Below are 56172 nucleotides of genomic sequence, written 5' to 3'. Positions count from 1 at the left end.
AGGCGTAAACCGCACTGATCGTTCCCACGCTCTGCGTGGGAATGCCTCTAAGGACGCTCCGCGTCCAGTGACGCAGAGCGTCACGGGCTGCATTCCCACGCGGGAGCGTGGGAACGATCTCATGCTTTTAGGCTCGCTCCCAAACCTCGAAGCTATAGGCTGGTTTATCACCCTCAGCCGGATTCGGGACATTCGACACCAGCTTCCACTGTTCCAGATCAAACTCCGGAAACCACGCATCACCCTCAGGGCTTAGCGCCACGCGAGTCAGGTACAGCCGATCGGCCTGTGCCAGGCCTTGCGCATACAACTGCGCGCCGCCAATCAGCATCAACTCATCGACGCCCTGCTCCAGCGCCCATTCCTGCGCCCGAACCACCGCTGCTTCCAGCGACGGATAGACTTCCGCGCCTTCAAGTTGCAGGTCGGTCTGACGACTGACCACGATGTTCAACCGGCCGGGCAACGGGCGACCGAGCGAATCCCAGGTCTTACGACCCATGATGATCGGCTTGCCCAGCGTGGTGGCCTTGAAGTACTTGAAATCCCCCGGCAAGTGCCAGGGCATGCTGTTGTCGACGCCGATCACACGGTTTTCACCGAGGGCTGCGATCAGGCTGAGGGGGAGAGTTTTTTTCATGCCGGCGAGGATACCAGAGCCTCGCTTACCCCGATAAGCGCCACAGCGGTTATGCTCAGCGTTCATTTGAGCGACGGGATGCCGCGTGACTGAACTGACCACACTGCAAACACTTTGGCTGACCGAAACCATCCGCCTGCGTGAGGAACACGCAGGCCCACTGGAAGACCAGGAAGCCAACCGTCTGGCCCGCAGCGCGGGCGGCGACCTGCCGACCCGCATCAAGGCCCGCGCCTTGTGGCTCGCCGAGCGCGATGGCTTGACCAGCGCTTTGCACCATTGGCTGCAAGGCGCGCGACTGGCGCTGATCGTACTGGCCGTACTGGCAATCGTCAGCGGCGCCGGCCTGGCGTTCGCCGCGCTGAGCGACGGCCAGACACCGGTCAACGTGTTCTGGGCCCTCGGCAGCCTGCTGGGGCTGAACCTGATTCTGCTGCTGAGCTGGGCCTCGGGCCTGATATTCGCTGGCGATTACGGCGCCACCCTCGGGCGTTTGTGGTTGTGGCTCAGCGAAAAACTCGCCCGTGACGCCAAAGCCGCGCAACTGGCGCCGGCCCTGCTGCTGTTGCTGCAACGGCAGAAACTCAATCGCTGGGTACTCGGCGTGCTGGTCAACGGCTTGTGGCTGCTGGCGATGCTCAGTGCGCTGGCGATTCTGCTGACGCTGATGGCCACTCGGCGCTACGGTTTCGTCTGGGAAACCACGATTCTCAGCGGCGACACGTTCGTGGTCATGACCCAGGCGCTTGGCGCTCTTCCGGCACTGCTCGGCTTCAGCGTGCCGACCGTGGAGATGATCCGCGCCAGCGGCGACACCGCACTGAATATCGAAAGCGCCCGGCAAGCCTGGGCCGCATGGCTGGTGGGCGTGTTGCTGGTGTACGGCGTATTGCCGCGCTTGCTGCTCGCGCTGTTCTGCCTGTGGCGCTGGACAACCGGGCGTGCGGCATTGCATCTGGACCTGAACCTGCCCGGCTACGCGCCGTTGCGTGAACAACTGATGCCGAGCAGCGAACGCCTCGGCGTCAATGATGTCGCACCCGAGCGCCTGCATCAGGTCGAAGGCGGCGCCAGCGCGCTGGACAGCGACGGTGCGTTGCTGGTGGCCATCGAACTCGACGACCAGCGCCCATGGCCGCCGCAACTGCCGAAGAACGTCAAGAACGCAGGCATCCTCGACAGCCGCGAGTCCCGACAAAAGTTGCTGGAACAGCTGACCCGTTTCCCGCCGGAACGCCTGGCCATTGCCTGCGACCCTCGGCGCTCGCCGGATCGCGGCAGCCTGGCGTTGATCGCCGAACTCGCCCGCAGCGCCAGCGCGACACGGATCTGGCTGCTGCAAGCGCCGCCCGGTCAGGCACTCGACGCCGAACGCCTCGGCGACTGGCACACCGCGCTGCAACAGTTGGCGTTGCCGTTCGCTGACTGCGCGCCGATGAACTGGCTGGAGTCGGGTCATGACTGAATCAAAAAAGACGCCGCTGAAGCTCGCCGTGGTCGGCCACACCAACGTCGGTAAAACCTCATTGCTGCGCACCCTGACCCGCGACGTCGGTTTCGGCGAAGTCTCCCATCGTCCGAGCACCACCCGGCATGTCGAGGGCGCTCGGTTGTCAGTGGACGGCGAGGCCTTGCTTGAGCTTTACGACACGCCAGGGCTGGAAGACGCTATCGCCCTGCTCGATTACCTGGAGCGGCTGGAACGCCCCGGTGAACGCCTCGACGGTCCGGCGCGGCTGGCGCGTTTCCTCGACGGCAGCGAGGCGCGTCAACGTTTCGAACAGGAAGCCAAAGTACTGCGGCAACTGCTGGCGTCCGACGCTGGCCTCTATGTGATCGACGCCCGCGAGCCGGTGTTGGCCAAGTACCGCGATGAACTGGAAGTGCTGGCCAGTTGCGGAAAACCGCTGCTGCCAGTGCTGAATTTCGTCAGCAGCGCCAACCACCGCGAGCCGGATTGGCGCGACGCCCTGGCCCGTTTGGGGCTGCATGCGCTGGTGCGTTTCGACAGCGTGGCGCCGCCCGAAGATGGCGAGCGCCGGCTCTATGAAAGTCTCGCGCTGCTGATGGAAAGCGCACGCGCTCAGCTTGAGCGATTGATCATCGACCAACAGGCCCAACGCGCAGCCCGCCAGCAAAGCGCGGCACGTTTGATCGCCGAACTGCTGATCGATTGCGCCGCCTGCCGACGCAGCGTGGTCAGTGATGCCGCACAGGAACAGCAGGCCATCAGCGAACTGCGCAAAGCCGTTCGCCAACGTGAACAACGCTGCGTCGAGGCGCTGCTCAAGCTGTACGCCTTCCGCTCACAGGACGCCGCCGCCAGCGATTTGCCGCTGCTGGATGGTCGCTGGGGCGATGATTTGTTCAACCCTGAAACCCTCAAGCAATTGGGCGTACGCGTCGGCGGCGGGATCGCCGCTGGCGCGGCGGCCGGTGCCGGCGTGGATTTGCTGGTAGGTGGCCTGACCCTCGGCGCGGCGGCGCTGGCTGGGGCGATTGCCGGCGGCGCCCTGCAAACGGCGCGCGGTTACGGCAGCCGCTTGCTGGGCAAAATCAAAGGCCAGCGTGAGCTGACCGTTGACGACAGCGTGCTGCGTTTGTTGGCGTTGCGTCAGCGGCAACTGGTGCAAGCCATGAACCTGCGCGGACACGCGGCGATGGACAGCATCCAGGTCGCCACACCGCAGGACAAGAGCTGGCGCGAAGGCAAACTGCCGGAGGCGCTGACCAAGGCGCGGGCCCATCCGCAGTGGTCTTCGCTCAATTCTCATGCACGGTTGAGCCAGGCGGAACGCCAGGAGCAGGTAGAGGTGTTGGCGGGCAAAGTGCTGGAATGACCGTTTCCACGTGCCGCAAAGGAATGCAGCCGTGACGCTTCGCGTCACTGGACGCAGAGCGTCCCTTGAGGCATTCCCACGCGGGAGCGTGGGAACGATCATTCCAGCCAAACTTCAAAAACTCCTTGGCCAATAACCTGACAAGACCCCGGTCCTTCCTGTCTGCCCGCCCGTCATTATTCACGTCCGAACTCAAGATCAACTCCAGAATCCCGTCGTTATCAAGGTCACGTGCAACGGCTTTGTAGACCGTTATCGCCCCTTCACGAAAGTACATCCACACCGACTCAGGCGTACCGTCACCCGTGCGGTTATCAGCGAGGATGTGCAGGTAGCGCTCTGCCTCATTCGTCTTGTGCCAGCCGAGCTTTAAAAAAGCCTGGGCGAACTTGCGAAGGGGCAGAGAATCAGTCCCTGTGTCACGGATTGTCTCCTCCCGATACACCACTGCATCCGCATAAAATTGAAAGTGAACGGCGTCCACCGCTCCCCTTTCGCTACTGTCCCAAGCAATCACTTTTACGTAACGCATCCATGCGCTCCCTTCTCAAACGACCAACCTAAATCCTTGCAGCAAGGCGGTCCATGCCTCGTTTCGCTATTGGTCGTGAGATAGCTCAACGGACGTCGAGCGCCACAACGCCGGTGCTACGCAATAACCTGTAGGCTTTCGCCTTCAAGACCTCAAGATCAATCACCGGCACCCACAGCTCTTTCGCCTGCTCGTCCCACTGGCGCATCCGCAGGCTGATCGCACACAACGGATCGCGCTCAAACGCCTGTGCCTCTTCAGCCGTCATTATCCCGCCCTGATATTCCAGCGTGCGCCGACTGGCCTCGCTCAAGCGTTCGTAATAGCCCGGCTCTTTGAACGTCAGGTAACGCTTGGCCTGAACGTGGTATTCCACCAGCCGCGCCATACGTTCGCCAAAGCCCAACCGACGCAAGTAATCGGCGCCGAGGCATTCATGGCTGACCACGCCAAAGCCGTCCATGCTCTGAGCGTTCTCGGCGCACAGATGCCCGATGTCGTGGAAGAACGCGGCCAGCACCACTTCATCGTCGAAGCCTTCGGCCATGGCCAGTTCGGCGGCCTGGGACATGTGCTCGATCTGCGACACCGGCTCGCCGATGTAGTCGCTGTCACCGAAGCGCTCGTACCAGCCGAATACTTCAGCAACCACCCGTTCGTTGCAGCCCATCAGTGTTCTCCCAGCAAGGTCCTGACGTTATGTTCAGCCATCGCCGGCCCGACGCTCATGCCGACGCCCGTGTGCATCAACGCGGCATGCACGCCCGGTGCAGCCTGCAGGAACGAAAACGGCAACGCTCCAAGAGCGCCATAGACGCCCTGCCACCGCTCGACCACCTGCACCTTGCAGCCCAGGGTTTGCTCGGCCAACTCGATCAGCCAGTTATCGACCTGTTCCGCGTTGAACGGTGAAGGGTCGCTGCCGTAGTCGTGGGAGTCGCCAATGATCAGCTCACCGTGCGGCGTTGGGCTGATCAGCAAGTGAATACCGTGTTCGTGCAAGTGCGGCGCCTCACGCAGAATCTGCGCCTGCACTGGCGCAGCTTCCGGCAAATCGGCAAAGGCGCCGTAATGCACGCAGCTCAAACCGGTGAGCAGCGCATGTTGCAGATTTAGGTTGATTTGCGGTCGCGCGCGGAGCATTTGCAGACGGCAGATCTGCGGTTTGAGTGCAGCAATCGGCTCGGCCAGCAGGGTCTGATAATCGTGGCCGGAGCAGACGATGATCTGCTCTCCCGTGAAGCTGCCGGCGGTGCTGTGCACACGACCGGGTTCGATGTCGCGCACCAGGGTGGAAAAGTGAAACTCCACGCCGAGGTCGCGGCGCAGGTAGTCGATCAACGCTGGAATCGCTTCGCGCGAATACAGTTGCTGGTCATCCAGGCCGTGCAACGCCGCGCGGTGATGACGAAACTGGCCACCGTACACATCGCCCAATGCGGCGCCGCGCAACAGCTCGACGCGGTAACCGTGTTCGATCGCGCGGCCGGCGCAGAAGGCTTCCAGCAGTTGTTCTTCAGCTTCGGTGCGAGCAAACAGATACGAGCCGTTGCGCTTGAGCTGCAAGCCTGCCCGTTGCGCCCATTGGCCCCAGATTTCGCGGCTGGCCCTGGCCAGTTCGAGCATCTGCCCCGGCGGCTGGCCGGTGACCAGCGCCTGGCCAAAGTTGCGCACCGAGGCCCCCAAAGGCGTGGCGCTGCGCTCGAAGACCTTGACCTTGAGCCCGCGCCTGGCCGCGGCATAGGCGTGGGAAAGGCCGAGAATGCCGGCACCGACGATCAGCATGTCGCTGTGGTGAGTCATGTTTCATTTCCTGAACATTTCGTGCGAACGGAAGCGATCCCCTGTGGCGAGGGGGCTTGCCCCCGTTCGACTGCGCAGCAGTCGCAAACCCGGATCACGCATTCCGTCTGAAAAAAACGCGTTGGGCGGGTTTGGGGCCGCTTCGCAGCCCAGCGCGGGCAAGCCCGCTCGCCACAGGGGGGGCGTCAGCTACTTGGCAACCACCTTCTCGGATTTGCCGTCATAGCGTTTGCGCCACTCGCTGAGGATCTCGTCGCGGTTTTTCGAGGCCCAGGCGAAGTCGTTCTTGATCAGGCGTTGTTCGTAGTCAGCCGGCAGTTCGGTCTGCGGCTTGGCGATGCCAGGCTGGGCGAGTACCGCGAAGTTTTCCTTGTACAGCTCCATCGCCGCGGGGCTGGCGGAGAAGTCGGCGAGTTTCTTCGCCGCGTCTTCATGCGGTGTGCCTTTGATCACAGCGGTGGCTTCGATTTCCCAGCCCAGGCCTTCTTTCGGCAAGACAATATCCAGCGGCGCGCCCTGGCGCTTCAACTGCACCGCCGGGTATTCAAACGAGATACCAATCGGGAATTCGCCGGCAGCCGCCAGCTTGCACGGCTTGGAACCGGAGTGAACGTACTGGCCGATGTTCTGGTGCAGTGCGTCCATGTACTGCCAGCCCTGCTGCTCGCCAAAGGTTTGTAGCCAGGCGCTGACATCGAGGAAACCGGTGCCGGACGAGGCCGGGTTCGGCATGACGATCTTGCCTTTGTATTCAGGCTTGGTCAGGTCCTGCCAGCTCACCGGTTTGCTCAGGCCCTGTTTCTCGGCTTCGACGGTGTTGAAGCAAATGGTTGCCGCCCACACGTCCATGCCGACCCAGGCTGGCGGATTGGCGGCGTCGCGGTAGTTGCCGCCGATCTTGCCGAGGTCCTTCGGTGCGTAGCTTTGCAGCATGCCTTGCTGATCGAGAATCGCCAGGCTGGACGCCGCCAGGCCCCAGACGACGTCAGCCTGCGGGCGGGCTTTTTCGGCCAGCAGTTTGGCGGTGATGATCCCGGTGGAATCGCGCACCCACTTGATCTCGACGTCAGGATTAGCCTTTTCGAATGCTTCTTTGTAGGTCTTCAGTTGTTCGGCTTCGAGGGCGGTGTAGACCGTCAACTCGGTTTTCGCCGCGAAGGCGTTCAGGCTGAAAGCAGTGAGGACAGCAGCGGCCAGGGCCATAGGCTTGAACATGTCTTTTTCCTTTTGTTTACCGGCAGTTGAGTTCAGGTTTGCGGGATTGGAAATCAGTTGCCGGGCGTGGTTTGCCGCCAGGCTTGGGAGCGGCGCAGCAAGCCGCGCGACGCCCAGGCCAGGAGCAGGGAAACGCCCGCCGAGGTGAACAGAATCAGGGTCGACATAGCCGCTGCGCCGCCGACGTTGCCGGCGTCGTCCATGTTCAGCACTGCCACCGCCGCAAGGATGGTGTCGGGGCTGTAGAGGAAAATCGCTGCCGACACCGTGGTCATCGCCGAGACGAACAGGTAGCGCACGATGTCCAGCAGCGCCGGCAGGCAGATCGGCACGGTGACGCGCAGGTAGTGGCGGTACAGCGGCGCCTTGAGCGACAGCGCAGCGGCTTCGAATTCGGCGTCGAGCTGACGCAGCGCGGTGGTGGCGGTCATTTGCGCGGTGGTCAGATAGTGCGCAATGGTGCACACCACCAGCAGGGTCATGGTCCCGTAGAACACATGCAGCGGGTTGCCGCTCAGGTTGAAGAAGAACACGTAGCCCAGGCCCAGCACCAACCCCGGCACCGCCATCGGCACGAAGCTGAGCATCCGCAGCGCCAGGTTCAAGCCGCGCTGGCCGCGGGTTTTCTCCATCAGATAGGCGCCGGTAAAAATCAAACCGCTGCCGATCAACGCCGTGCACAAGGCCATCTTCACGCTGTTGCCGTAGGCCAGCCAGCCACCACCAGCGGTGTCGCCAAACTGGTAGTGATTGAGCGACAGCGACAGGTTGTACGGCCAGAACTTCACCAGCGACGAGTACACCGCCATGCCGAACACCAGCAGCAGCGCGGCGCAGATCAGCAACACGATGGTCAGGTAGCAACCGTCCCGCAGCCGCGACGGTGCCGGTTGGAAGACTTGCGCCCGCCCGCTCATGGTGTCGCCGTGACGACGACGCAACCACGCGTCGACGCCGAAGCTGAACAGTGCCGGCAGCAGCAACACCATGCCGATCAGCGCACCGCGACCGAATTGCTGCTGGCCGACCACGGCTTTGTAGGCTTCCAGCGCCAGCACCTGATAATCGCCACCGACCACCACCGGCACACCAAAATCGGTGATGGTCAGGGTGAACACCAGGCAGAACGCGGCGAACACCGCTTGCCGGGTCGCTGGCCAGGTAATGCTACGGAACGCCTTGGCCGGACTGGCGCCCATGCTCGACGCGGCATCGAACAAACGCGCATCGGCCAGGGACAACGCCGAGAGCAGGATCATCAAGGCGTGGGGAAAGGTGTAAATCACTTCGCCGAGGACAATGCCCCAGAAACCGTAGATATTCTCAGGCAGCAGCCCGCGCAACAGGCCCTGGTTGCCGAACAGGTACACGAGTGCAATGCCGGGCAACATCGACGGCGCCATCAATGGCAGCAGCGACATGCCACGCCAGATCGCCTTGCCGGGAATCAGTGTGCGTTGCAGCGCGTAGGCAAACAGGTAGGCCAGCGGTACGACAATGGCCGCCACGCTGAGGGAAACTTTCAGGCTGTTGCCCAGCAACCAGTGAAAGTTGGCGCTGGTCAGCAGTTCGCGGGCGGCAAGCAGACCACCGCCCTGCCCGGCGTCGCTGCTGAAGCCGCGCCAGAAGATCGCCAGCAACGGCATCAACACCGCGACGCTGAGCAGGCACAGCAGCAAGACTTTGCCACCCACCACGAATACCCGGTCGCCTATTTCGGCACGGGAAGTCTGCCGAACCTGCTTGTGCGGTATCGGCAGGGTGATCGGCGTGCTCATCAGGCAAACACCTGCAAACTGCGCGGCGGCAAGGCGACCATGATGTCCTGCGCGCCGAGGCGTGGCATGGCTTCAGGCGCCAGCTCGGCCAGCAGCGCATGACCCGGCAGTTGATTGAGTTCAAAGCTCATCCGGCAGCGATTGCCGAGAAAGGTGATCTCGCGGACCTTGGCCGGGAACAGGTTTTCCTCGTGCACTGGCGGGTTGACGTTGATCGCTTCCGGGCGACAGAACAGCCGGCCCGACGCAGCTTTGCCGGAGTTGTCGGCCAGCCGCACATTCATCCCACCGACTTGCGCGTGGCTGTCGCTGTTGCGCTGGAACGGCAGCCAGTTGCCCTGCCCGACGAACTCGGCAACAAACGGCGTGGCCGGGCGATTATAGATTTCCTGCGGCGTAGCGTACTGCTCGACCTTGCCGTTGTTCATCACGGCAATGCGGTCGGCCATCAGCATGGCCTCGTCCTGGTTGTGGGTGACCATCAAGGTGGTGATGCCGAGGTTGCGCTGCAATTGACGCAACTCGGTGCACAGATGCTCGCGAACCCGGGCGTCGAGGGCCGACATCGGTTCGTCCAGCAGCAACAATGACGGCGCCGGCGCCAGGGCTCGGGCCAGCGCCACGCGTTGTTGCTGACCGCCGGACAATTGGCCGGGGTACTTCTTTTCACTGCCAATCAGGCCCACCAGTTCGAGCATTTGCACGACGCGCTTGCGCACTTCTTCGCGACCACTGCCGGCCAAGCCGTAGGCAATGTTGGCTTCGACGGTGAGGTTGGGGAACAGCGCGTAGGACTGGAACAGAATGCCGTAGTCCCTAGCCTGCGGTGCCAGTAGGGAAACGTTCCGATCACCGAGGAACAACTCGCCGCGATCCTGGCGCTCAAGGCCGGCGATGCAGCGTAGCAAAGTGGTTTTGCCACAACCGGAAGGCCCGAGCAGGCACACCAGTTCACCTGCGGCGACATCCAGCGAAACGTTATCCAGCGCGGTGAAGGCACCGAAGCGTTTCTCGATACCGCGCACCTTCATCGGCGCGCCGGGGAAGACCTGGGCAGTTGCGTTCGGGTGGTTCATGGACGGACCTCATCAAGCAGATGAAGGCCATCCTAGGTGGGTAATGCGTCCGTCCTGTGGCAGCGAGGCAAAAACGGCCGATAGTGGTATTCGGGGATTTGGGTTGTTCGAGACTTCAGGATCTACCGACGGGCACATTGTGGCGAGGGAGCTTGCTCCCGCTGGACCGCGCAGCGGTCCCAAAATCAGAGCAGAGCACTGTCAGGTAAAACGCATTCTCTGGGTTTACGACTGCTGCGCAGCCGAGCGGGAGCAAGCTCCCTCGCCACAGGGTGGGAACGATCATCTCAGGCCGGGGCCATTTCCTGCGCCAGGCCGAGAAACGCCGCCGGCAGGCGTGCGCCTTTGCGTTCTTTGAGGCAGTACAGGTATTCAGGGATCTGCGGCGCGTTTTCGATCGTCAACACCCGCAGTTGCGGGTCATGGGGTACTTCCTGGCGGGCGATGATGCTGATGCCGATGTTGCGCAGCACCGCTTCACGGATCGACTCTCGGCTGCCGATCTCCAGCAACGGGCCGAAACTCACTCCTGCGGTTGCCAGCAACGCTTCAGTCAGACGACGGGTGGTCGAGCCGGCTTCACGCATCAACAGGGTGTGCCCGACCAGCGCACTCAGTGGAACATGATCATGCACCGCCAGCGGATGGTTGCGGTGCACCGCCAACACCAGCGGATCGCTGCCCAGCACGCGGCGGATCAACCGCGAGTCTTCGAGCAATTGCGATGACGCAGCGATGTCGACCCGGTATTCCTCAAGGGACTCGAGCACCTGTTGGGAGTTGCCGATTTCCACCGAGACTTCCACCTGCGGCAGGCGCTCGCGGAAGGTTTTCACCAGATCGAGAATGTAATACGGCGCAGTGGCAGCGATACGCAACGCGCCTTGAACCTGGCCACTGTTACGCAGGAAAAACTCGATATCGGCTTCCTGCTGCAACAGCGTTTTGACCATCGGCAGTAACCGCGCGCCATCCTCGCTGACCGTCAGCCGACGACCACCGCGATAGAACAATTCAACCGAGTACTGACTTTCCAGATGACGAATCTGGGTGGTCACCGTGGGTTGGCTCAGGCCGAGCTTTTTCGCCGCGAGGGTAATGCTGCCCAATCGCGCGACCATGTAAAAAGCCTTCAGCTCGGCACTCAGCACTTAACCCCCGCATCGATTATTTGCGCAACAGGCGCAGACCGTTGAACACCACCAACAAGGCCACGCCCATGTCGGCAAACACCGCCATCCACATGGTGGCGAGACCCACGAAGGTTACCCCAAGAAAGATCGCCTTGATGATCAACGCCAGGGCGATGTTTTGCGTGAGGATATTCGAAGTTTGCCGCGACAGCCGGATAAATGCCGGAATCTTGCGCAGATCATCATCCATCAGGGCGACATCGGCGGTTTCAATCGCGGTATCAGTACCGGCCGCGGCCATCGCAAAACCGATCTGCGCGCGAGCCAATGCCGGTGCATCGTTGATGCCATCGCCGACCATCCCGACTCGATGCCCCTTAGCGTACAAGCCTTCGATAGCCTTGAGCTTGTCGGTTGGCAGCAGGTCACCTCGCGCCTCATCAATACCCACCTGGGCGGCAATTGCTCGAGCGGTGTGCGGGTTGTCGCCGGTCAGCATCAACGTCTTGATGCCCAGTTCATGCAGCTGCCGGATAGCTTCGCGGCTGGAGGCCTTGACCGTATCGGCCACCGCGAACAGTGCCAACGGACCCGAGGTGTCGAGCAACAACACCACGGTCTTGCCCTGTTCTTCGAGGGCAAACAGTTTCTCTTCCAGCGCCGGTGAGCACAGGCCCAGCTCTTCCACCAGGCGGTGATTGCCCAAGTGGTAAACCTGACCATTTATCTCTCCGCGCACGCCCCGACCGGTCAGCGCTTCGAAGTTATCCACAGCGAGCAGCGTCAGCTGCTTATCCACAGCCGCATTGGCGATGGCCAGCGATACCGGGTGATCGGAACGTCCGGCGAGGCTGGCGGCCAGAATCTGCGCGGTGTCTTCGACTGTCGGGTCCAGGGACAGATAATCGGTCTGCACCGGTTTGCCATGGGTGATTGTGCCGGTCTTGTCCAGCGCCAGGTAATCCAGTTCGTGACCACCCTCCAGGTACACGCCGCCCTTGATCAGGATGCCTTTACGGGCCGCCGCTGCCAGACCGCTGACGATGGTCACCGGGGTAGAAATCACCAGCGCGCAGGGGCACGCGACCACCAGTAGCACCAGTGCACGGTAGATCCAGTCGAACCAGGCCGCGCCCATGAACAGTGGCGGAATGAGCGCCACGGCCAAGGCGAAGATAAACACCACCGGCGTGTAGATTTTCGAGAAGCGGTCGACGAACCGTTGGGTCGGCGCCCGTGCGCCTTGCGCTGCTTCCACGGCATGGATGATCCGCGCCAGGGTCGAGTTGTTGGCAGCGGCGGTCACTTTGAATTCCAGAGAACCGGCCTGGTTGATGGTCCCGGCGAAGACTTTGTCGCCGACGGTTTTCTCGACGGGCAGGCTTTCACCAGTGATCGGCGCCTGATCGATGGTCGAGCTGCCGGACAGCACTTCGCCGTCCAGGCCTATGCGTTCGCCGGGACGAACCCGCACTCGCGCCCCCAACTCGATGCTTTTAACTTCCTGCTCCAGCCAAGTTCCATCGGCCTGTTGCACGGTGGCTCGCTCGGGAGTCATCTGCATCAGCCCGCTGATTGCATTGCGCGCGCGGTCCAGGGATTTGGCTTCGATCAGCTCGGCCACGGTGAACAGGAACATCACCATCGCCGCTTCTGGCCACTGGCCGATCAACACTGCACCGGTCACCGCGATACTCATCAGCGCGTTGATGTTCAGGTTGAGGTTCTTCAGAGCGATCCAGCCCTTTTTATAGGTGCCCAAACCGCCGCTGAGGATCGAGATCAGCGCAACGATCGCCACCACCCAGGTCGGCGCGGCGCTGGTGAAGTGAATCACTTCGGCCGCCAAGGCACCGACACCCGATACTGCCAACGGCCACCAGGGCTTTTTCACCGGCGCCGGGCTGGCTTGAGCATCCGAACCCTGCTCAATGGGTTCGGCCAACATGCCGATGGACTTGATGGCGTCGATGATCGGCGCGGTGCTCGGCAGGTCGTGAGTCACGCCGAGTACGCGGTTGATCAGGTTGAATTCCAGTTGCTGCACACCCGCAAGCTTGCCGAGTTTGTTCTGGATCAGCGTCTGCTCGGTCGGGCAGTCCATGGCGTCGATGCGAAAACGGCTCAGGCGCGCGCCATCGGTCGGTGTTTCACTGAGTTTGATCAATGAAGGCGCCGCCGCACTGGAACAGCAAGAGCCGCCACCACTTGCGTGATCGTGTTTCTGAACCGGCTGAAGTTTTTGCCCGTGGCTGTGATCGTGATCGTGATCGTGATCGTGATCGTGATCGTGATCGTGATCGTGATCGTGATCAGCGTGGGGTTTGTGGGTGTGCTGGGAATCGCTCATAAGGTCGCGTCCGAAAAGGTGCCTGTTGCCAAGTGAACACCCTGTAGCCACTATAGGGTCAAGCAACCTTTTGGAGATCGACGCAATGAAGATCGGCGAACTGGCGAAACTGACCGACTGCCAGGTCGAAACCATCCGTTATTACGAGCGTGAAGGCCTGTTGCCGGAACCGGCCCGCAGTGAAGGCAATTACCGCGTGTACACCCAGGCCCACACCGAGCGCCTGACCTTCATCCGTAACTGCCGCACCCTCGACATGACCCTCGAAGAAATCCGCAGCCTGCTCAGCCTGCGCGACAGCCCGCAGGACCAATGCGAAAGCGTCAACGCGCTGATCGACGAGCACATCCACCACGTCAAGGCGCGGATCGACGGCTTGCTGGCCTTGCAGACACAGCTGCTGGAACTGCGCCAAAGCTGCAGCGAACGGCCGGATATCGAGCAGTGCGGGATTTTGCAGCAGCTGGAGGTCAGCGGTGGCGTGGCGGCGAGCGAAGCCGAGCATTCCCATGTCGGCCGAAGTCACGGGCATTAAGCCGCCCGGCGCAGCATCAGCAACAACATGGCTAACGCGGCCAACACCGCGCCGGTGATGAACGTGCTTTGCGCCCCGACGGTTTGCCACAGCCAGCCGGCGAGAACACTGGCAATCAACAGGCAAACGCCACTGAGCAGATTGAAAATACCGAACGCCGTGCCCTTCAGTTCGTCGGGGGCCGTATCAGCCACCAGTGTGGCGAGGATGCCTTGGCTGAATCCCATGTGCAGCCCCCACAGGGCTACGCCCAACATCATCGTCAGGATCGAATGGCTTTGCGCGAGCACCAGGTCCGCCAACACCAGCAGCCCCATCCCGAGACACAGCAATTTCGTGCGACTGATGCGGTCTGACAACCAACCAGCCGGGTACGCGGACAGCGCATAGAACACCGACATAACCACCATCACCAGCGGCACCCACGTGGCTGACAAACCGGCCTGCTGCGCCCGCAACACCAGGAATGCTTCGCTGAAACGCGCCAGCGTAAACACCCCTCCCACGACAACCACCCACCAGTACCCGGACGAGAAGTCGTGAAGGACTCGCCAATGAATGGGCGATCGAAAGGTGTGCTTGCCAACAGCGTGCTCAGGCTCTTTTACGCCAGCGACAATCAGCGCCACTGCGATGACCGCCGGGATCACGGCAAACCAGAGCACCCGCTGGATATCGGCGAGCCAGAGCATCAGCACGATGGCAAGCGCAGGGCCGACAAAGGCGCCGACAGTGTCCATCGACTGGCGCAAACCGAAACACGCACCGCGAATTTCCAGAGGAGCGACATCCGCCACCAAGGCATCGCGCGGCGAGCCGCGAATGCCTTTGCCGATACGATCGAGAAAGCGCGCGGTGAACACCACATCCACCGAGTGAGCCAGCGGGAACAGCGGTTTGGACAACGCGGCCATACCGTATCCCACTAACAGCAAGCCTTTGCGTCGACCGATAAAGTCGCTGATCGCACCCGAGAAGACTTTGACGATCATCGCCGTCGCCTCGGCGATGCCTTCGATCACCCCGACTGTCAGCGCGCTCGCGCCCAGGGTCGTGACCAGAAACACCGGCAGCAGGCTGTGCACCAGTTCGGACGAAACATCCATGAACAGGCTGACAAAGCCCAAGGCCCAAATGGTTCGCGGAATACGCAGAGACTCCGATCCGACCTGATTCACGTGTTCATCCTGTCGTGCTCCAAGGCCCTATCGAAGGCGATGACCAGACCCTATCAGTGCATATTGCGCCGAGCGAGTGCCGGAAATATTCGCTGGTAAAGTCGCTCAACAACGTCGAGCAGACGCTCGCCCAGTTGTCTCCAGTCCAGCATTTGCTTGACCAGCCAGGCGCTGATCAGCGAAACCAGTAACGACCCGGCGATATCGAATGGAAAGTGCACGCCCAGGTAGACACGCGCCCAGCCAACCAACGCCCCCAGCAGTAAAACCAGCAGGCCCAGCTTGCGCAGCGAGGCCAGTATCAACCCAAAGGCTAGCGCAAACATCACCGTGGCGTGGTCGCTGGGAAAAGATGATTCAGCGGCATGCGCCAGGAAATTTTGCCCCAACCCCAGCATGAAGGGACGTGGGTGAAACCAAAGGTTGCTGATCAGCAGATTGCAGCCCAGCGCGAAGACGATACTCAGCGTCGCGGTGAGCGCTACCGCCCGCTGCCGACGTGTTCCTCGCAACCACAGCCCAGCCAGCAAAAGCGGCACACAGTAGATTAGCCACTGCGCCAGAAACATCGCCAAAGACCGCATTGGCGCGGAGGCATCCGCGCTGGCGTTGATCGCCAGGAACAGGCTGCGATTGAGTTCTTCCACACATAGACGCCATTCAGATCATCAGAACCCCCCGCATCGCGATCACACGCTGAGCGGTACCTATCCTACTAATTTCAATCGCCCGGACAGTCGGAGCACCCCGCCATCCGGGCTTCAGGCGTTTGACACCTGTTTTGCCACAAGTTCTACCGCCACACGGCGCATCAGCAACTGGGTTAAAGCCGCCGTCAATTCGAGCGTTCGACAGTGTCGGACTGGGCTTTCTGACTGCTTGCTACAGCCTGCGCATGTTCAGATTGCTGATAGTGAACCATCGCCACATCGCGTGCGGCGTCCATTCGGGCCTGAACCTTGTCGCCGCCACCTTCAGCCATCGCAGCCACAGAAGCGCACATCAGGGAAACGACCAAAAAAGCTTTCAGGGATTTCATCGGGAACTCTCCAGTAGTTGGGTTCTGCCAGACCCTGTATTGGCCTGACTGGAGCTCATCCTATAGGGCGCTGTTTATCGGCCCTTTCCCCGGGAGATGAATTTTCTGACATGTAGGCTTTTAGATTCGCGGCGCTGACGCTTGATCGTTCCCACATCGAGGCGATGATCGTTCCCACGCTCCTGCGTGGGAATGCAGCCCGGGACGCTCTGCGTCCCAAGAGCCGAACGCGGAGCGTCCGTTGAGGCATTCCCACGCGGAGCGTGGGAATGATCGGTGCAGGAGGTCTTTAGACCGCCATTGGCGCGGTCATTGGCGCGTGGTGTTCGTAACCTTCCAGCGAGAAGTCGCTCGGCTCGATCTGTTCCAGCCACTCCGGCTGGTACACGCCGGTCTTGGCGAACGCCGGCACGCGGTCGGAAATCACCAGTTTTGGCATCGGGAACGGCTCGCGCTTGAGCTGTTCGTTGAGCATGTCCAGGTGGTTTTCGTAGACGTGGGCGTCACCGATGAAATAGGTGAACCAGCGCGGCGTGTAACCGGTCAGGCGACCGATCAGGCTCAGCAACGCGGCACCTTCGGTGAGGTTGAACGGCGTGCCCAGGCCCAGGTCATTGGAGCGGATGTAGAGCGTCAGGGAAATCTCTTTGGTCTCGACATTCGGGTGGAACTGATACAGCAGATGGCACGGCGGCAGCGCCATTTCATCGAGTTGGGCGCAGTTCCAGCCGTGGAACAGGATACGGCGGCTGCCCGGATCCTTGATGATGGTGTCGACGCACTGGCGAATCTGGTCGATTGCCTTGTACAGCACCACATAGGCCTGGCCGTCTTCTTCACCTTCAGCGATCTGCCGATAACCCTGGCTCAACGTCTGCTCGATAGCGGCCTGATTGCTGACCGGGATCTGCTTGTACGCCGGCCACTTGCGCCATTGCACACCGTAGATCTCGCCCAGATCGTCTTCGCCCTGACGGAACGGGTTGGCCAGCCACTGGGCGTTTTCATTGGCATTCTGGTCCCAGACCTTGCAGCCCAATGCCCGGAACTCAGCCGCGTTGTTCACGCCCCGCAGGAAACCGACCATCTCGCCGATAGCCGATTTGAACGCCATCTTGCGGGTAGTGATCGCCGGGAAACCTTCTTTCAGGTCATAGCGCAGCATCGCGCCCGGAAAGCTTATGGTGTTCACGCCGGTACGGTTGGCTTGTTTGGTGCCGTTCTTGATGACGTGGGCGACCAGATCGAGATATTGCTTCATGAGTTACCTGTGTCCTTGAACCCGGGACCAAAGCCCCGGGATTCGAATGTAGAGCGCGACAGCTTAAGCAGTCGGGGCAACCGGAGCCGCCGGAGCACGGTGATAAGCCAGCCAGATCAGGAACAGACCGGCAAGGATCATCGGTACGCACAGGACCTGGCCCATGGTCAGCCAGTTCCAGGCCAGATAGCCCAGTTGCGCGTCCGGCACGCGGACGAATTCGACGATGAAACGGAAAATACCGTAGAACAGCGTGAACATCCCGGACACGGCCATGGTCGGCCGCGGCTTGCGCGAGAACAACCAGAGGATCAGGAACAGCGCCACGCCTTCCAGCGCGAACTGATACAGCTGCGACGGGTGACGCGGCAGCTGTGCAGGGTCGCTGAACGGCGGAAAGATCATTGCCCACGGCAGGTCGGTCGGCTTGCCCCACAACTCGGCGTTGATGAAGTTACCGATACGCCCGGCACCCAGGCCGATCGGCACCATCGGTGCGACGAAGTCCATCAGCTGGAAGAACGACTTGCCATTCTTCCTGCCGAACCACAGGGCCGCCAGCATCACGCCGATGAACCCGCCATGGAACGACATGCCGCCCTTCCATACTTCAAAAATCAAGGTCGGGTTGGCCAGGTAAGCACTCAGATCGTAAAACAGCACATACCCGAGCCTGCCACCGACAATCACCCCCATCGACATCCAGAAAATCATGTCGGAGAGCTTCTCCTTGGTCCAGGTCGGGTCGAAGCGGTTCAGCCGACGCGATGCCAGCATCCAGGCGCCGCCGATGCCGATCAGGTACATCAGGCCGTACCAGTGGATTTTCAGCGGGCCGATGGCCAGGGCCACCGGGTCAATCTGCGGGTAAGGCAGCATTGCGACTCCTCGTTAGAGTTGAAACGTAATATTCCAGGCGCGACCGTGCCACGCCGGGATTAAGCCAGGATTGTGTCGCTGTTCCCGGCAAAAAGAGCTCAAAGCAAAAAGCTCAAACCCACGCAAAACAGCAACGCGGCAAACAGTCTTTTCAGCAACCGCGGTGACAGCTTGTGGGCCAATCGCGCACCGATACGGGCAAAGACCATGCTGGTCAGGGCAATGCCCAACAGCGCCGGTAGATAAATGAACCCGAGACTATGAGCCGGCAGGCGTGGATCGTGCCAGCCCAAAATCATGAAACTTAATGCACTGACGAGCGCAATCGGCAGACCGCAGGCCGAAGAGGTGGCCACGGCTTGCTGCATCGGCACGCTGCGCCAGGTCAGAAACGGCACCGTCAGCGAACCTCCACCGACCCCGAAAATCGCCGAAGCCCAGCCGATCACACTGCCGGCCAGGGTCAGGCCGAATTTTCCAGGCACCGTTCGGCTGGCCTTGGGCTTGACCTCCAGCGCCAGCTGCAAGGCAATGACCAACGCGAATACGCCGATGATCTTCTGCAAATGTGGTCCCGAGATGGCTTCGGCCGTCAGCGCGCCAAAACCCGCGCCGATCAGAATCCCGACGGTCATCCAGACAAAAATCGGCCAGCGCACCGCGCCTTTCAGATGATGTTCGCGCACCGCATTGACTGACGTGAAGATGATCGTCGCCAACGACGTGCCGACGGCCAGGTGAGTCAGCACCGACACATCAAAACCTTGCAAGGTGAAACTGAACACCAGTACCGGGACGATGATGATCCCGCCGCCCACCCCAAACAGCCCGGCCAGCACGCCGGCACAGGCACCCAGCAGCAGATAGAGCGGAAATTCCATGACTGCACCCCGAAATAAGTGCGGCATGGTAACGGATGCATGGCCTCAAGCTCCACTGGATGGCGATGGATACCCGCCAGCTCTATGCGTAAAGTGGGCAAAAAAAGCCAAGAGGGATAACCCCATGTGCTTGATCGTCTTCGCCTGGCGGCCGGGTCACGCAACGCCGCTGATCGTTGCAGCTAACCGCGACGAGTTTTATGCGCGCCCCAGCCTGCCGCTGGCGCAATGGCCCGAGACGCCAGAGGTGTACGCCGGGCGCGACCTGGAAGCGGGCGGCGCCTGGCTGGGTATTGGCGCCGACGGGCGTTTCGCGGCATTGACCAACATCCGCAACCCGCACCAACCGCCAGCACGCAAATCGCGAGGCGAGCTGGTAGCGCGATTTCTGACCGGCAATTTGCCCATTGCTGAATATTTGGCCGACGTTGTCGACAGATCGCTGGAATATGCCGGGTTTAACCTGCTGATCGGTAATCGTCATGAGTTGTGGCACTACAACGCACGCGAGCCTGGGCCGGTCAAGCTGCAATCAGGGGTCCATGGGCTGTCGAATGCCGGACTTGATACGCCGTGGCCGAAGGTGCTCAAGGCCAAGGCGGCGTTGAGTGAAGTACTGGCTGATCCGCAGCCACAGGCTTTGCTGGCCCTTTTAGGCGACCCGCAAACGGCGCCGTTCGCCGACTTGCCGGATACCGGGGTTGGGCTGGCGACCGAGAGTTTGTTGTCGAGCGTGTTTATTGCCAGCCCCACGTATGGCACGCGGGCGAGTACCGCACTGATAGTGCGGGCGGACGGGACGCGGCTGATGGTTGAAAGGAGTTTCGGGCCGTATGGCGGGCATCTTGGGGAAGTTGAGATCAGGGTTTAGCCCTGGCGCGATACTCTGTGGCGAGGGAGCTTGCTCCCGCTCGGCTGCGAAGCAGTCGTTAAACCGTCATCGCGCACAGACTGATAGAACACGCTGACCGATTCAGGAGCGCTTCGCACTCCAGCGGGAGCAAGCTCCCTCGCCACAAAAGCCCACTGTCACAGGCTCAGAGAGGCTTGATCGCCGCCGGATTGATCATCCGCGCCAACCCGAGGTTCTTCAGCGCCAGTTGCAGTGAGCTGTGGATCACCTGCGGGTTGTCGATGGTCATCAGCTCGGCGAGCAGATCCCTGGCCCAGCTCAGGTTGATCTGGCGCAGCATCCACTTCACTTTCGGCAAGTTGGTGGCGTTCATCGACAAGCTGTCGAAACCCATCGCCATCAACAGCACCGCCGCCGCCGGATCACCGGCCATCTCGCCGCAGATACTCACGGGTTTGCCTTCGGCATGCGCGTCGCGCACCACGTTTTGCAGCGCTTGCAGCACCGCCGGGTGCAGGTAGTCATAAAGGTCGGCCACCCGCGGGTTGTTACGGTCGACGGCCAGCAGGTATTGGGTCAGGTCGTTGGAGCCCACCGACAGGAAGTCCACTTGCCGCGCCAGTTCCCTGGTCTGGTACACCGCTGCCGGAACCTCGATCATCACGCCAACCGGCGGCATCGGCACGTCGCAGCCTTCATCGCGAACTTCACCCCAGGCCCGGTGAATAAGGTGCTGTGCTTCTTCCACTTCATGAGTGCCGGAGATCATCGGCAACAGAATCCGCAGGTTGTTCAGGCCTTCGCTGGCCTTGAGCATCGCGCGGGTCTGCACCAGGAAGATTTCCGGGTGGTCGAGGGTCACGCGGATCCCGCGCCAGCCCAGGAACGGGTTGTCTTCCTTGATCGGGAAGTACGACAGTGACTTGTCGCCGCCGATGTCCAGGCTGCGCATGGTCACCGGTTGCGGGTGGAAGGCCGCGAGTTGCTCGCGATAAATCGCCAGCTGCTCCTTTTCGCTCGGAAAGCGCTGATTGATCATGAACGGCACTTCGGTGCGGTACAGACCCACGCCTTCGGCACCGCGCTTCTGCGCTCGCGCCACATCCGCCAGCAGGCCAGTGTTGACCCACAGCGGCATGCGGTGACCGTCGATCGTCACGCACGGCAAGTCGCGCAGTGCATCCAGCCCCAGCGCCAGTTGCTTCTCTTCTTCGACCACGTCGGCGAACTGCTTGCGCAGCACGTCACTCGGGTTGGTGTAGACCTCGCCGTGGTAGCCGTCGACGATCATCTGGATGCCGTCGACCTTGGAATACGGCAGGTCGACCAGACCCATCACCGTCGGGATACCCATGGCTCGCGCCAGGATCGCCACGTGGGAGTTGCCGGAACCGAGTACCGACACCAGCCCCACCAGCTTGCCTTCCGGCACCTCGCCGAGCATCGCCGGCGTCAGTTCTTCGCTGATCAGAATGGTGTTGTCGGGATAGACCAGCGTCTGCTGACGTTCTTCCTGCAAGTAAGCCAGCAGGCGTCGGCCAAGGTCTTTGACGTCCGAGGCACGCTCACGCAGGTAGGCGTCGTCCATCAATTCGAAACGGTTGACGTGATCGGTGACCACCTGACGCAGTGCGCCCTGGGCCCATTGGCCGGTCTTGATCACGGTGGTCACTTCACTGCCCAGCGAAGCGTCGTCGAGCATCATCAGGTAGACGTCGAACAGCGCCCGCTCTTCCGGCCGCAATTGCGTGGCAAGCTTGGCGGACAGCGCGCGCATGTCGGCGCGCACGCCTTCGATGGCGGTCTTGAACAATCCCAGCTCAGCGTCGATGTCAGCGATGGTCTTGTCAGGCACCACGTCCAGATCGGCCGGAGGCAGCATGACCACCGCGGTACCGACCGCCGCACCGGGCGAGCCGGGTACGCCGACAAACTTTGCTTCCTGAATGCCTTTGCCCTGACGCCCCAGACCACGGATCGAACCTGTGGCCTCGGCGTGGGCGATAACGCCCGCAAGCTGGGCGCTCATGGTCACCAGGAAGGCTTCTTCACCTTCGTCGAACTGGCGACGTTCTTTTTGCTGGATGACCAACACGCCGACAACGCGGCGGTGGTGAATGATCGGAGCTCCGAGGAACGAGGCATAACGCTCTTCACCGGTTTCGGCGAAGTAGCGATAGCGCGGGTGATCCGCGGCGTTTTCGAGGTTGAGGGGTTCTTCACGCGTGCCGACCAGGCCAACCAGACCTTCGTTGGGTGCCATGCTGACCTTGCCGATCGAGCGCTTGTTCAAGCCCTCGGTGGCCATCAGCACGAAGCGGTTGGTTTCGGGGTCGAGCAGGTAGACCGAGCAGACCTGGCTGCCCATGGCCTCTTTGACGCGCAACACAATAATCCCCAACGCCGCCTTGAGATCCTTGGCGGAGTTAACTTCCTGGACGATCTTGCGCAGCGTATTGAGCATGGCTCGGGGTCGAACTCCGTCGTCAGTCGCGCGCTAAAAGGCGCGGGGCAAGCTCTTTGAGAGCGCGGCGATAAACCTCGCGCTTGAATGTCACCACCTGGCCCAACGGATACCAATAACTGACCCAGCGCCAGCCATCGAACTCCGGTTTACCGGTCAAATCCATCCGCACCCGCTGCTCGTTAGAGATCAGGCGCAGGAGAAACCACTTCTGTTTCTGGCCGATGCACAGCGGTTGGCTGTGCGTTCTGACCAAGCGTTGCGGCAAACGATAGCGCAACCAGCCCCGGGTGCAGGCGAGAATTTCAACATCTTCGCGCTCCAGCCCCACTTCTTCGTTCAACTCGCGGTACAAGGCGTCTTCCGGCGTCTCCTGAGGGTTGATACCACCTTGAGGAAACTGCCAGGCATCTTGATTGATACGGCGAGCCCATAGCACCTGGCCGGCATCATTCGTGAGAATGATCCCGACATTGGGGCGGAAACCATCGGGGTCGATCACGGCAACAACCTCGCAAACGCATGTCGTCGCATTGTTCCACAAAGGTTGTGAAGGCGGCAACGAAGCTTCCTACGTTATGTGCACTCTTGTGAAAAGACCGTATTCTGGAGGCCTTTTTACAGACTTTTCAGCGAGTAACTGCAAATGCGTCTGGCTTTATTCGACTTGGACAACACACTTTTGGGCGGCGACAGCGATCACGCGTGGGGCGATTACCTGTGCGAACGCGGCTTCCTTGATGCCGTCGCCTACAAAACGCGCAACGACGAGTTCTACCAGGACTACCTGGCCGGCAAGCTGGACCAGGCCGAGTACCTGAACTTTTGCCTGGAAATCCTCGGTCGTACCGAGATGACCCTGCTGGACGAATGGCACCGCGACTACATGCGCGACTGCATCGAACCGCTTGTGTTGCCCAAGGGCCTTGAACTGCTGGACAAACACCGCAAGGCCGGCGATCAACTGGTCATCATCACCGCCACCAACCGCTTTGTCACCGGGCCAATTGCCCAGCGTCTGGGCGTCGAAACCCTGATTGCCACCGAATGCGAAATGGTCAACGGCCGCTACACCGGACGCAGCACAGACGTACCATGCTTCCGTGAAGGCAAGGTGACGCGTTTGAATCGCTGGCTGGAAGAGACCGGCATGTCGCTCGAAGACAGCTATTTTTATAGTGATTCGATGAATGACCTGGCATTGCTGGAGGAAGTGGCAAATCCGGTGGCCGTGGACCCGGACCCGAATTTGCGCGCCGAGGCACAGAAACGTGGCTGGCTGATAATGTCGTTGCGCGACTGAAATCGCCGACTTTATCTGTGGCGAGGGAGCTTGCTCCCGCTCGGTCGCGCAGCGGCCGCAAATCCGGCCGACGCGCTCCACCTGACAAAACGTCTTAGCAGGATTCAGGAGCGCTTCGCGCTCCAGCGGGAGCAAGCTCCCTCGCCACAGTTGATCGCATGAATCAGGTCAGACCGGCTTAGCGCCCATCAACCCGGCAATCGCGATAAAGCAAACGAAGCTGAACAACGCCAAGGCAAACGTAAACTTGCCATTGCCCCCCGGCGCCACGCGCAGCTTGTTAAGCCGCACCAGCAGCCAGAACACCGCCAGCGCGCCGACGGTGTAGGTCACGCTGGACGCCAGAATCCACATCTGCCCCAGCGGCCAGCCCACCAGGTGCACCATCCACCATCCGGTGAACGGCATGCTCAGCAACGCCAGGCACATCACCAGCCAGACAAACACCCACGGCCGCTGCAACGTGCGCGCGTGCGCCGTCGCATCGCCGTTACGGCGCGTGCGCCAGACCCAGATCGCCAGGCCCAGCGCACCGACCAGCAACAACACCGTTGCCAGGACATGCGCAATTTTCAGGGCGGTTAACGTTTCCATTGTTCGATTTCCTTATGGACTGGCCATCAGCGTAGACGCTCAGCCGAGGAACAGCTTATACGCCGGGTTGTCGCTCTCATCCCAATACGGGTAACCGATTTCTGCCAGCGCCGCCGGCACCAGATGACGCTCTTCATGCGGCACTTGCAGACCGGCGACCACCCGACCATCGGCCGCGCCGTGGTTGCGGTAGTGGAACATCGAGATGTTCCAGCGCCCGCCGAGCTTGTTGAGGAAGTTGAACAACGCTCCCGGACGCTCCGGGAACTCGAAGCGCAACACCACTTCGTCGACGACATGCGCCGCACGACCGCCCACCATGTGGCGAATGTGCAACTTGGCCAGTTCGTTGTCGGTCAGGTCGAGCACCGGGAAGCCCTGCTCGGTCAGACTGGCGAGCAGCGCACTACGTGGATCGTTTTCCGGGTGCGTCTGCACGCCGACAAAGATGTGCGCTTCGCTGCCGGTGTTGTAGCGGTAGTTGAATTCGGTGATCTGGCGTTTGCCGATGGCTTCGCAGAACGCCTTGAAGCTGCCCGGTTTCTCCGGGATCGTCACGGCGATGATCGCTTCACGACCTTCACCCAGCTCGGCGCGCTCGGCGACGTGGCGCAGGCGGTCGAAGTTGACGTTGGCGCCGGAGTCGATGGCCACCAGGGTCTGCCCGGTTACACCGCGCAACTCGACGTACTTCTTGATCCCCGCTACGCCCAAGGCGCCGGCAGGCTCAGTGATCGAGCGGGTATCGTCGTAGATATCCTTGATTGCCGCACAGATCTCGTCAGTGCTGACGGTGATCACCTCGTCGACGTAGTCCTTACAGATGTCGAAGGTGTGCTGGCCGATCTGCGCCACCGCCACACCATCGGCAAAGAGCCCAACGGTCGGCAGTACCACGCGCTCACCGGCCGCCATGGCCGCTTGCAGGCAGTTGGAGTCGTCCGGCTCGACGCCGATGATCTTGATCTCGGGTCGCAGGTACTTCACGTACGCGGCGATCCCGGCGATCAGGCCGCCACCGCCCACCGGGACGAAAATCGCATCAATCGGGCCCGGGTGCTGGCGCAGAATCTCCATCGCCACGGTGCCCTGCCCGGCAATCGTGTGCGGATCATCGTAAGGGTGGATGTAGACGTAGCCCTTTTCGTCGACCAGTTTCAGCGAGTAGGCCAGGGCTTCCGGGAAGGAATCACCGTGCAGCACCACTTTGCCGCCGCGCGAACGCACACCTTCGACCTTGATCTCGGGGGTGGTCTTGGGCATGACGATGGTCGCTTTCACGCCCAGCACTTTGGCGGCCAGTGCCAGGCCCTGCGCGTGGTTACCCGCGGAAGCCGTGACCACGCCACGGGCGCGCTCTTCATCGCTCAATTGGGTCAGCTTGTTGTAAGCGCCGCGAATCTTGAACGAGAACACCGGCTGCAAGTCTTCACGCTTGAGCCAAATCTTGTTGCCCAGCCGCTCGGAGAGCTGGCGAGCAGTCTGCAATGGGGTTTCTACGGCAACGTCATAAACGCGCGAGGTGAGGATCTTTTTGACGTACTGTTCGAGCATCGGAAAGCATCACTGAGCGGGTTGGGCAGGACCGAAGAGTCTAACCCGGCTTTTGCTCGTGCGACCACACGAATCCAGAGGTTTTACAGCGCTTTTGTGGCGAGGGAGCTTGCTCCCGCTCGAGCGCGAAGCGGTCGCAACAAGGTTGAGTAGTTGAACCTGAAAAAATCGGGACTCAGATTCTACGACTGCTGCGCAGCCGAGCGGGAGCAAGCTCCCTCGCCACAGAAGCCTCCCCGGCATGCCATACATACTCATTGGCCAATCGGACAATGACCTTCCCTGCCCCGCAGCCTATAATGCCGGCCTTCAGTTCCCCTTGCCCGCTTTCGGAGCCCGCATGACCCAGGATCAACTCAAACAGGCAGTGGCTCAAGCCGCCGTCGATTTCATCCTTCCAAAACTCGACGACAAGAGCATCGTCGGGGTCGGCACCGGCTCCACCGCCAACTGCTTCATCGATGCACTGGCCCTGCACAAGGGCGCGTTCGATGGCGCGGTTGCCAGCTCCGAAGCCACCGCCGCGCGCCTCAAGGGCCACGGGATTCCGGTGTATGAGCTCAACACCGTCAGCGACCTGGAGTTCTACGTCGACGGCGCCGATGAAAGCGACGAGCACCTGAACCTGATCAAGGGCGGCGGCGCAGCCCTGACCCGCGAAAAGATCGTTGCAGCTGTGGCCAAGACCTTCATCTGCATCGCCGACGCCAGCAAACTGGTGCCGGTGCTGGGCGCTTTCCCGCTGCCGGTCGAAGTGATCCCGATGGCCCGCAGCCACGTGGCCCGCGAGCTGGTGAAACTGGGCGGCGATCCGGTTTACCGTGAAGGTGTGTTGACCGACAACGGCAACATCATCCTCGACGTGTTCAACATGCAGATCACCAACCCGGTCGAACTCGAGACTCAAATCAATGCCATCGTCGGCGTGGTCACCAACGGCCTGTTCGCCGCCCGTCCGGCAGACGTGCTGCTGCTGGGCACGAGCGAAGGCGTGAAGACCCTGCGCGCCAAGTAAGGCAGACACAAAACCTGTGGGAGCGGGCTCTTGTGGCGAGGGGGCTTGCCCCCGCTGGGCCGCGAAGCGGCCCCAAAACCTGCAATCGCATTGCATCATGCACACCGCCTTCGCAGGATTTACGACTGCTCCACCCGAGCGCGGACCGGCCGACGGGGGCAAGCCCCCTCGCCACAATGAAAACGGCGCCTTCCAGAGTTATGGCAGCGTGGGCTTCTTGAAGACGTAAAACAGGTTGGGCTCGCTGACCAGGTACATCGTGCCGCTGTCGTCCATGGCGATCCCTTCTGCTTGCGGCACTGTCTTTTGCAAACCCTGACGCCCATTGTTCAGCGACATCGTGCTTAACGGCCGACCGTCGATATCCAGCTCCAGCACCAGATGCGACTCATCCGACAGCGCCAGTAAATGGCCGCTGCGCTTGTCATATTGCAGGCTCGACAGGTCGCGCACGAACAGGCCGGCATCGCGCCTGGGGTTGTTGACCACGTGCACCGCGTAGGATTTCTCCGGGTTGTAATGCGGGAAGCCCTGCACTTCGTAGATCAGCATCGGGTCGCGTTCCTTGGCGACGAACAGCCGCTTGCCCACCGAATCATAGGCCAGGCCTTCAAAGCCCTTATTACTGCTCATGTGCACGCCAAGAGTCATCTGCTCGGAATCCGCAGCGTCGAGAAACTCCGTTTCATCCGTCAGGTGAATCTTGATCAGGCGCTGCTGATATTCATCGGCGATCACATAGGTATCAGCGCTGATGAACTCCACCGCTTCCGGGTCGCCAAACCCGATCAGCGTCACGCGGCGCAGGATTCGCCCGTCGAGGGACAGCTCGAGCAGCTCGGAGTTTTTATTGGTCACGGTGAACAGGCTATGGCGCACCGGATCAAACGTCAGCGCCGAAACGTCAGCACTCAGCCCGTCAATGACCTTCGCCTCGACAACCACCTGGTAATCGTTGAGTGCCATGGACTGGCCGTCGGCCGGGTGCAACCAGGCTTGCAGGTCGAACCAGCTGCGCTCGAACAAACGATAATGCTGCCCGGCCGCGCCCAACGCCACGACTGCAGCGAAGAGCACGATCAGGACTCGGTTTTGCGGTTTAGCGAACACTGCTCTTGAAGCTGCCGGCGCCCGGCAATTCCAGTACCAGTTCATCACCAACATTCAACGGACCGACGCCAACCGGAGTGCCGGTCATGATCACGTCACCGGCTTGCAGCGAGAAGCAACCTGCCATGTGCTGGATCATCGGCACGATCGGGTTGAGCATCAAGCTGCTGTTGCCGTCCTGGCGAACTTCACCGTTGATGGTCAGGCGGATACCGATGTCGGTCAGGTCAGGGAAGGTGCTGCTGACCACGAATGGCGCCAGCACGCAGGCGCCGTCGAACGACTTGGAGATTTCCCATGGCAGGCCTTTGGATTTCAGCTCGGCCTGCTTGTCGCGCAAGGTCAGGTCCAGCCCCGGCGCAAACCCGGAGATCGCGTCCAGCACTTCTTCGCGGCTTGGCTTGGTCGACAACGGCTTGCCGATCAACACGGCGATTTCTGCCTCGTAGTGGACCGAGCCACGCTCGGCCGGAATCGCAAAACTACCTTCCAGCGCGACCACGCAACTGCCCGGCTTGATGAACAGCAGCGGCTCGGTCGGTACCGGGTTATCCAGTTCCTTGGCGTGTTCGGCGTAGTTACGCCCGATGCACACCACTTTCCCGACCGGGAAATGAATACGCGTACCGTCGACATACTGGTGCTGATAGCTCATTACCGACTCCTGCCTTATTGATTCATCAGAGACAGCGACTTCAAACAGCGAAGATCTTGCCCGGGTTCATGATGCCGTTCGGGTCAAACACCGCCTTGAGCGCTTTCATGTACTCGATCTCAACCGGCGAACGGCTGTAGGTCAAGTAATCACGCTTGGTCATGCCCACGCCGTGTTCGGCGGAAATCGAGCCGTTGTACTTCTCGACGGTTTCGAATACCCACTTGTTGACGGTCGCGCACTTGGCGAAGAACTCGTCCTTGCTGAGGTTTTCCGGCTTGAGGATGTTCAAGTGCAGGTTGCCGTCGCCGATGTGGCCGAACCAGACAATTTCGAAATCCGGGTAGTGTTCGCCGACGATCGCGTCGATTTCCTTCAGGAATGCCGGCACTTTCGACACAGTGACCGAAATGTCGTTCTTGTACGGCGTCCAGTGGGAAATGGTCTCGGAGATGTATTCGCGCAGCTTCCAGAGGTTTTGCAGTTGCGACTCGCTCTGGCTCATCACGCCATCCAGCACCCAGCCTTCCTCGACGCAGTGTTCGAAGGTTTCCAGCGCATGGTTGGCCACCTCTTCGGTGGTCGCTTCGAATTCCAGCAGCGCGTAGAACGGGCAATCGGATTCGAACGGCGCCGGTACGTCGCCGCGCGCCAAGACTTTGGCCAGTGCCTTGTCGGAGAAGAATTCAAACGCAGTCAGGTCGAGCTTGCTCTGGAACGCGTGTAGCACCGGCATGATCGAGTCGAAATCGGCGGTGCCAAGGACCATCGCGGTGAGGTTTTTCGGGGCGCGATCAAGGCGCATGGTCGCTTCGACCACGAAACCCAAAGTGCCTTCGGCGCCGATGAACAGCTGGCGGAGGTCGTAACCGGTGGCGTTCTTGATCAGGTCGCGGTTCAGTTCCAGCAGGTCGCCCTTACCGGTCACGACTTTCATGCCGGCAACCCAGTTACGGGTCATGCCGTAACGAATAACCTTGATCCCGCCGGCATTGGTGCCGATATTGCCGCCAATCTGGCTGGAACCGGCGGAAGCGAAGTCCACCGGGTAATACAGGCCGTGCTCTTCGGCGCGGTTTTGCAGTTGTTCAGTGACGACACCCGGCTGGCAGACCGCAGTGCGGTCGGTCAGGTTCACGTCGAGGATCTGGTTCATATAGTCGAAGGAAACCACCACTTCGCCATTGGCTGCCACGGCAGCAGCGGACAGCCCGGTGCGTCCGCCAGACGGTACCAGCGCAATCTTGTGCTCATTCGCCCAACGGACGATGGCCTGGACCTGCTCGGTGGTCTTGGGGAACACGATGGCCGTCGGGGCCGGGGCGAAATGCTTGGTCCAATCCTTACCGTAAGCATTCAGGGAGTCGGCATCGGTCAGCACCTTGCCAGGCTCAACCAGGGTCTTCAGCTCTTCAATCAGGGCGGGATTGGTCATCGACAGAACTCTCGAACAATTCATGGTCATCCTGAGTACGCTTCACGTCGCAGGAATGAGTGTTTGCGGGGTGCATATGCTAGCATACCGCCCCCGCAGGATAGTGCCCAAAGGCTGTTCTGCGGCGACGGCGTTCCTGCCGCTCGGGTCAGCATCTGCTGGCCACTTCCCTGCCATTTTTCTCCGGGACACAGGTTTACGCAGATGAGCAAGACTTCTCTCGATAAGAGCAAGATCAAGTTCCTTCTTCTCGAAGGCGTCCACCAATCGGCTGTCGACGTCCTCAAGGCGGCGGGCTACACCAGCATCGAGTACCTGACAGGTTCTCTGCCGGAAGCCCAGCTGAAGGAAAAGATCGCCGATGCGCACTTCATCGGCATTCGCTCCCGCACTCAACTGACCGAAGAAATCTTCGATCATGCGAAGAAACTGGTAGCTGTTGGCTGTTTCTGCATCGGCACCAACCAGGTCGACCTCAACGCTGCTCGCGAACGCGGCATCGCTGTCTTCAACGCACCGTACTCCAACACCCGTTCGGTGGCCGAGCTGGTGCTGGCTGAAGCGATCCTGTTGCTGCGCGGCATCCCTGAGAAGAACGCTTCCTGCCACCGTGGCGGCTGGATCAAAAGCGCGGCCAACTCCTTCGAAATCCGTGGCAAGAAGCTGGGTATCGTCGGTTACGGCTCGATCGGTACTCAACTGTCGGTCCTGGCTGAAGGCCTGGGCATGCAGGTGTACTTCTACGACACCATTACCAAGCTGCCACTGGGTAACGCCACTCAGGTCGGCAACCTGCACGAGCTGCTGGCGATGTCCGACATCGTGACCCTGCACGTTCCGGAAACTGCTGCTACCCAGTGGATGATCGGCGAGAAGGAAATCCGCGCTATCAAGAAAGGCGGCATCCTGATCAACGCCGCTCGCGGCACCGTGGTCGAGCTGGACGCCCTGGCGGACGCGATCAAGGACCAGCACCTGATCGGCGCGGCCATCGACGTCTTCCCGGTGGAGCCACGCTCCAACGACGAAGAGTTCGAAAGCCCGCTGCGTGGCCTGGACAACGTGATCCTGACCCCGCACATCGGCGGCTCCACCGCTGAAGCGCAAGCCAACATCGGCCTGGAAGTCGCTGAGAAACTGGTCAAGTACAGCGACAACGGTACGTCGGTATCGTCCGTGAACTTCCCGGAAGTGGCCCTGCCGGCTCACCCTGGCAAGCACCGTCTGCTGCACATTCACCAGAACATTCCGGGTGTACTCAGCGAGATCAACAAGGTCTTCGCCGAAAACGGTATCAACATTTCCGGTCAGTTCCTGCAGACCAACGAGAAAGTCGGCTACGTCGTGATCGACGTCGACGCCGAATACTCGGACCTGGCGCAAGAGAAGCTGCAACACATCAACGGCACCATCCGTTGCCGCGTGTTGTTCTAACGCTCAAGCGTCAATAAAAAGGGAGACCCTCGGGTCTCCCTTTTTCATGCCTGGAAAAACTTACTTTACAGTCACGGTGATTTTTTTCGAGAGAATCGGCGGATCGAACGGCACGTGGTTCTTGTCGCCCAGCTCCAGTTGCAAGGTGTGCTTGCCCGGCGTCAGGGTCACTTCGGTTTCGGTCTGTGCCTTGCCGAAATGCAGGTGGTTGGCGTCCGCAGGAATCGGCATGTTCTCGGCCGGCAACGTGTCGACGTCGATCAGCAGGTGGTGGTGACCGGTGTGCGCGGTCTGATCGCCTGCGGGTGCCAGGGAAATTTTTTCAACAGCGAATCGGACCTTGAAGGTTTTATCCACAGTCGCGCCGTCCGCCGGGGAAACGATATACGCCTTCGCACCCGCAGGGGCCTGGGTGCGGGGGACGTCCGCGGCACTCGCCAGCATCGAAGCGCTGAGCATCAGACCAGCGAGAACTGCACGTGACATAAAGGTTTTCATTCTTTTCTCCAGTTTTGAACTTAATCTTTACGGTTGTGACAACTTCGTAGCGATTCGTTGTCGAAGCACCTCAACACCATAGCAAAGCGCACCGAAATAGCGCGCCGCACATAACGAATTCAAGGAGTGACCATGCGCTTTCTGCCTGGCCTGTTACTGTTGCTGCCCCTTGTGAGCCCTTTTGCTCATGCCGAACTGATCGACGATGTAAACGACCGTGGCGAGTTGCGTATTGCGCTTGAAGCCAACACACCACCGTTCAACTTCAAGGAAGACGGCAAGCTCAGCGGCTTCGAAGTCGAACTGGGCCAGCTGCTGGCCAACGAACTGGATGTGCGCGCCGACTTCGTGGTCACCGATTCGGCCGATCTGTTGCCGGGGGTCGAGAGCGGCAAGTACGACATCGCCATCAACCACATAGCACTGACTCCAGAACTCAAGGATCGTTTCGACTTCAGCGAACCTTATAGTTATTCAAGCGCACAATTGATCGTGCGCCAGGAAGAACAACGCCCGCTCAGCACTTTGCTGGCACTCAAGGGCCAGTCCCTGGGTGTGGTGCAAGGCAGCCAGTTCGTCGAACAGGCGCGCGGCGTTGAAGGTATTGACCTGCGCAGCTATCCCGACGCGCAGCAGCCGCTAAAAGATGTGGCAGACAAACAGATCGACGCAGCCATCAGCGATCGCTTGCTGATCCCCTACGCCATTCGCGACAGTCGATTACCGGTAAAAGAAGGGGCCAAGGTCGGTCCGACCTTGAGCCTGGCGATTCCATTTCAGAAAGGTAACCCGGCATTCCAGGCCAGCCTCGACCGGGCCCTGCAACGGATCAAGGCGGACGGCCGATTGATGACGCTGTCGGAGAAATGGTTCGGCATGGACGCGAGCCAACCTCCGAAACCTTGAGGCCGACGCAGTTCATTGTGGCGAGGGAGCTTGCTCCCGCTGGGGTGCGAAGCACCCCTAAATCCCGAAACTGAGTACTTCCCGATAAACCACGCGGGTTGATTCGCGACTGCTTCGCCCGAGCGCGGACCGGCCGACGGGAGCAAGCTCCCTTGCCACGGGTTTTGTGCCTGGCGTTAATCCAGTGCAGTCAACGCGAGCGCAGCCTCGGCCAACTCCAACTCGCTGAACACTTGCACCCCATTGCGGGTCAGCAAGGCAGCGGTGACGCCCTCGCCGCTGACTTTGACCCCGCTGAAGGTCCCGTCATAGGTCAGCAGGTTGCCGCAGGACGGGCTGTTGGCCTTGAGCACGGCGATGCGGATTGCGTGTTTTCGGACCAATTCCAGAGCCTGATGGGCACCCGAGAGAAACTCGGCGCTGACGTCCTTACCCTCGGACGTCATCACCCGCGCAGTACCATCGAGCACCTGAACGCCTTGCCCACCCGGAATCTCGGCCGCGGCCCGTGGTGTTGGCAAACCGCCGGCGACTTCCGGGCACAAAGGGATCACCCGACCGTCGGCGATCCACTGTTCCAGCTGATTGAACGGCCCGCTGGCCCCGCCGTCGTAACGCACGCGGTGGCCCAGCAGACAACGACTCACCAGCATTTTCTGCATGATCAGAATGGCTCGTTGCCGCGCCGGCGAAACCAGCCCGTCAATGACAGGCGCTCGCGGGTCGCGGGCAGGACTTCATGGGGTACTTCGCCCGACAGGAACACCACCAGGCAACCTCCAGTGGGTACCACATCGTGCTCTCTGCCCTCCTCCAGGTACATCCGCAACTGGCCGCCATGCTCCGGCAGCCAGGCGTCATTGAGGTAGATGACCGCCGACACCATGCGCCGGTCGTCGTCGCGAAAGCGGTCGACGTGCTTGCGGTAGAACGCGCCCGGCGGATAAAGCGCGAAATGGCTCTCGAAATCCTCAAGCCCGAGAAACAACCCACGGTTCATCGCCTCGCGCAGGCTGTCCATCAACCCCAGATAGCTGTCGCAGGCCTCGTCTTGCCCGAGCTCAAGCCACTGAATATGGTCGCCACGAATCCCTTCGCGAATCTCCGAGAAAGGCCCGCGCCCCACTGCCGCTGGCGCCAGCTCACCTTCGGCTGCACGTTTACGGCACTCAGCCGCCAGTTCCAGGGTCAGAGCCTGGGGCAGGAAAATATTCTGCTGCGACCAGCCATGTGTAGCCAGGTCGTCGACGATACGTAACAGCAGCGGGTGATCAGAGGGTATTTGCATGGCGCGCATAGTATTCCTGCGCCAGAAAATCCGACAGAGCCGTGTAGCGGAGGATCGTCGGATAAGCTGACGAACCTGATACGAATTCTCGACAACCCGTGCCCGGCCCCGGAGAATAGTCGCCTGCCGACAGGAGTTCTTATGCGCCGTTTGCTTTTTTCACTGTTGATGCTCTGCACTTTGCCCGCTTGGGCAGACGGCCACGACCAGTTGTACAAGGTCGCCGGTTGGCCAGACCAACGCGCGCATTTTAACGATGCCCTCACTGCCGCCCAGCAACGCTACCAAAGCAGCCTGCCGCCCGCGGTGTTTCAGGCGCTGGTCAGTAACAGCAACCAGCGCTTTGCCCCGCAAGCCATGGACCATCGAGCCGAAGCGCAACTGCGCAAAAACCTCGCCGACCCTGCACCTGCACTGGCGTTTTTCCAGTCGCCACTGGGGCGCAAGATCATCGCCGCCGAACTGCTGGCGACCCGCCGCGACCAGTTGGCGAAGAACGCCAAAGGCCTGCCGAAAATCGAAGCCAGTGACACCCGTCAGTTGATCATTGGCCATTTGGCCCGGGCACTGCCGGCGCGCGAAGCCGGTGCCGAAGTCAGCCTGGCGATTGCCGGCGTAGCGGCCGACAGCCTGAGCCAGATGATCCCCGGCCTGCTCGGCGGCGGTCAGGCCCAAGGAATGCTGGACGGCCAGCGTCAGCGCTTGATGGATCAGATCGGCTCCGACCTGAACAACACGTTGCTGTATGTCTATCGCGGCTTATCGGATGACGAACTCGAGGAGTTCGCCACCTTTGCCGAGTCCTCTGAAGGCAAGGCCTATTACCGGGCGGCGCTGGCAGCGATTCGGGCGGGGTTGGCGGTGGGGCAAAGCACCTCGAGCCTTAACCAATAATTTTAGGCGCCTTTGAAACCCAATCGCGGGCAAGCCTTGCTCCTACGGTTTCGTGCTGGATCACCATTTTCTGAACGACCCGATTTCGTAGGAGCAAGGCTTGCCCGCGATGGCGTCATAACAGTCGCTAGAGATTCCGCCCTTTGATCCGCTTGGTCAAAAACCCGAAATACTCCTCGCGCAACGCCGGGATTTCATTTGCCAGATGATGGCGGGCCTCGGGCAGTTTCAACACCTGCGGCCGGTCGAACTTGCTCCCCAGCACTTCAAGGTTGTGCTCCCAATCGACTGTCATGTCCGCTTGCCCCTGGACGATCAGTGGCCGACGACTGCTGCGCGGAGCCGCTTCAATACGCTTGATCCACCGCGCCAGCGCCCCGACCCACACGCTCGGCAAACGCAGCGGTTGCAGTGGATCGGCTTGCAGGAACGGCAAGAACGCCGGGTCGTTGGTGTTTTCGCTGAAGCGCCGGGCGATGCCTTTGACGAAAGGCTTCATCAGGTAATAGCTGAAATGCGACCAGCCCCAGGAGCGCGGCCGAACCAGCGGCGCAAGCAGTACCACCTGCCCTTGCGCGGGACTGTCTGCGCCAGCGTTCAACACATGGTCGATGACAATCGCACCGCCCGTACTCTGCCCACAGAGGTGCCACGGTTGCGGCAGGTCCAGCGACCGCGCCTCAGCGAACAACCCTTGCAGCGCCGCTTGATACTCGGCGAAATCCTCGATGCTCGCGCGCTCGCCGCTGGACAACCCATGCCCCGGCAAATCACAGGCGATCACCACAAACCCCTGATCCAGCGCCCATTCGATCACATGCCGATACAGGCCCATGTGATCGTAGAAACCATGGAACAGGAACATCGTCGCCACCGCCCGCTGCGGCCACCAGACCTGGCTGACCAACTGATAACCGCCGACCTTGAAGCTGCCGAGCCCGCGTTTGACCGGCACGCTGCGCTGCGGGAAATCCAGCCCGTAAAAATGCTGATAAGCCTGCGCCTCCTCCGACAACGGCTGCGCCTCGGCCAAAGGCCGCAGGCTGGCACGCAGATGATCGGGGTCGAAGGTGGCAGGCATCACGGGTTTCCAGGCAAAGCGCAGTGCGCAAAACAGACTTTATGGGCCTGCGATATTCATCTGTCGCGGCAAGCATGGCAAGCTACGCGACCTTCGAGGATGGTTCCGTATGCGCCCGCACTACCGCACGACACTGCTTGCCAGTCTGCTCGCCCTTGTGTGTGCCGGCGTGCTGTGGGCCGCCTATGACTGGTTTCAGGGACGCTACCTGCGGGCGTTCAGCTCACACACGGCGTTGTTTTCCGGCGATCCGCTGAACCTTCCTGCCAATCTGGCAGGCCCCGGCCCGATTCGGGTCGTGCACTTCTGGGACCCGGCTTGTCCGTGCAACGTCGGTAATCAACAGCACCTGGCCGAACTGCTTGAGCACTTTGTGCCGCAAGGCGTTGAGTTCTATGCCGTCCAAAAGCCCGGCAGTCAGGGTCAGTTACCCAGTACCTTGAGCCGCCTGAAAACCCTCGACACCCTCCCAGGCTCCGAACAAATCCCCGCAAGCCCGGCGGTCGCGATCTGGGACCGCAGCGGCAAACTGGCGTATTTCGGGCCCTACAGCGAAGGCCTGACCTGCAACTCCAGCAACAGCTTTATCGAACCGATCCTCCAGGCACTGAGCGAAGACCGCCCGGTGAGCGCCACGCATACCCTCGCGGTGGGCTGCTACTGTCCATGGGCGAAGACGGATGAAACTCACTAAGGCATTCCGGACTTTTCGAGGAAGGTAATGCCCGACGCACGAGCTCTGTGCTAAATCTTGACGCCCCAGGCTGGCGACAACCCCGAAGAACAAGGAGTCACCATGAAGCGCGTCCTGACCCTACTGGCCCTGCTACTTGTCGTCCTCGCGGCAGGCGGTGGCTGGTATGTGTACAGCAAGCAACCGACGCGTCAGGGCCAGGTGGAATTGCAACGCCTGCAAGGCTCGGTGACGGTGCGCTACGACGAACGCGGCGTGCCGCATATTCGCGCCGAGAACGAAACCGACCTTTATCGCGCCCTCGGTTACGTACACGCCCAGGACCGGCTGTTCCAGATGGAAATGCTGCGGCGCCTGTCTCGTGGCGAGCTGGCCGAAGTCCTCGGACCGAAACTGATCGACACCGACAAACTGTTCCGTAGCCTGCGCATCCGCGAGCGCGCCGAAAGCTACGTGGCCGCACTCGACCGCCAGTCTGCGGCGTGGAAGGCCCTGCAAGCCTATCTGGACGGGATCAACCAGTATCAGGACACCCACGCTGCGCCCATGGAGTTTGACGTACTGGGCATCCGCAAACGCGCGTTCACCGCCGAGGACACCGTCAGTGTCGCCGGCTACATGGCCTACAGCTTTGCCGCGGCGTTTCGCACCGAACCGTTGCTGACCTATGTGCGCGATCAACTGGGCAGCGATTACCTGAATATCTTCGACCTCGATTGGCAGCCCAAAGGCGTGCTGGCCAAACGTCAGTCCAGCAAAGCCCCAGTGCTCTCCGCCGCTGACTGGAAAGACCTCAACGCCATTGCGCGCCTGAGTGAGCAAGCACTGGCCGACAACGGCCTGCCACAGTTCGAGGGCAGTAACGCCTGGGTGATTTCCGGTACTCGCACCCAAAGTGGCAAACCGCTGCTGGCCGGTGATCCGCACATTCGTTTTTCGACACCGTCGGTGTGGTACGAAGCGCAACTCTCGGCGCCGGGTTTCGAGCTCTACGGGCAGCATCAGGCCCTGGTGCCTTTTGCTTTCCTCGGCCACAACCTGGACTTCGGCTGGAGCCTGACCATGTTCCAGAACGACGACCTCGACCTGATCGCCGAGAAGGTCAACCCGGACAACGCCAACCAGGTCTGGTATCACGGCAAGTGGGTCGACATGGTCAACACCGAGCAGCAGATTGCCGTGAAGGGCCAGGCAGCGGTCACGTTGACGCTGCGTCAATCGCCCCATGGCCCGATCATCAACGACGTGCTCGGTGCCAGCGTCGGCAAGACACCGATCGCCATGTGGTGGGCGTTCCTCGAAACCCAGAACCCGATCCTCGAAGGCTTCTACCAGCTCAATCGTGCCGACACCCTGGCCAAGGCCCGCGCGGCGGCAACCAAGGTTCATGCGCCGGGGCTGAACATCGTCTGGGCCAATGTCAAGGGTGACATTGGCTGGTGGGCGGCGGCACAACTGCCCAAGCGCCCGGCCGGGGTCAAACCGTGGTTCATACTCGACGGCAGCACCAATCAGGCGGACAAGGAAGGTTTCTACCCGTTCAGCGCCAACCCGCAGGAAGAAAACCCGGCGCGCGGCTACATCGTCTCGGCCAACTTCCAGCCGGTTTCGCCGACAGGCATGGAGATCCCCGGCTACTACAACCTGCCGGATCGCGGTCAGCAGCTCAACCGCCAGCTCAGCGACAAGAGCGTGAAGTGGAACATCGACGCCAGCCAGAAACTGCAACTGGGCACCACCACCGACTACGGCCCTCGCCTGTTGGCGCCGTTGTTGCCGGTACTGCGTGAGGTGGTCAGCGACCCGCAAGAGCTGCAACTGGTGGAGCAACTGGCCAAATGGAAAGGTGATTACCCGGTGAACTCCACCAGCGCCACACTGTTCAACCAGTTCCTGTTCAACCTCGCCGATGGCGCACTGCACGACGAACTCGGCGACAGCTTTTTCGAGACCTTGCTCTCGACCCGCGTGATCGATGCCGCGTTGCCCCGGCTGGCTGCCTCCCCGGATTCGCCGTGGTGGGACAACCGCAACACACTCGGCAAGGAAACCCGCGCCGACATCGTCAAAGCTGCGTGGCAGGCCAGTATCGCCCACCTGAAAACCACCCTCGGCCCTGACCCGGCGCAATGGCTATGGGGCGACGCCCACACCCTGACCCACGGCCATCCGCTGGGCATGCAAAAGCCGCTGGATCGAATCTTCAACGTCGGCCCGTTCGAGGCCCCCGGCAGCCACGAAGTGCCGAACAACCTCTCGGCAAAAATCGGCCCGGCGCCATGGCCTGTGACTTACGGTCCGTCGACCCGCCGGATCATCGACTTCGCCGACCCGGCGCACGGCCTGACCATCAACCCGGTCGGCCAAAGCGGTGTGCCATTCGATTCACACTACGATGACCAGGCCGAAGCCTATATCGAAGGCGTCTACCAGGAGGCGCATTTCAACGAGGAAGAGGTCACAGCCAATACCCGCAGCACCTTGAAACTGTTGCCAGCGCGGGTGGCGCAGTAGATCAAGATTGTTGTTGGCAGGGCCTCATCGCGAGCACTTGAAGCACATGACATGCTGAAAGGCTGACATCAACCTCTGTGGCGAGGGAGCTTGCTCCCGCTGGAGTGCGCAGCACTCCCAAAACCGATAAGTGTGGTACACCTGATACAGCACGGTTGCAGGTTTTGGGGCCGCTCGCGGCCCAGCGGGAGCAAGCTCCCTCGCCACAAAAGCATCGCCATTCGCCAACCCTACAGATAAAAAAACCTCGCTCTCTTTGCAGGGAGCGAGGTTTTTTGTGCTGCCGGGGTTAAGCCGCTTCCGGTGCCTGTGCGCGGCGTACGTCCGGTTGTTTCCAGGAGTCCGCAGCGCCCTCTTCGATGGCTTGCTGGATCGCACGTTTGCGACTTTCTTCAGCACGGCGGCTGAAGAACCAGACCAAGAAGGTCACGATCGAAACAGCCAACAGAATCAGGCTGGCCACGGCATTGATCTCGGGTTTCACGCCCAGACGCACGGCCGAGAACACTTCCATCGGCAAGGTCGTGGAGCCCGGCCCGGAGACGAAGCTCGCCAGCACCAAATCGTCCAGCGACAGGGCGAACGACATCATGCCGCCGGCTGCCAGCGACGGCGCGATCATCGGAATGGTGATCAGGAAGAACACCTTCCACGGCCGTGCACCGAGGTCCATGGCCGCCTCTTCGATGGACAGGTCCAGTTCACGCAAGCGCGCCGACACCACCACCGCCACATAGGCGGCGCAGAACGTGGTGTGAGCGATCCAGATGGTCACCAGACCCCGCTCCTGTGGCCAGCCGATCATCTGCGCCATCGCCACGAACAGCAGCAACAGCGACAGACCGGTGATCACTTCCGGCATCACCAACGGCGCGGTGACCAGGCCACCGAACAGCGTGCGGCCCTTGAAGCGGGTCACGCGGGTCAGCACGAAAGCGGCCAGCGTGCCCAGCGCTACGGCAGCAACCGCGGTGTAGCAGGCGATTTCCAGCGAGCGCACTACCGAGCCCATCAGTTGGGTATTGTCCAGCAGGCCGACATACCACTTCACCGACCAGCCGCCCCAGACCGTCACCAGCTTCGAGGCGTTGAACGAGTAGATCACCAGAATCAGCATCGGCGCATAAATGAACAACAGGCCGAGCACCAGCATCAGGCTGGAGAAACGGAAGCGCTTCATTCTTTACCCTCCATTTCCTTGGCCTGACTGCGGTTGAACAGGATGATCGGCACAATCAGGATCGCCAGCATCACCACTGCCAGGGCAGACGCCACCGGCCAGTCACGGTTGTTGAAGAACTCTTGCCAGAGCACTTTACCGATCATCAGGGTTTCCGGACCGCCGAGCAGTTCCGGGATCACGAACTCGCCGACCACCGGGATGAACACCAGCATGCAGCCCGCAATGATGCCGTTTTTCGACAACGGAACGGTGATCTTCCAGAAGCTGTTGAAGGTGCTCGAGCCCAGGTCCGACGCGGCTTCCAGCAGGCTGGTGTCGTGCTTCACGAGGTTGGCGTACAGCGGCAGGATCATGAACGGCAGGTACGAATAGACCACGCCGATATAGACCGCCAGGTTGGTGTTGAGGATCTGCAGCGGCTCGTTGATCCAGCCCATCGACATCAGGAAGCCGTTGAGCAGGCCGTTGTTGCTGAGGATACCCATCCACGCATACACGCGGATCAGGATGGCGGTCCAGGTCGGCATCATGATCAGCAGCACCAGCACGGTCTGTATCTCTTTGCGCGCACTGGCGATGGCGTAGGCCATCGGGTAACCGATCAACAGGCAAAGAATGGTGCTGAACAGCGCCATCTTCAGCGAGCCAAGATAGGCGGCGATGTACAACTCATCGCCGCCTAGCATCGTGTAGTTGCCCAGGTTCAGCAGCAACTGGACCTTCTGATCGACGTAGCTGTAGATCTCGGTGTACGGCGGAATGGCCACGTCAGCTTCGGCGAAGCTGATCTTCAGAACAATGAAGAACGGCAGCATGAAGAACATGAACAGCCAGATAAACGGAACCCCGATGACCAGATGACGGCCACCGGGAATTATTCGACTGAGTTGGCGTTTGAGCTTTTGCGTGTTCATGAGCGCAGTACCACGCCGCTGTCATCCTCCCACCAGACGTAAACCTGATCGCCCCAGGTAGGGCGCTGGCCACGTCGCTCGGCGTTGGCCACGAACGACTGCACGATCTTGCCGCTCGGCAGTTCGACGTAGAACACCGAGTGGCCACCGAGGTAGGCAATGTCGTGGACCTTGCCGCTCGACCAGTTGTGTTCGCAGGTCGGCATTTCTGCTGTCACCAGCAGTTTTTCCGGACGAATCGCGTAGGTCACCGACTTGTCTTGCACCGAGGTGCTGATGCCGTGGCCAACGTAGATGTTGCGGTCCAGGTCCTTGCAGGTAATCAGCGCATGGCCCTCGGCATCGTCCACCACTTCGCCTTCGAAGATGTTGACGTTGCCGATGAACTCACAGACCAGGCGGCTGGTCGGGGTTTCGTAGATGTCGATCGGGCTGCCGATCTGGGCGATCCAGCCCAGGTGCATGATCGCTATGCGCTCGGCCATGGTCATGGCCTCTTCCTGGTCGTGGGTCACCATGACGCAGGTCACGCCGACGCGCTCGATGATCTCCACCAGTTCGAGCTGCATCTGCGAACGCAGTTTCTTGTCCAGCGCGCCCATCGGCTCATCGAGCAGCAGCAGCTTCGGCTTCTTGGCCAGCGAGCGAGCGAGCGCAACACGCTGACGCTGACCGCCGGAGAGCTGGTGCGGCTTGCGTTTGGCGTACTGGCTCATCTGCACCAGCTTGAGCATCTCGGTCACACGGGCGTCGACTTCAGACGACGGGATCTTGTCCTGCTTCAGGCCGAAGGCGATGTTCTGCGCCACGGTCATGTGCGGAAACAGGGCGTAGGACTGGAACATCATGTTGATCGGTCGCTCGTACGGCGGCATCTCGGTGATGTCTACGCCATCGAGGAAAATGCGCCCCTCCGTGGGCCGTTCGAAGCCTGCGAGCATGCGCAGCAAGGTCGACTTGCCCGATCCCGAACCGCCGAGCAAAGCGAAGATCTCGCCTTTCTTGATTTCCAGGGACACATCGTCCACGGCAATCGTCTCGTCGAACTTCTTCGTGACCCGGTCGATTTTGACCAGCACCTGTTTAGGTGACTGGTCGCCCTCGAGGGCTTTCTTATAGGCGCCGGAGGCAACTGCCATTTACGAAACTCCCAACAAAATTTGCAGTTCACCCAATGCAGGCGAACCTTGGATAGTCTGAGCCTTTGTCACTATTTACCCGACTTGACCTTGGTCCAGCTGCGGGTCATCAAACGTTGAATATTGGGTGGCAGCTCAGAGTTGACGTAAAGCTTGTCGACGATGGCTTGCGATGGATAAACCGCCTCATCTGTACGTACGGCCTGGTCCATCAGCTCACCCGCTTTAGGGTTCGGGTTGGCATAACCGACGACATCACTGACCTGAGCAATCACCTCAGGCTTGAGCACATAGTTGATGAAAGCATGAGCTTCTTTGACGTTGCTCGCATCCCGAGGAATCGCCAGCATGTCGAACCACAGATTGCCGCCTTCCTTGGGAATCACGTAGGCAATGTCGATACCTTTGCCGGCTTCGGCAGCACGCGCCTTGGCCTGGAAGACATCGCCGGAGAAACCGGCCGCGACACAAATCTCGCCGTTGGCCAGATCGGAGATGTACTTGGACGAGTTGAAATACGTCACGTAAGGACGCACCGCCAACAGTTTGGCTTCAGCCTTCTTGTAGTCTTCAGGGTTCTGGCTGTTGGGCGACAGGCCCATGTAATTCAGCACGGCGGGAAGCATTTCATCCGCCGAGTCGAGGAAGGCGACACCGCAGCTGGACAGTTTCTTGATGTTTTCCGGCTCGAACAGCATGGCCCACGAGTCGATCTTGTCGACGCCCAGAGCCGCTTTGACTTTCTCTACGTTGTAACCAATACCGTTGGTGCCCCACAGGTAAGGCACGGCGTATTGGTTACCCGGATCGTTTTTCTCCAGGCGCTTGAGCAGTGCCGAATCCAGATTGGAGTAGTTCGGCAGCTGCGACTTGTCGAGCTTCTGGAACGCCCCGGCCTTGATCTGCTTGCCCAGGAAGTGGTTGGACGGCACGACTACGTCATAACCGGTGTGTCCGGCCAGCAACTTGCCTTCCAGGGTTTCATTTGAATCGAACACGTCGTACACCGGCTGGATGCCGGTGGCCTTGTCGAAATCGGCCAGGGTGGTCTTACCGATGTAGTCCGACCAGTTATAAATATGCACGGTGGACGCGGCTTGAACACTGACGGCGAGCGTCAGGCCGACGCCGACCAGCATGGCGTTGCGAAATAAAGAAACAGGCAAGTGAAGGTCCTCTAAAATAGTTGGGCCCAAGTTGCCCAGCGTTACGTGACAGCCATGGCTGCCTGGCAACAAAACCGGCGCGCAACTTACCCTCGATAAACCTTTCCAGCAAAACTTTCTGTCATTTAATTATTCCTGCTGCCGCCGCCAGAGCGACGACGGCAACAGGTTATTGCCTCAAACCGGTTTATTTACCGGATTTGATCTTGGTCCAGCTGCGGGTCAGCTCACGCTGGGTAGCGGCTGGCAAATCGGCGATTGCATACAGCTTGGCTTGCACATCGGCAGTCGGGTAGATGCCCGGATCCGAGGTGATGTCCTTGTTCACGTACTGAGTGGCTTCGGCGTTGCCGTTAGGGAAACGCACAGCGTTGGTGATTTCAGCCATCACTTTCGGCTGCAACAGGTAGTTCATGAACTTGTAGGCACCCTCGACGTTTTCCGCATCTTTAGGGATAGCGACCATGTCGTAGAAGCTGCCGGCGCCTTCTTTTGGAATGGCGTAGCTGACTTTCACCTTGTCACCGGCTTCGGCGGCACGGGTTTTGGCCTGCTGCACGTCACCCGAATAACCGACGGCTACGCAGATGTTGCCGTTGGCCAGGTCCGAGATGTACTTGGACGAGTGGAAGTAGGTGATCGAAGGACGAATCTTCAGGAACAGCTCTTCAGCCTTCTTCAAGTCTTCCTTTTTCTGGCTGTCGGTCGGCAGGCCCAGGTAATGCAGGGCAACTGGCAGCATTTCGGTCGGCGAATCGAGGAAGCTCACGCCGCAGCCCTTGAGCTTGGCAATGTTCTCCGGCTTGAGCACGACATCCCAGGAATCGATTTTGTCGATGCCCAGCGCCGCTTTGACCTTCTCGGCGTTGTAACCGATACCGATCGAACCCCACATGTAAGGGAAGGCATGTTTGTTGTCCGGGTCGCTGACAGAAACCGCCTTGAGCAGCGACTTGTTCAGGTTGCCGTAGTTAGACAGCTTGGACTTGTCCAACTCCTGGTAAACGCCGGCCTTGATCTGCTTGGCCAGGAAGTTGTTGGACGGCACAACCACGTCATAACCGGACTTACCGGCCAGCAACTTGGCCTCGAGGGTTTCGTTACTGTCGAATACATCGTAGACGACCTTGATCCCGGACTCTTTTTCAAAGTTCGCGATGGTGTCCGGTGCGATGTAGTCGGACCAGTTGTAAACGTGCAGGACTTTATCGTCGGCCTGGGCTGCCCCAGCCATCACGCCCATCAGGGACAAGGCGAGCAGGGTCTTGCCAGTTTTCTTCAAACCTAATGCCTTCATGCGTAACGCTCCAATTTATTCTTTTTTAACCACATTTTTTGTTAACCAAGATCCAGCGGCCGATTCCTTGGCAACTCAAACAGCGGATAGTCTGGCAAGTTACAAGGCAGGCTTTCAAGGAAAGACCCGTCCTTTGTGCGCCCTGAGCGAAGTGCCAGCCACGGACCTCGCTCAGAGCCTAGCACTTAGCTTTGCAGCGCACTCAGGGTCAGGTCCAGGCACTTGCGCGCCTTGGTCACCAGTTCATCGATCTCGGTCTTGGTGATGACCAGTGGCGGAGCGATGATCATGGTGTCGCCCACGGCGCGCATGATCAGCCCATTGTCGAAGCAGAACTGCCGGCAGATCATGCCAACACCCTTGCCGACATACCGCGCACGGGTCGCCTTGTCCTGAACCAGTTCGATAGCCCCCAACAGACCTACCCCACGAACTTCACCCACCAGAGGGTGATCGTTCAGTTCCCGTAGACGCTTTTGCAAATAAGGTGCCGTTTCTGCACGAACGTGCTCGATAATTTTCTCTTCGCGCAGAATACGAATGTTCTCCAGTGCCACCGCAGCGGCGACCGGGTGCCCGGAATAGGTGAAACCGTGGTTGAAGTCGCCCCCTTCGTTCAGCACGTCGACCACTTCGTCACGCACGATCAGGCCACCCATCGGGATATAGCCGGATGTCAGGCCTTTGGCGATGGTCATCATGTCGGGCTTGAGGCCGTAGAAATCGCTACCGAACCACTCGCCGGTACGACCGAAACCACAAATCACCTCATCCGCAACGAACAGGATGTCGTACTTGGCGAGGATTTCCTTGATGCGCGGCCAGTAGCTGTCTGGCGGAATGATCACGCCGCCCGCGCCCTGGATCGGCTCGGCTATGAACGCACCGACCGTGTCGACGCCGAGCTCGAGAATCTTTTCTTCCAACTGGTTGGCGGCCCAGATACCGAACTCTTCAGGGGTCATGTCGCCACCTTCACCGAACCAGTACGGCTGCGGGATGTGAACGATGCCCGGGATCGGCAAGTCGCCCTGTTCGTGCATGTAAGTCATGCCGCCCAGGCTGGCGCCGGCTACGGTCGAGCCGTGGTAGCCGTTTATGCGGCTGATGATGACCTTCTTCTTCGGTTGGCCCTTGATCGCCCAATAGTGGCGGACCATACGCAGCATGGTGTCGTTGCCTTCGGAGCCGGAACCGGTGAAGAACACGTGGTTCATGCCTTCTGGCGCGATGTCCGAGATGGCCTTGGCCAGCTCCAGCACCGGCGGGTGGGCGGTCTGGAAGAACAGGTTGTAATAAGGCAGCTCGCGCATCTGTTTGCTGGCGGCATCGGCCAGTTCATCGCGACCGTAACCGATGGCCACGCACCACAGGCCGGCCATGCCATCGAGGATCTTGTTGCCTTCGCTGTCCCAGAGGTAAACGCCCTTGGCGTTGGTGATGATCCGCGGACCTTTCTCTTTCAGCTGCTTGAAGTCGCTGAAAGGCGCCAAGTGGTGTTCGCTGCTCAGAGTTTGCCATTCACGGGTTTGCGGGTTCTTGCTGGTCATAAAGCTCTCCTTATAGGGTGAGAGTGCGGCTTTTCAGGGCCGCACCCGGCGCATCAGACGGCGAACAACAGGAACTCCCGCTCCCACGAACTGATCACGCGCTTGAAGTTTTCATGCTCGGCCCGCTTGACCGCGACGTAGCCAGTGATGAATTTTTTGCCCAGATACTTCTCGATGGTCGCGCTGTGTTCCATGCGCTCCAGTGCGTCTTCGATGGTCAGCGGCAGACGCAGATTGCGTCGCTCGTAACCACGCCCAACCACGGGTGCGCTTGGAGTGATGCCTTCCACCATGCCGATATAACCGCAGAGCAGGCTCGCGGCGATCGCCAGGTAAGGGTTGGCATCGGCGCCCGGCAGGCGGTTTTCCACCCGACGGTTTTGCGGGCCTGCGTCTGGTACGCGCAGGCCGACAGTGCGGTTCTCTTCGCCCCACTCCACGTTCACCGGTGCCGAAGTGTCCGGCAGGAAGCGGCGGAACGAGTTGACGTTCGGTGCGAACAGCGGCAACAGCTCGGGGATGAACTTCTGCAAACCACCGATGTGGTGCAGGAACAGCTCGCTCATGGTCCCGTCTTCGTTAGAGAAGACGTTCTTGCCGGTTTCGATGTCGATGATGCTCTGGTGCAAGTGCATCGCGCTGCCCGGCTCGCCGGTCATCGGCTTAGCCATGAACGTCGCGGCCACATTGTGCTTGAGCGCCGCTTCGCGCATGGTGCGCTTGAACACCAGAATCTGGTCAGCCAGGGACAGCGCGTCACCGTGACGGAAGTTGATTTCCATCTGCGCCGTGCCGTCTTCGTGAATCAGCGTGTCCAGATCCAGCTCTTGCAGTTCGCACCAGTCGTAAACGTCCTCGAACAGCGGGTCGAATTCGTTGGCTGCTTCAATGGAGAACGACTGACGACCGGTTTCCGGGCGACCGGAGCGGCCAATCGGCGGCTGCAACGGGAAGTCCGGGTCTTCGCAACGCTTGGTCAGGTAGAACTCCATCTCCGGCGCCACGATCGGCTGCCAGCCCTTGTCGGAATAGAGCTTCAGGACTTTCTTGAGCACGTTGCGCGGCGACAGCTCGATCGGGTTGCCCTGCTTGTCGTAGGTATCGTGAATCACCTGTGCGGTCGGCTCGATGGCCCACGGCACGAGGAATACCGCGTTCGAGTCCGGGCGGCAGATCATGTCGATGTCGGCCGGGTCGAGCAGTTCGTAATAGATGTCGTCTTCGACGTAGTCGCCCGTCACTGTTTGCAACAACACACTCTCGGGCAGGCGCATGCCTTTTTCGGCAATGAACTTGTTGGTCGGCGAGATCTTGCCACGGGTGATCCCGGTCAGATCGCCAATCATGCATTCGACTTCTGTGATCTTGTGGTCTTTCAACCAATCGGTGAGCTGGTCGAGGTTGTTACTCATAAATGCCTCTGGGCTGAGTGTCCTGACGTCTTTAAACGTCAGGCGTTGTTTGACGCATCCGCGTCGCGTTGTGCTGCACGCTTGCCGGCGCGTATCAACGAAAGGGTGGTGGCGTCGCGTGCAGGATCATGAGCAGTTCCCGGCGCGCTGGCAGGACCGCTATAGTGAAAAGGTTCTACAGTAGAAGAAGAGCCGGTAAACAGGATGCCATCCAGACCGTCAATAATATCGGTCGGATCAAGCAGTTCCGCCTGGGACGGAAGAATCAACGGCAGGCCCTTGGCAGCGATGGCCACTGCGCGGACGTACTTATCGCCAGTGATGTGATAAGCATGCAAACCGATCTGTCTTGAGCAGTCGGTGACGCCGATTAACGGCAGGCGAGACATGAAGCACCCCGGTATTATTGCTGTTATGGGTTTGATTTGAGCTTAGCGTTGTTCATTTTTTTACACAACACCCCCGTAAAAAATACAACACGCCCCGCTCAAGCCTGCGGCCAGCAATGACCCCGAAGGCATAAAAATGCCCCAAAGCGCCTCATAAATGCCCTTGAAGCGCTTTTTTAGGGCAAAAAAGGCCTCGCTTGACTTCGGCATGCCGTTCGGGTTGACTGGAATCCGAAAAGATCAATGATTGATATTTTTAACAACAAAGGTGTTGCATCATGTCGGTACCCCCGCGTGCCGTTCAGCTCAACGAAGCGAACGCGTTCCTTAAGGAACATCCTGAGGTTCTGTACGTTGACCTTCTGATTGCGGATATGAATGGTGTGGTGCGCGGCAAGCGCATCGAACGCACCAGCCTCCACAAGGTTTACGAGAAAGGCATCAACCTGCCGGCCTCTCTATTCGCCCTGGATATCAATGGCTCGACGGTGGAAAGCACCGGCCTGGGCCTGGACATCGGTGATGCTGACCGAATCTGCTATCCAATCCCCAATACCCTGTGCAATGAACCCTGGCAGAAGCGCCCGACCGCGCAACTGTTGATGACCATGCACGAACTCGAAGGCGAGCCGTTCTTCGCCGACCCGCGTGAAGTGCTGGCAAATGTGGTGCGCAAGTTCGACGACATGGGCCTGACCATCTGCGCCGCGTTCGAGCTTGAGTTCTACCTGATCGACCAGGAGAACGTGAATGGCCGGCCGCAACCTCCACGCTCGCCGGTGTCCGGCAAACGTCCACACTCGACCCAGGTTTACCTGATCGACGACCTCGACGAATACGTCGACTGCCTCCAGGACATCCTGGAAGGTGCGAAAGAGCAAGGCATCCCTGCCGACGCAATCGTCAAGGAAAGTGCTCCGGCGCAGTTCGAAGTGAACCTGCACCACGTTGCCGACCCGATCAAGGCCTGCGATTACGCGGTACTGCTCAAGCGTCTGATCAAAAACATCGCCTACGACCATGAGATGGACACCACCTTCATGGCCAAGCCTTACCCAGGCCAGGCGGGTAACGGTCTGCACGTCCACATCTCGATCCTTGATAAAGACGGCAAGAATATTTTTGCCAGTGAGGATCCCGAGCAGAACGCCGCACTGCGTCACGCGATCGGCGGTGTGCTCGAGACCCTACCGGCGCAGATGGCTTTCCTCTGCCCGAACGTCAACTCCTACCGTCGTTTCGGCGCGCAGTTCTACGTGCCGAACTCGCCGTGCTGGGGCCTGGACAACCGTACCGTGGCGATTCGCGTACCGACCGGCTCTTCCGATGCCGTACGTATCGAACACCGCGTTGCTGGTGCTGATGCCAACCCGTACTTGCTGATGGCTTCGGTCCTGGCAGGCGTGCATCACGGCCTGACCAACAAGATCGAGCCGGGCGCGCCCGTCGAAGGCAACAGCTACGAGCAGAATGAGCAAAGCCTGCCGAACAACCTGCGTGATGCACTGCGCGAGCTGGACGACAGCGAAGTCATGGCCAAGTACATCGATCCGAAATACATCGACATTTTTGTCGCCTGTAAAGAGAGCGAGCTGGAGGAGTTCGAACACTCCATCTCCGACCTCGAGTACAACTGGTACCTGCACACCGTGTAAGCGGCTGTAGCAAAAAAACAACGCCGTGGGCTTCATCGCCCACGGCGTTTTTTTATGAGTATCAACACCGAACCCTGTGGCGAGGGGGCTTGCCCCCGCTGGAGTGCGCAGCACTCCCAAATCCAGCGAACGCGGTGTGTCCGATGCAATGGGATTGCATGTTTTGGGGCCGCTTCGCAGCCCAACGGGGGCAAGCCCCCTCGCCACAGCAAGCTCCCTCACATCAGGGTATGGATCATCTCTGCGCTCTGCGTACAATGCCCGCTGCCCTGCAGGAGACTTCAATGACCCGCCCCGCCCCCCTTCGCAAACCCCGCGCACGCAGCCAGGCCCGGATCGACTCGATACTCGACGCCGCCCGCACGCTGCTTGCCGCCGAGGGCGTGGCCAGCCTGTCGATCTACAGCGTGGCCGAACGCGCCGAGATCCCGCCGTCATCGGTCTACCACTTCTTCGCCAGCGTCCCGGCCCTGCTCGAAGCCCTGACCGCCGACGTCCACAGTGCTTTTCGCGCGTGCCTGCAAGAACCGATCGACGTCGACTCGCTCAATGGCTGGCATGATCTGTCACGACTGGTCGAGCAACGCATGCTCGCCATCTACGACGAAGACGCCGCCGCGCGCCAATTGATCCTCGCTCAGCACGGCCTGACCGAAGTCACCCAGGCCGACCGCCAGCACGACCTCGAACTCGGCGACCTTATGCATAAACTCTTCGATCAGCATTTCGAACTGCCGACGCTGCCCAAGGATGTCGATGTGTTTGCCTTGGCCATGGAGTTGGGTGATCGCGTTTATGCGCGCTCAGTGCAACAGCACGGGCAGATCACCCCGCGCATGGCCGAGGAAGGCATGCGGGTGTTTGATGCTTATCTGGGGCTGTATCTGCCGCCGTACCTGCCCAAGCGCGCGACTTCGGCCTGATACGATCGTTCCCACGCTCCGCGTGGGAATGCCTCTACGGACGCTCAGCGTTCGGCTCTTGATGTGACGCGGAGCGTCACGGGCTGCATTCCCACGCAGAGCGTGGGAACGATCAAACACATCGATCACAATTTGGCGATCGACACCTCGGTGGATTTCACGAAAGCGATCACTTCGCTGCCGATCACCAGTTCCAGCTCTTTGACCGAGCGCGTGGTGATGACCGAGGTGACGATGCCTGACGCGGTCTGAACATCGATCTCCGAGAGCACGTCGCCCTCGACGATTTCCTTGATGGTGCCTTTGAACTGGTTGCGAACGTTGATGGCTTTGATCGTCATGAGGTTGATTCCTGTTGTTGGGAGAACATTGAGTCAGTGAGCCCAGCGCAATTGCGTGGGCAAGGGTGAAACAGGTTCCGGCGCAGGCGGCAAACCCGGCAGTGACAGCACGCGGTTGAGCACTTCGGTTTCCAGCGCTGCCAGCCGATGGGAACCACGGACCCGAGGGCGCGGCAGTTCGACCTGCAGGTCGAGGCCGATTTCGCCCTCTTCGATCAGCAACACCCGGTCGGCAATCGCCACCGCCTCGCTGACGTCGTGGGTCACCAGCAACACGGTAAAACCGTGCTGTTGCCAAAGGCGTTCGATCAGTTGCTGCATTTCAATCCGGGTCAGTGCATCCAGTGCGCCCAGCGGTTCATCGAGCAACAGCAAGCGCGGCTGATGGATCAGCGCCCGCGCCAAGGCCACCCGCTGCTTCTGCCCACCGGACAATGCGGCCGGCCACTCATCGGCGCGATCTGCCAGGCCCACGGCATCCAATGCGTCCAGCGCCTGCTGGCGCCAATCGCCCTTGAGCCCGAGGCCGACGTTGTCGATGACCTTTTTCCATGGCAGCAAACGCGCCTCCTGGAACATCAACCGGGTGTCTTCGCGCGCCTCGTCGAGTGGTGCGGAACCGGCCAACAGCTCACCATCCGTGGGTTGATCAAGGCCTGCCAGCAAACGTAGCAAGGTACTTTTGCCACAGCCGCTGCGACCGACCACGGCGACGAACTGACCGGCCGGAATGTGCAGATCGATCTCGCGCAGCACCTGCCGCGTGCCGAAAGTTTTTTGCAGCTTGCGCACCGCCAGCGGAATTCCGCGCAGCAGGCGTGGAGGTTGTTGCGCCGTCATGCTGCACCGCCCTTGGCCACTTGATAGGCCGGATGCCAGCGCAACCAGACCCGCTCCAGACCACGCGCCGCGAGGTCGGCTAACTTGCCGAGCACCGCGTACAAAATAATCGCCAGCACCACCACATCCGTCTGCAAGAACTCCCGGGCATTCATCGCCAGGTAGCCGATGCCGGAGCTGGCAGAGATGGTTTCAGCGACGATCAGGGTCAGCCACATGAAGCCCAGGGCAAAGCGCACGCCCACCAGAATCGAAGGCAGCGCGCCCGGCAGAATCACCTGACGGAACAGGCTGAAACCGGACAACCCGTAACTGCGCGCCATTTCCACCAAGGCCGGGTCGACGTTGCGGATACCGTGGTAAGTGTTGAGGTAGATCGGGAACAACGTCCCCAGCGCCACCAGGAAAATCTTCGCCGACTCGTCAATGCCGAACCAGAGGATCACCAGCGGAATCAGCGCCAGATGCGGCACGTTGCGGATCATCTGCACCGAACTGTCGAGCAGGCGTTCGCCCCACTTCGACAGGCCGGTAATGAAACCCAATGCCAGACCGATACCGCCGCCAATCACAAAACCAATGCCGGCGCGCCAGCCGCTGATCGCCAAGTGTTTCCAGATTTCGCCGCTGCGCACCAGGCTCACGCCCGCCTCGATCACCGCGCTGGGGGCCGGCAAAATCCGTGTCGACAACCAGCCCGCCGACACCGATAACTGCCACACCGCCAGTAGCAGCACCGGCAAGGCCCACGGCGCGAGGCTGTGGATAAGCTTTTCCCTTTTCATGGCGCGCCTCAGCTCTGGGACGCGGCTTTGGGAAGAATGTCGTTGGCGACCATCTCGCCGAACGGACTGACGTAACCGGCGCTTTTCGGCAGCTCGGGACGCTCGATGTCGAGGTGCGGGAACAACAACTCCGCGACCCGATACGATTCCTCCAGATGTGGGTAGCCCGAGAAGATGAAGGTATCGATGCCCAGGTCTGCGTACTCCTTGACCCGTGCTGCCACGGTTGCGCCATCGCCGACCAATGCGGTGCCGGCACCGCCACGCACCAGACCGACGCCGGCCCAGAGATTCGGGCTGACCTCGAGATTGTCGCGGCTGCCGCCGTGCAGCGCGGCCATGCGCTGCTGGCCGACTGAGTCAAAACGCGCCAACGAGGCTTGAGCACGAGCGATGGTGTCGTCGTCCAGATGGGAGATCAATCGATCCGCCGCTTGCCAGGCTTCAGCGTTGGTTTCACGGACAATCACATGCAAACGAATGCCGAAGCGCACGGTGCGTCCGAGCTTCGCGGCCTTGGCGCGTACCTGTTCGATTTTCTCGGCGACAGCGGCCGGTGGCTCGCCCCAGGTCAGGACCATTTCGACCTGCTCGGCAGCCAGATCCTGAGCCGCTTCAGAAGAGCCACCGAAGTACAGCGGCGGACGCGGTTGCTGGATCGGCGGATAGAGCAATTTCGCGCCCTTCACGCTGATGTGCTGACCGTCGTAGTCGACCGTCTCGCCTTCCAGCACCCGACGCCAGATTCGGGTGAATTCCACCGAGGCCTGATAGCGCTCTTCGTGACTGAGGAACAATCCATCGCCGGCCAGCTCTTCCGGATCGCCGCCCGTCACCAGGTTGAACAGCGCACGCCCACCGGACAAGCGATCCAGGGTCGCCGCTTGGCGCGCGGCCACCGTTGGGGAAATGATCCCGGGGCGCAACGCGACCAGAAACTTTAAGCGCTGGGTGACCGGAATCAGCGATGCAGCCACCAGCCACGAGTCTTCGCATGAGCGGCCGGTGGGAATCAGCACCCCGCCAAAACCCAGGCGATCCGCCGCTTGAGCGACTTGCTGCAAATAACCGTGATCGACGGCGCGAGCGCCTTCGGCGGTGCCAAGGTAATGGCCGTCGCCGTGGGTAGGCAGGAACCAGAAAATATTAAGGCTCATGGAGTGGTCTCCTAAGGAAATCGAATTACGGCGCAGTGGCAACGGATGCCGGTGGCGTCCAGATCACGTCTTTGATGCTCAAGGGTTTCGGAATCAATTTGAGCTGATAGAAGCTGTCGGCGATTTTCTGCTGGGCCGCAATCACTGACGGCGTGAGGAAATGCGCGCCGTAACCCTGGCGTTTCACTGCGGTCAGGGTGATGTCTGCCGGCAAGCCGAGCAGCGGCGAGACTTGTTGCGTGACCTCTTCAGGGTTGGCTTTGGACCATTCGCCGATGGTCCGGACTTCTTCCACCAAGGCCTTGATCACGGCCGGATGTTTTTCGGCGTAAGGCTTGGTCGCCAGGTAGAACTGGTGGTTGTCGACGATGCCGCTGCCGTCACGCAGGGTGCGTGCTTGCAGTTGTTGTTCGGCAGCGGCCTGGTACGGGTCCCAGATCACCCAGGCATCGACGCTGCCGCGTTCGAACGCCGCGCGGGCATCGGCCGGCGGCAGGAATACGGTTTGAATGTCGGTGTACTTGAGGCCGGCATCTTCCAGTGCGCGCACCAGCAGGTAGTGCACGTTGGAGCCTTTGTTGAGGACGACTTTCTTGCCCTTGAGGTCCTGTACCGATTTGATCGCCGAGTCTTTCGGCACCAGGATCGCTTCGCTGGTCGGCGCGGGGGGCTCGTAAGCGACGTAGACCAGATCGGCACCGGCCGCCTGAGCGAACACCGGTGGAGTTTCGCCGGTCACGCCGAAATCGATCGAGCCGACGTTCAGCCCTTCGAGCAGTTGCGGGCCGCCGGGGAATTCAGTCCATTGCACGCTGATGCCTTGGGCGGCGAGGCGTTTCTCCAGCGAGCCGCGAGCTTTGAGCAGCACCAGGGTGCCGTATTTTTGATAGCCGATTCGCAAGGTCTCGGCCGCTTGAGCTTGAACAATGACGCCGAAGGACACAGCCGCAGCAAACAGAGCGACCAGACCACGACGCAAAATGACAGTGCGCATAGCGCTCTCCTTTTTGCAGTAGGGTTTTGGCTGCACCTGCTTGCCCGTTAGCGGGCGAGTAAGGCGAGTACATCAAATTCGGGTAAGGCTTAAATGCTCCAGCGAGCACTCAACAAACGTTCATTCAACAGGTTTGGGTCCAGTGGTTTTGGCCGACGGGCCATGGCACTGAAGAACTGCTCCAGCGCCTCAACCAAGCGCTGCTCCAGTGCCGGCGACAACTGCGCCTGCGCACTGCCTTCGCCGTAAGCGATCTGGCTGTCTTCGGCGAAAATCCCGTGGAGCATTTCCTGGGCTTTCAGCGCCGACAGCACCGGCTTGAGCGCGTAATCCACGGCCAGCATATGGGCGATGCTGCCGCCAGTGGCCATGGGCAGTACAACCTTGTGGCTCAGGGCGCGCTCCGGCAGCAGATCCAGCACGGTTTTCAGCGCACCGGAAAACGACGCCTTGTAGACCGGCGTGGCAATCAGCAAGCCATCAGCGTTTTCAATCTGTTGCAGCAGGTCGACCACCTTCGGGCTGTCGAAGCGCGCGTGCAGCAAGTCTTCGGCCGGGAAGTCCCGTACCTGATAACTCACCACCTCTACGCCTTGTTGCTGCAACCAGCGCTGGGAACGATCCAGCAGCACCCCGGAGCGGGAGCGTTGGCTGGGACTTCCTCCGAGTGAGACGACCAGCATGCGGCTATTCCTTAAGCGTTTCCGGCGATTCGCAGTGTGCGATCTCGCGACAATGGGCAGACCTTACCAGCTGATTTATATATCCATAAATCATATTTATTTATGTGTTTATTCTTTAAATGCATATACAGGAAAACGTTTTCCTGGCGAAAAAAAAAGGCCGTCGAAACGGCCTGAAATCCCCCTACTGATCGTTCCCACGCTCCGCGTGGGAATGCCTCAAGGGACGCTCCGCGTCCAGTGACGCGGAGCGTCACGGGCTGCATTCCCACGCAGAGTGAACTGACCCCCAAATGTTGGACACAACCTTTG

The 56172-nt window shown here is 60.4% G+C and carries 54 protein-coding genes and 1 pseudogene (1 of these 55 only partly in view); 15 read left to right on the top strand and 40 right to left on the bottom strand.

Going from position 1 to position 56172, the window contains the following annotated elements; genetic code table 11:
* Window positions 1-8, top strand: the 3' portion of a protein-coding gene (locus KRR23_RS20570) for an L-cystine transporter (protein ID WP_216744000.1). 1384 nt of this gene lie to the left of the window's left edge; 8 of the gene's 1392 nt are visible here — the last part of the coding sequence; its start codon lies off the left edge, out of view; its stop codon occupies window positions 6-8.
* Window positions 9-127: 119 nt separating this feature from the next.
* Here the strand turns inward: KRR23_RS20570 and KRR23_RS20565 are convergent, their stop codons facing one another.
* The gene (locus KRR23_RS20565; RefSeq protein ID WP_216743999.1) at window positions 128-640 is read right to left on the bottom strand and encodes a dihydrofolate reductase; all 513 of its coding nucleotides are present in this window, start codon (window positions 638-640) and stop codon (window positions 128-130) included.
* An 85-nt stretch (window positions 641-725) separates the two neighbouring features.
* Between KRR23_RS20565 and KRR23_RS20560 the strand changes: the two genes are divergently transcribed.
* Entirely contained in the window at window positions 726-2105 is a 1380-nt protein-coding gene (locus tag KRR23_RS20560) for a DUF2868 domain-containing protein (RefSeq protein WP_216743998.1), read from the top strand.
* The gene (locus KRR23_RS20555) at window positions 2098-3480 is read left to right on the top strand and encodes a GTPase/DUF3482 domain-containing protein (RefSeq protein WP_216743997.1); all 1383 of its coding nucleotides are present in this window, start codon (window positions 2098-2100) and stop codon (window positions 3478-3480) included. Before KRR23_RS20560 ends, KRR23_RS20555 begins: the two co-directional genes overlap by 8 nt.
* Here the strand turns inward: KRR23_RS20555 and KRR23_RS20550 are convergent.
* From KRR23_RS20550 to KRR23_RS20515, 8 genes are all read right to left on the bottom strand, one after another.
* Window positions 3404-4012 carry a hypothetical protein gene (locus KRR23_RS20550; RefSeq protein ID WP_216743996.1) on the bottom strand — a complete coding sequence of 203 codons (609 nt, stop codon included), beginning with the start codon at window positions 4010-4012 and terminating at the stop codon, window positions 3404-3406. The genes KRR23_RS20555 and KRR23_RS20550 overlap by 77 nt on opposite strands.
* An 85-nt stretch (window positions 4013-4097) precedes the next feature.
* Entirely contained in the window at window positions 4098-4682 is a 585-nt protein-coding gene (locus KRR23_RS20545; protein ID WP_216743995.1) for a phosphonate degradation HD-domain oxygenase, read from the bottom strand.
* Window positions 4682-5815 (bottom strand): TIGR03364 family FAD-dependent oxidoreductase, encoded by a 1134-nt coding sequence (locus tag KRR23_RS20540; RefSeq protein ID WP_216743994.1) that lies wholly within the window; start codon window positions 5813-5815, stop codon window positions 4682-4684. Before KRR23_RS20540 ends, KRR23_RS20545 begins: the two co-directional genes overlap by 1 nt.
* Window positions 5816-6004: 189 nt before the next feature.
* Complete coding sequence (locus tag KRR23_RS20535) at window positions 6005-7030, bottom strand: putative 2-aminoethylphosphonate ABC transporter substrate-binding protein (RefSeq protein ID WP_216743993.1); 1026 nt, start codon at window positions 7028-7030, stop codon at window positions 6005-6007.
* A 53-nt stretch (window positions 7031-7083) separates the two neighbouring features.
* A complete protein-coding gene (locus tag KRR23_RS20530) occupies window positions 7084-8808 on the bottom strand; it encodes a putative 2-aminoethylphosphonate ABC transporter permease subunit (protein WP_216743992.1) in 1725 nt (574 codons plus the stop codon).
* Window positions 8808-9884, bottom strand: coding sequence for a putative 2-aminoethylphosphonate ABC transporter ATP-binding protein (locus KRR23_RS20525; RefSeq protein ID WP_216743991.1), 1077 nt, complete (start codon window positions 9882-9884; stop codon window positions 8808-8810). Before KRR23_RS20525 ends, KRR23_RS20530 begins: the two co-directional genes overlap by 1 nt.
* 287 nt (window positions 9885-10171) lie before the next feature.
* Entirely contained in the window at window positions 10172-11035 is an 864-nt protein-coding gene (locus KRR23_RS20520) for a LysR family transcriptional regulator (protein ID WP_216743990.1), read from the bottom strand.
* A gap of 16 nt (window positions 11036-11051) precedes the next feature.
* Complete coding sequence (locus KRR23_RS20515) at window positions 11052-13184, bottom strand: heavy metal translocating P-type ATPase (protein WP_253912193.1); 2133 nt, start codon at window positions 13182-13184, stop codon at window positions 11052-11054.
* Between the two features lie 45 nt (window positions 13185-13229).
* Here KRR23_RS20515 and KRR23_RS29185 point away from each other — a divergent pair, with 45 nt between their 5' ends.
* Both KRR23_RS29185 and cadR read left to right on the top strand, forming a co-directional pair.
* Complete coding sequence (locus KRR23_RS29185) at window positions 13230-13403, top strand: hypothetical protein (RefSeq protein WP_253912203.1); 174 nt, start codon at window positions 13230-13232, stop codon at window positions 13401-13403.
* Between the two features lie 49 nt (window positions 13404-13452).
* A complete protein-coding gene (gene cadR, locus KRR23_RS20510) occupies window positions 13453-13902 on the top strand; it encodes a Cd(II)/Pb(II)-responsive transcriptional regulator (protein WP_054594507.1) in 450 nt (149 codons plus the stop codon).
* On the opposite strand, the gene KRR23_RS20505 is transcribed toward cadR, so the two are convergent.
* The 6 genes from KRR23_RS20505 to KRR23_RS20480 form a co-directional block, all read right to left on the bottom strand.
* Window positions 13899-15080, bottom strand: coding sequence for an MFS transporter (locus KRR23_RS20505; protein ID WP_216743988.1), 1182 nt, complete (start codon window positions 15078-15080; stop codon window positions 13899-13901). The two genes, cadR and KRR23_RS20505, sit on opposite strands and share 4 nt — an antisense overlap.
* Before the next feature lie 53 nt (window positions 15081-15133).
* On the bottom strand, window positions 15134-15727 hold the full coding sequence (locus KRR23_RS20500) for an undecaprenyl-diphosphatase (protein ID WP_216743987.1): 594 nt from the start codon (window positions 15725-15727) through the stop codon (window positions 15134-15136).
* 188 nt (window positions 15728-15915) lie between these two features.
* Window positions 15916-16119 (bottom strand): co-regulatory protein PtrA N-terminal domain-containing protein, encoded by a 204-nt coding sequence (locus KRR23_RS20495; protein ID WP_019694124.1) that lies wholly within the window; start codon window positions 16117-16119, stop codon window positions 15916-15918.
* 289 nt (window positions 16120-16408) lie between these two features.
* Entirely contained in the window at window positions 16409-17380 is a 972-nt protein-coding gene (locus KRR23_RS20490; protein ID WP_216743986.1) for a thymidylate synthase, read from the bottom strand.
* Window positions 17381-17443: 63 nt separating this feature from the next.
* Window positions 17444-18259 carry a prolipoprotein diacylglyceryl transferase gene (gene lgt, locus KRR23_RS20485; protein ID WP_123581378.1) on the bottom strand — a complete coding sequence of 272 codons (816 nt, stop codon included), beginning with the start codon at window positions 18257-18259 and terminating at the stop codon, window positions 17444-17446.
* A 98-nt stretch (window positions 18260-18357) separates the two neighbouring features.
* Window positions 18358-19140, bottom strand: coding sequence for a sulfite exporter TauE/SafE family protein (locus KRR23_RS20480; RefSeq protein ID WP_054594512.1), 783 nt, complete (start codon window positions 19138-19140; stop codon window positions 18358-18360).
* Window positions 19141-19264: 124 nt separating this feature from the next.
* Here KRR23_RS20480 and KRR23_RS20475 point away from each other — a divergent pair, with 124 nt between their 5' ends.
* On the top strand, window positions 19265-20011 hold the full coding sequence (locus KRR23_RS20475; RefSeq protein WP_216743985.1) for an NRDE family protein: 747 nt from the start codon (window positions 19265-19267) through the stop codon (window positions 20009-20011).
* 166 nt (window positions 20012-20177) lie between these two features.
* On the opposite strand, the gene ptsP is transcribed toward KRR23_RS20475, so the two are convergent.
* Together ptsP and KRR23_RS20465 are read right to left on the bottom strand one after the other, a co-directional pair.
* A complete protein-coding gene (gene ptsP, locus KRR23_RS20470) occupies window positions 20178-22457 on the bottom strand; it encodes a phosphoenolpyruvate--protein phosphotransferase (RefSeq protein WP_216743984.1) in 2280 nt (759 codons plus the stop codon).
* Between the two features lie 22 nt (window positions 22458-22479).
* The gene (locus tag KRR23_RS20465; protein ID WP_007897732.1) at window positions 22480-22959 is read right to left on the bottom strand and encodes an RNA pyrophosphohydrolase; all 480 of its coding nucleotides are present in this window, start codon (window positions 22957-22959) and stop codon (window positions 22480-22482) included.
* A gap of 144 nt (window positions 22960-23103) precedes the next feature.
* Here KRR23_RS20465 and KRR23_RS20460 point away from each other — a divergent pair, with 144 nt between their 5' ends.
* The gene (locus KRR23_RS20460; protein ID WP_216743983.1) at window positions 23104-23760 is read left to right on the top strand and encodes an HAD family phosphatase; all 657 of its coding nucleotides are present in this window, start codon (window positions 23104-23106) and stop codon (window positions 23758-23760) included.
* Between the two features lie 168 nt (window positions 23761-23928).
* Here the strand turns inward: KRR23_RS20460 and KRR23_RS20455 are convergent, their stop codons facing one another.
* Window positions 23929-24354, bottom strand: coding sequence for a DUF2269 family protein (locus KRR23_RS20455; protein ID WP_216743982.1), 426 nt, complete (start codon window positions 24352-24354; stop codon window positions 23929-23931).
* A 39-nt stretch (window positions 24355-24393) separates the two neighbouring features.
* Window positions 24394-25908, bottom strand: coding sequence for a threonine ammonia-lyase, biosynthetic (gene ilvA, locus KRR23_RS20450; RefSeq protein ID WP_216743981.1), 1515 nt, complete (start codon window positions 25906-25908; stop codon window positions 24394-24396).
* 340 nt (window positions 25909-26248) lie between these two features.
* Here ilvA and rpiA point away from each other — a divergent pair, with 340 nt between their 5' ends.
* Window positions 26249-26923: a ribose-5-phosphate isomerase RpiA gene (gene rpiA / locus KRR23_RS20445; RefSeq protein ID WP_216743980.1), complete on the top strand. Its 675-nt coding sequence runs from the start codon at window positions 26249-26251 to the stop codon at window positions 26921-26923.
* A 198-nt stretch (window positions 26924-27121) separates the two neighbouring features.
* Here the strand turns inward: rpiA and KRR23_RS20440 are convergent, their stop codons facing one another.
* From KRR23_RS20440 to KRR23_RS20430, 3 genes are read right to left on the bottom strand one after another with little or no spacing between them, the layout of a single operon-like run.
* Complete coding sequence (locus KRR23_RS20440) at window positions 27122-28078, bottom strand: SdiA-regulated domain-containing protein (RefSeq protein ID WP_216743979.1); 957 nt, start codon at window positions 28076-28078, stop codon at window positions 27122-27124.
* Window positions 28023-28688, bottom strand: a complete 666-nt coding sequence (locus tag KRR23_RS20435; protein ID WP_216743978.1) for a fumarylacetoacetate hydrolase family protein — start codon at window positions 28686-28688, stop codon at window positions 28023-28025. The genes KRR23_RS20440 and KRR23_RS20435 overlap by 56 nt, the downstream gene beginning before the upstream one ends.
* Before the next feature lie 40 nt (window positions 28689-28728).
* Window positions 28729-30123: an FAD-binding oxidoreductase gene (locus tag KRR23_RS20430; protein WP_216743977.1), complete on the bottom strand. Its 1395-nt coding sequence runs from the start codon at window positions 30121-30123 to the stop codon at window positions 28729-28731.
* A 204-nt stretch (window positions 30124-30327) separates the two neighbouring features.
* Between KRR23_RS20430 and serA the strand changes: the two genes are divergently transcribed.
* Entirely contained in the window at window positions 30328-31557 is a 1230-nt protein-coding gene (gene serA, locus KRR23_RS20425) for a phosphoglycerate dehydrogenase (protein ID WP_216743976.1), read from the top strand.
* Between the two features lie 60 nt (window positions 31558-31617).
* Here the strand turns inward: serA and KRR23_RS20420 are convergent, their stop codons facing one another.
* The gene (locus KRR23_RS20420; protein WP_216743975.1) at window positions 31618-32055 is read right to left on the bottom strand and encodes a DUF4399 domain-containing protein; all 438 of its coding nucleotides are present in this window, start codon (window positions 32053-32055) and stop codon (window positions 31618-31620) included.
* A gap of 132 nt (window positions 32056-32187) precedes the next feature.
* Here KRR23_RS20420 and KRR23_RS20415 point away from each other — a divergent pair, with 132 nt between their 5' ends.
* On the top strand, window positions 32188-32961 hold the full coding sequence (locus tag KRR23_RS20415; protein WP_216743974.1) for a transporter substrate-binding domain-containing protein: 774 nt from the start codon (window positions 32188-32190) through the stop codon (window positions 32959-32961).
* A gap of 176 nt (window positions 32962-33137) precedes the next feature.
* On the opposite strand, the gene KRR23_RS20410 is transcribed toward KRR23_RS20415, so the two are convergent.
* Complete coding sequence (locus KRR23_RS20410; protein WP_216743973.1) at window positions 33138-33623, bottom strand: DUF523 domain-containing protein; 486 nt, start codon at window positions 33621-33623, stop codon at window positions 33138-33140.
* A 2-nt stretch (window positions 33624-33625) separates the two neighbouring features.
* Complete coding sequence (locus KRR23_RS20405) at window positions 33626-34258, bottom strand: 2OG-Fe(II) oxygenase (RefSeq protein WP_216743972.1); 633 nt, start codon at window positions 34256-34258, stop codon at window positions 33626-33628.
* Window positions 34259-34390: 132 nt separating this feature from the next.
* On the opposite strand from KRR23_RS20405, the gene KRR23_RS20400 reads away from it, so the two are divergent.
* Window positions 34391-35143, top strand: coding sequence for a DUF2059 domain-containing protein (locus tag KRR23_RS20400; RefSeq protein WP_216743971.1), 753 nt, complete (start codon window positions 34391-34393; stop codon window positions 35141-35143).
* Between the two features lie 127 nt (window positions 35144-35270).
* On the opposite strand, the gene KRR23_RS20395 is transcribed toward KRR23_RS20400, so the two are convergent.
* Window positions 35271-36224: an alpha/beta hydrolase gene (locus KRR23_RS20395; protein ID WP_216743970.1), complete on the bottom strand. Its 954-nt coding sequence runs from the start codon at window positions 36222-36224 to the stop codon at window positions 35271-35273.
* A gap of 109 nt (window positions 36225-36333) precedes the next feature.
* Between KRR23_RS20395 and KRR23_RS20390 the strand changes: the two genes are divergently transcribed.
* Complete coding sequence (locus KRR23_RS20390) at window positions 36334-36918, top strand: DUF6436 domain-containing protein (protein ID WP_216743969.1); 585 nt, start codon at window positions 36334-36336, stop codon at window positions 36916-36918.
* A gap of 102 nt (window positions 36919-37020) precedes the next feature.
* Window positions 37021-39432: a penicillin acylase family protein gene (locus KRR23_RS20385; RefSeq protein ID WP_216743968.1), complete on the top strand. Its 2412-nt coding sequence runs from the start codon at window positions 37021-37023 to the stop codon at window positions 39430-39432.
* Between the two features lie 289 nt (window positions 39433-39721).
* Here the strand turns inward: KRR23_RS20385 and KRR23_RS20380 are convergent, their stop codons facing one another.
* The 8 genes and pseudogenes from KRR23_RS20380 to KRR23_RS20345 form a co-directional block, all read right to left on the bottom strand.
* Complete coding sequence (locus KRR23_RS20380) at window positions 39722-40612, bottom strand: ABC transporter permease subunit (RefSeq protein ID WP_216743967.1); 891 nt, start codon at window positions 40610-40612, stop codon at window positions 39722-39724.
* Window positions 40609-41490, bottom strand: a complete 882-nt coding sequence (locus KRR23_RS20375; RefSeq protein WP_185019772.1) for an ABC transporter permease subunit — start codon at window positions 41488-41490, stop codon at window positions 40609-40611. Before KRR23_RS20375 ends, KRR23_RS20380 begins: the two co-directional genes overlap by 4 nt.
* Before the next feature lie 35 nt (window positions 41491-41525).
* The gene (gene potA, locus KRR23_RS20370; RefSeq protein WP_216743966.1) at window positions 41526-42668 is read right to left on the bottom strand and encodes an ABC transporter ATP-binding protein; all 1143 of its coding nucleotides are present in this window, start codon (window positions 42666-42668) and stop codon (window positions 41526-41528) included.
* Window positions 42669-42739: 71 nt separating this feature from the next.
* Complete coding sequence (locus tag KRR23_RS20365; protein ID WP_216743965.1) at window positions 42740-43834, bottom strand: polyamine ABC transporter substrate-binding protein; 1095 nt, start codon at window positions 43832-43834, stop codon at window positions 42740-42742.
* 187 nt (window positions 43835-44021) lie between these two features.
* On the bottom strand, window positions 44022-45116 hold the full coding sequence (locus KRR23_RS20360; protein ID WP_216744061.1) for a polyamine ABC transporter substrate-binding protein: 1095 nt from the start codon (window positions 45114-45116) through the stop codon (window positions 44022-44024).
* A 200-nt stretch (window positions 45117-45316) separates the two neighbouring features.
* Window positions 45317-46681: an aspartate aminotransferase family protein gene (locus tag KRR23_RS20355; protein ID WP_216743964.1), complete on the bottom strand. Its 1365-nt coding sequence runs from the start codon at window positions 46679-46681 to the stop codon at window positions 45317-45319.
* Between the two features lie 53 nt (window positions 46682-46734).
* On the bottom strand, window positions 46735-48093 hold the full coding sequence (locus KRR23_RS20350; RefSeq protein WP_071552892.1) for a glutamine synthetase family protein: 1359 nt from the start codon (window positions 48091-48093) through the stop codon (window positions 46735-46737).
* An 86-nt stretch (window positions 48094-48179) separates the two neighbouring features.
* Window positions 48180-48482, bottom strand: a pseudogene (locus tag KRR23_RS20345) (gamma-glutamyl-gamma-aminobutyrate hydrolase family protein); the annotation flags it as partial.
* Window positions 48483-48760: 278 nt separating this feature from the next.
* Between KRR23_RS20345 and KRR23_RS20340 the strand changes: the two are divergent.
* Window positions 48761-50137 (top strand): glutamine synthetase family protein, encoded by a 1377-nt coding sequence (locus KRR23_RS20340; RefSeq protein WP_019694155.1) that lies wholly within the window; start codon window positions 48761-48763, stop codon window positions 50135-50137.
* Window positions 50138-50421: 284 nt separating this feature from the next.
* A complete protein-coding gene (locus KRR23_RS20335) occupies window positions 50422-51060 on the top strand; it encodes a TetR/AcrR family transcriptional regulator (protein WP_216743962.1) in 639 nt (212 codons plus the stop codon).
* A 125-nt stretch (window positions 51061-51185) separates the two neighbouring features.
* Here KRR23_RS20335 and KRR23_RS20330 read toward each other — a convergent pair whose 3' ends face one another.
* The 6 genes from KRR23_RS20330 to ssuE all read right to left on the bottom strand — a co-directional run bounded on the left by KRR23_RS20330 (window position 51186) and on the right by ssuE (window position 55860).
* Window positions 51186-51401 (bottom strand): molybdopterin-binding protein, encoded by a 216-nt coding sequence (locus KRR23_RS20330; protein WP_003213899.1) that lies wholly within the window; start codon window positions 51399-51401, stop codon window positions 51186-51188.
* A 33-nt stretch (window positions 51402-51434) separates the two neighbouring features.
* Window positions 51435-52241: an aliphatic sulfonates ABC transporter ATP-binding protein gene (gene ssuB, locus KRR23_RS20325; RefSeq protein WP_216743961.1), complete on the bottom strand. Its 807-nt coding sequence runs from the start codon at window positions 52239-52241 to the stop codon at window positions 51435-51437.
* On the bottom strand, window positions 52238-53026 hold the full coding sequence (gene ssuC / locus KRR23_RS20320) for an aliphatic sulfonate ABC transporter permease SsuC (RefSeq protein ID WP_216743960.1): 789 nt from the start codon (window positions 53024-53026) through the stop codon (window positions 52238-52240). Before ssuC ends, ssuB begins: the two co-directional genes overlap by 4 nt.
* Before the next feature lie 8 nt (window positions 53027-53034).
* The gene (gene ssuD, locus KRR23_RS20315; RefSeq protein ID WP_216743959.1) at window positions 53035-54183 is read right to left on the bottom strand and encodes an FMNH2-dependent alkanesulfonate monooxygenase; all 1149 of its coding nucleotides are present in this window, start codon (window positions 54181-54183) and stop codon (window positions 53035-53037) included.
* Between the two features lie 25 nt (window positions 54184-54208).
* The gene (locus KRR23_RS20310; protein WP_216743958.1) at window positions 54209-55177 is read right to left on the bottom strand and encodes a sulfonate ABC transporter substrate-binding protein; all 969 of its coding nucleotides are present in this window, start codon (window positions 55175-55177) and stop codon (window positions 54209-54211) included.
* An 89-nt stretch (window positions 55178-55266) separates the two neighbouring features.
* Window positions 55267-55860, bottom strand: coding sequence for an NADPH-dependent FMN reductase (ssuE, locus tag KRR23_RS20305; RefSeq protein ID WP_054594551.1), 594 nt, complete (start codon window positions 55858-55860; stop codon window positions 55267-55269).
* Window positions 55861-56172 lie beyond the last annotated feature (312 nt).

Source organism: Pseudomonas sp. CVAP#3 (assembly GCF_018986375.1).
Lineage (GTDB): Bacteria > Pseudomonadota > Gammaproteobacteria > Pseudomonadales > Pseudomonadaceae > Aquipseudomonas > Aquipseudomonas helvetica.
The sequence above is the reverse complement of the archived record's forward strand: the minus strand, read 5'-3'. Positions and strand labels throughout refer to the sequence as shown.

What these genes read in the sequence shown, in the direction of transcription:
- KRR23_RS20565 (WP_216743999.1), bottom strand. Translation starts at nt 640, where the DNA reads ATGAAAAAAACTCTCCCCCTCAGCCTGATCGCAGCCCTCGGTGAAAAC.
- KRR23_RS20555 (WP_216743997.1), top strand. Translation starts at nt 2,098, where the DNA reads ATGACTGAATCAAAAAAGACGCCGCTGAAGCTCGCCGTGGTCGGCCAC.
- KRR23_RS20550 (WP_216743996.1), bottom strand. Translation starts at nt 4,012, where the DNA reads ATGCGTTACGTAAAAGTGATTGCTTGGGACAGTAGCGAAAGGGGAGCG.
- KRR23_RS20545 (WP_216743995.1), bottom strand. Translation starts at nt 4,682, where the DNA reads ATGGGCTGCAACGAACGGGTGGTTGCTGAAGTATTCGGCTGGTACGAG.
- KRR23_RS20540 (WP_216743994.1), bottom strand. Translation starts at nt 5,815, where the DNA reads ATGACTCACCACAGCGACATGCTGATCGTCGGTGCCGGCATTCTCGGC.
- KRR23_RS20535 (WP_216743993.1), bottom strand. Translation starts at nt 7,030, where the DNA reads ATGTTCAAGCCTATGGCCCTGGCCGCTGCTGTCCTCACTGCTTTCAGC.
- KRR23_RS20530 (WP_216743992.1), bottom strand. Translation starts at nt 8,808, where the DNA reads ATGAGCACGCCGATCACCCTGCCGATACCGCACAAGCAGGTTCGGCAG.
- KRR23_RS20525 (WP_216743991.1), bottom strand. Translation starts at nt 9,884, where the DNA reads ATGAACCACCCGAACGCAACTGCCCAGGTCTTCCCCGGCGCGCCGATG.
- cadR (WP_054594507.1), top strand. Translation starts at nt 13,453, where the DNA reads ATGAAGATCGGCGAACTGGCGAAACTGACCGACTGCCAGGTCGAAACC.
- KRR23_RS20495 (WP_019694124.1), bottom strand. Translation starts at nt 16,119, where the DNA reads ATGAAATCCCTGAAAGCTTTTTTGGTCGTTTCCCTGATGTGCGCTTCT.
- KRR23_RS20490 (WP_216743986.1), bottom strand. Translation starts at nt 17,380, where the DNA reads ATGAAGCAATATCTCGATCTGGTCGCCCACGTCATCAAGAACGGCACC.
- lgt (WP_123581378.1), bottom strand. Translation starts at nt 18,259, where the DNA reads ATGCTGCCTTACCCGCAGATTGACCCGGTGGCCCTGGCCATCGGCCCG.
- KRR23_RS20480 (WP_054594512.1), bottom strand. Translation starts at nt 19,140, where the DNA reads ATGGAATTTCCGCTCTATCTGCTGCTGGGTGCCTGTGCCGGCGTGCTG.
- KRR23_RS20475 (WP_216743985.1), top strand. Translation starts at nt 19,265, where the DNA reads ATGTGCTTGATCGTCTTCGCCTGGCGGCCGGGTCACGCAACGCCGCTG.
- ptsP (WP_216743984.1), bottom strand. Translation starts at nt 22,457, where the DNA reads ATGCTCAATACGCTGCGCAAGATCGTCCAGGAAGTTAACTCCGCCAAG.
- KRR23_RS20460 (WP_216743983.1), top strand. Translation starts at nt 23,104, where the DNA reads ATGCGTCTGGCTTTATTCGACTTGGACAACACACTTTTGGGCGGCGAC.
- KRR23_RS20455 (WP_216743982.1), bottom strand. Translation starts at nt 24,354, where the DNA reads ATGGAAACGTTAACCGCCCTGAAAATTGCGCATGTCCTGGCAACGGTG.
- ilvA (WP_216743981.1), bottom strand. Translation starts at nt 25,908, where the DNA reads ATGCTCGAACAGTACGTCAAAAAGATCCTCACCTCGCGCGTTTATGAC.
- rpiA (WP_216743980.1), top strand. Translation starts at nt 26,249, where the DNA reads ATGACCCAGGATCAACTCAAACAGGCAGTGGCTCAAGCCGCCGTCGAT.
- KRR23_RS20440 (WP_216743979.1), bottom strand. Translation starts at nt 28,078, where the DNA reads ATGAACTGGTACTGGAATTGCCGGGCGCCGGCAGCTTCAAGAGCAGTG.
- KRR23_RS20435 (WP_216743978.1), bottom strand. Translation starts at nt 28,688, where the DNA reads ATGAGCTATCAGCACCAGTATGTCGACGGTACGCGTATTCATTTCCCG.
- KRR23_RS20430 (WP_216743977.1), bottom strand. Translation starts at nt 30,123, where the DNA reads ATGACCAATCCCGCCCTGATTGAAGAGCTGAAGACCCTGGTTGAGCCT.
- serA (WP_216743976.1), top strand. Translation starts at nt 30,328, where the DNA reads ATGAGCAAGACTTCTCTCGATAAGAGCAAGATCAAGTTCCTTCTTCTC.
- KRR23_RS20420 (WP_216743975.1), bottom strand. Translation starts at nt 32,055, where the DNA reads ATGAAAACCTTTATGTCACGTGCAGTTCTCGCTGGTCTGATGCTCAGC.
- KRR23_RS20415 (WP_216743974.1), top strand. Translation starts at nt 32,188, where the DNA reads ATGCGCTTTCTGCCTGGCCTGTTACTGTTGCTGCCCCTTGTGAGCCCT.
- KRR23_RS20410 (WP_216743973.1), bottom strand. Translation starts at nt 33,623, where the DNA reads ATGCAGAAAATGCTGGTGAGTCGTTGTCTGCTGGGCCACCGCGTGCGT.
- KRR23_RS20405 (WP_216743972.1), bottom strand. Translation starts at nt 34,258, where the DNA reads ATGCGCGCCATGCAAATACCCTCTGATCACCCGCTGCTGTTACGTATC.
- KRR23_RS20400 (WP_216743971.1), top strand. Translation starts at nt 34,391, where the DNA reads ATGCGCCGTTTGCTTTTTTCACTGTTGATGCTCTGCACTTTGCCCGCT.
- KRR23_RS20395 (WP_216743970.1), bottom strand. Translation starts at nt 36,224, where the DNA reads ATGCCTGCCACCTTCGACCCCGATCATCTGCGTGCCAGCCTGCGGCCT.
- KRR23_RS20390 (WP_216743969.1), top strand. Translation starts at nt 36,334, where the DNA reads ATGCGCCCGCACTACCGCACGACACTGCTTGCCAGTCTGCTCGCCCTT.
- KRR23_RS20385 (WP_216743968.1), top strand. Translation starts at nt 37,021, where the DNA reads ATGAAGCGCGTCCTGACCCTACTGGCCCTGCTACTTGTCGTCCTCGCG.
- KRR23_RS20380 (WP_216743967.1), bottom strand. Translation starts at nt 40,612, where the DNA reads ATGAAGCGCTTCCGTTTCTCCAGCCTGATGCTGGTGCTCGGCCTGTTG.
- potA (WP_216743966.1), bottom strand. Translation starts at nt 42,668, where the DNA reads ATGGCAGTTGCCTCCGGCGCCTATAAGAAAGCCCTCGAGGGCGACCAG.
- KRR23_RS20355 (WP_216743964.1), bottom strand. Translation starts at nt 46,681, where the DNA reads ATGACCAGCAAGAACCCGCAAACCCGTGAATGGCAAACTCTGAGCAGC.
- KRR23_RS20350 (WP_071552892.1), bottom strand. Translation starts at nt 48,093, where the DNA reads ATGAGTAACAACCTCGACCAGCTCACCGATTGGTTGAAAGACCACAAG.
- KRR23_RS20340 (WP_019694155.1), top strand. Translation starts at nt 48,761, where the DNA reads ATGTCGGTACCCCCGCGTGCCGTTCAGCTCAACGAAGCGAACGCGTTC.
- KRR23_RS20335 (WP_216743962.1), top strand. Translation starts at nt 50,422, where the DNA reads ATGACCCGCCCCGCCCCCCTTCGCAAACCCCGCGCACGCAGCCAGGCC.
- KRR23_RS20330 (WP_003213899.1), bottom strand. Translation starts at nt 51,401, where the DNA reads ATGACGATCAAAGCCATCAACGTTCGCAACCAGTTCAAAGGCACCATC.
- ssuB (WP_216743961.1), bottom strand. Translation starts at nt 52,241, where the DNA reads ATGACGGCGCAACAACCTCCACGCCTGCTGCGCGGAATTCCGCTGGCG.
- ssuC (WP_216743960.1), bottom strand. Translation starts at nt 53,026, where the DNA reads ATGAAAAGGGAAAAGCTTATCCACAGCCTCGCGCCGTGGGCCTTGCCG.
- ssuD (WP_216743959.1), bottom strand. Translation starts at nt 54,183, where the DNA reads ATGAGCCTTAATATTTTCTGGTTCCTGCCTACCCACGGCGACGGCCAT.
- KRR23_RS20310 (WP_216743958.1), bottom strand. Translation starts at nt 55,177, where the DNA reads ATGCGCACTGTCATTTTGCGTCGTGGTCTGGTCGCTCTGTTTGCTGCG.
- ssuE (WP_054594551.1), bottom strand. Translation starts at nt 55,860, where the DNA reads ATGCTGGTCGTCTCACTCGGAGGAAGTCCCAGCCAACGCTCCCGCTCC.